Annotated in this window: 43 protein-coding genes and 3 pseudogenes (2 of these 46 only partly in view); 32 read left to right on the forward strand and 14 right to left on the reverse strand. The window is 72.1% G+C overall.

The features are described from left to right. The 3 genes from WMF43_RS50605 to WMF43_RS50615 all read left to right on the forward strand — a co-directional run. Positions 1–195 carry the final stretch of a DVUA0089 family protein gene (locus tag WMF43_RS50605; protein WP_437676284.1) on the forward strand. The gene continues 3,324 nt to the left of window position 1, outside the view, so the window shows 195 of its 3,519 coding nt (coding positions 3,325–3,519); the start codon falls outside the window, past its left edge; its stop codon occupies positions 193–195. 787 nt (positions 196–982) lie between these two features. After that, entirely contained in the window at positions 983–1,480 is a 498-nt protein-coding gene (locus WMF43_RS50610) for a hypothetical protein (protein ID WP_437676286.1), read from the forward strand. Between the two features lie 266 nt (positions 1,481–1,746). Further along, complete coding sequence (locus WMF43_RS50615) at positions 1,747–3,324, forward strand: carboxypeptidase regulatory-like domain-containing protein (protein WP_437676288.1); 1,578 nt, start codon at positions 1,747–1,749, stop codon at positions 3,322–3,324. Positions 3,325–3,355: 31 nt separating this feature from the next. Here WMF43_RS50615 and WMF43_RS50620 read toward each other — a convergent pair whose 3' ends face one another. Further along, complete coding sequence (locus WMF43_RS50620; RefSeq protein ID WP_437676290.1) at positions 3,356–4,840, reverse strand: hypothetical protein; 1,485 nt, start codon at positions 4,838–4,840, stop codon at positions 3,356–3,358. Positions 4,841–5,260: 420 nt separating this feature from the next. Between WMF43_RS50620 and WMF43_RS50625 the strand changes: the two genes are divergently transcribed. The 12 genes and pseudogenes from WMF43_RS50625 to WMF43_RS50680 all read left to right on the forward strand — a co-directional run bounded on the left by WMF43_RS50625 (position 5,261) and on the right by WMF43_RS50680 (position 21,615). Further along, positions 5,261–6,592, forward strand: coding sequence for an aspartate kinase (locus WMF43_RS50625; protein WP_437676292.1), 1,332 nt, complete (start codon positions 5,261–5,263; stop codon positions 6,590–6,592). Positions 6,593–6,733: 141 nt separating this feature from the next. Beyond that, the gene (locus tag WMF43_RS50630; protein ID WP_437676293.1) at positions 6,734–7,552 is read left to right on the forward strand and encodes an HAD family hydrolase; all 819 of its coding nucleotides are present in this window, start codon (positions 6,734–6,736) and stop codon (positions 7,550–7,552) included. 10 nt (positions 7,553–7,562) lie between these two features. Continuing rightward, positions 7,563–8,714: an ABC transporter ATP-binding protein gene (locus WMF43_RS50635; protein ID WP_437676295.1), complete on the forward strand. Its 1,152-nt coding sequence runs from the start codon at positions 7,563–7,565 to the stop codon at positions 8,712–8,714. Next, positions 8,711–10,057: an ABC transporter substrate-binding protein gene (locus WMF43_RS50640; protein WP_437676297.1), complete on the forward strand. Its 1,347-nt coding sequence runs from the start codon at positions 8,711–8,713 to the stop codon at positions 10,055–10,057. The genes WMF43_RS50635 and WMF43_RS50640 overlap by 4 nt, the downstream gene beginning before the upstream one ends. After that, on the forward strand, positions 10,054–10,935 hold the full coding sequence (locus WMF43_RS50645) for a carbohydrate ABC transporter permease (protein WP_437676298.1): 882 nt from the start codon (positions 10,054–10,056) through the stop codon (positions 10,933–10,935). The genes WMF43_RS50640 and WMF43_RS50645 overlap by 4 nt, the downstream gene beginning before the upstream one ends. Continuing rightward, positions 10,932–11,786 carry a carbohydrate ABC transporter permease gene (locus WMF43_RS50650; protein WP_437676300.1) on the forward strand — a complete coding sequence of 285 codons (855 nt, stop codon included), beginning with the start codon at positions 10,932–10,934 and terminating at the stop codon, positions 11,784–11,786. Before WMF43_RS50645 ends, WMF43_RS50650 begins: the two co-directional genes overlap by 4 nt. A 227-nt stretch (positions 11,787–12,013) precedes the next feature. Further along, positions 12,014–12,280 carry a hypothetical protein gene (locus WMF43_RS50655; RefSeq protein ID WP_437676302.1) on the forward strand — a complete coding sequence of 89 codons (267 nt, stop codon included), beginning with the start codon at positions 12,014–12,016 and terminating at the stop codon, positions 12,278–12,280. Between the two features lie 89 nt (positions 12,281–12,369). Next, the gene (locus WMF43_RS50660) at positions 12,370–12,894 is read left to right on the forward strand and encodes a hypothetical protein (protein ID WP_437676304.1); all 525 of its coding nucleotides are present in this window, start codon (positions 12,370–12,372) and stop codon (positions 12,892–12,894) included. Between the two features lie 472 nt (positions 12,895–13,366). Then, positions 13,367–14,338 (forward strand): hypothetical protein, encoded by a 972-nt coding sequence (locus WMF43_RS50665; RefSeq protein WP_437676306.1) that lies wholly within the window; start codon positions 13,367–13,369, stop codon positions 14,336–14,338. A 359-nt stretch (positions 14,339–14,697) separates the two neighbouring features. Next, positions 14,698–20,669: pseudogene (locus WMF43_RS50670) on the forward strand (RHS repeat-associated core domain-containing protein); the annotation flags it as partial. A gap of 506 nt (positions 20,670–21,175) precedes the next feature. Next, a pseudogene (locus WMF43_RS50675) lies at positions 21,176–21,343 on the forward strand (HNH endonuclease); the annotation flags it as partial. Further along, on the forward strand, positions 21,340–21,615 hold the full coding sequence (locus WMF43_RS50680) for a hypothetical protein (protein WP_437676307.1): 276 nt from the start codon (positions 21,340–21,342) through the stop codon (positions 21,613–21,615). The pseudogene WMF43_RS50675 and the gene WMF43_RS50680, both read left to right, overlap by 4 nt. A gap of 223 nt (positions 21,616–21,838) precedes the next feature. On the opposite strand, the gene WMF43_RS50685 is transcribed toward WMF43_RS50680, so the two are convergent. From WMF43_RS50685 to WMF43_RS50700, 4 genes are all read right to left on the reverse strand, one after another. Beyond that, positions 21,839–22,609: an SDR family NAD(P)-dependent oxidoreductase gene (locus WMF43_RS50685; RefSeq protein WP_437676309.1), complete on the reverse strand. Its 771-nt coding sequence runs from the start codon at positions 22,607–22,609 to the stop codon at positions 21,839–21,841. A gap of 67 nt (positions 22,610–22,676) precedes the next feature. Further along, on the reverse strand, positions 22,677–23,462 hold the full coding sequence (gene nudC, locus WMF43_RS50690) for an NAD(+) diphosphatase (RefSeq protein WP_437676311.1): 786 nt from the start codon (positions 23,460–23,462) through the stop codon (positions 22,677–22,679). A gap of 138 nt (positions 23,463–23,600) precedes the next feature. Beyond that, positions 23,601–24,647 carry an ABC transporter substrate-binding protein gene (locus WMF43_RS50695; protein WP_437676313.1) on the reverse strand — a complete coding sequence of 349 codons (1,047 nt, stop codon included), beginning with the start codon at positions 24,645–24,647 and terminating at the stop codon, positions 23,601–23,603. A gap of 498 nt (positions 24,648–25,145) precedes the next feature. Further along, positions 25,146–25,316 (reverse strand): hypothetical protein, encoded by a 171-nt coding sequence (locus WMF43_RS50700; RefSeq protein ID WP_437676314.1) that lies wholly within the window; start codon positions 25,314–25,316, stop codon positions 25,146–25,148. A gap of 673 nt (positions 25,317–25,989) precedes the next feature. Here WMF43_RS50700 and WMF43_RS50705 point away from each other — a divergent pair. The 4 genes and pseudogenes from WMF43_RS50705 to WMF43_RS50720 all read left to right on the forward strand — a co-directional run bounded on the left by WMF43_RS50705 (position 25,990) and on the right by WMF43_RS50720 (position 30,486). Next, positions 25,990–27,798: a c-type cytochrome gene (locus tag WMF43_RS50705; RefSeq protein ID WP_437676316.1), complete on the forward strand. Its 1,809-nt coding sequence runs from the start codon at positions 25,990–25,992 to the stop codon at positions 27,796–27,798. Between the two features lie 301 nt (positions 27,799–28,099). Next, positions 28,100–28,402: pseudogene (locus WMF43_RS50710) on the forward strand (hypothetical protein); the annotation flags it as partial. A 361-nt stretch (positions 28,403–28,763) separates the two neighbouring features. Then, positions 28,764–29,468, forward strand: coding sequence for a hypothetical protein (locus WMF43_RS50715; protein ID WP_437676318.1), 705 nt, complete (start codon positions 28,764–28,766; stop codon positions 29,466–29,468). Between the two features lie 169 nt (positions 29,469–29,637). Continuing rightward, positions 29,638–30,486, forward strand: a complete 849-nt coding sequence (locus tag WMF43_RS50720; protein WP_437676320.1) for a mechanosensitive ion channel family protein — start codon at positions 29,638–29,640, stop codon at positions 30,484–30,486. A gap of 30 nt (positions 30,487–30,516) precedes the next feature. Here the strand turns inward: WMF43_RS50720 and WMF43_RS50725 are convergent, their stop codons facing one another. Then, entirely contained in the window at positions 30,517–31,446 is a 930-nt protein-coding gene (locus tag WMF43_RS50725) for an FHA domain-containing protein (RefSeq protein ID WP_437676322.1), read from the reverse strand. 61 nt (positions 31,447–31,507) lie between these two features. Between WMF43_RS50725 and WMF43_RS50730 the strand changes: the two genes are divergently transcribed. The 4 genes from WMF43_RS50730 to WMF43_RS50745 all read left to right on the forward strand — a co-directional run bounded on the left by WMF43_RS50730 (position 31,508) and on the right by WMF43_RS50745 (position 36,994). Continuing rightward, the gene (locus WMF43_RS50730) at positions 31,508–34,237 is read left to right on the forward strand and encodes an SUMF1/EgtB/PvdO family nonheme iron enzyme (protein ID WP_437676323.1); all 2,730 of its coding nucleotides are present in this window, start codon (positions 31,508–31,510) and stop codon (positions 34,235–34,237) included. A 281-nt stretch (positions 34,238–34,518) separates the two neighbouring features. After that, a complete protein-coding gene (locus WMF43_RS50735) occupies positions 34,519–35,484 on the forward strand; it encodes a diacylglycerol/lipid kinase family protein (RefSeq protein WP_437676325.1) in 966 nt (321 codons plus the stop codon). Positions 35,485–35,490: 6 nt separating this feature from the next. Further along, positions 35,491–36,300: a metallophosphoesterase family protein gene (locus tag WMF43_RS50740; protein ID WP_437676327.1), complete on the forward strand. Its 810-nt coding sequence runs from the start codon at positions 35,491–35,493 to the stop codon at positions 36,298–36,300. A gap of 43 nt (positions 36,301–36,343) precedes the next feature. Further along, on the forward strand, positions 36,344–36,994 hold the full coding sequence (locus tag WMF43_RS50745; RefSeq protein ID WP_437676329.1) for a hypothetical protein: 651 nt from the start codon (positions 36,344–36,346) through the stop codon (positions 36,992–36,994). Positions 36,995–37,086: 92 nt separating this feature from the next. Here the strand turns inward: WMF43_RS50745 and WMF43_RS50750 are convergent, their stop codons facing one another. The 7 genes from WMF43_RS50750 to WMF43_RS50780 all read right to left on the reverse strand — a co-directional run bounded on the left by WMF43_RS50750 (position 37,087) and on the right by WMF43_RS50780 (position 44,005). Then, positions 37,087–37,998 (reverse strand): hypothetical protein, encoded by a 912-nt coding sequence (locus tag WMF43_RS50750; RefSeq protein ID WP_437676331.1) that lies wholly within the window; start codon positions 37,996–37,998, stop codon positions 37,087–37,089. A gap of 211 nt (positions 37,999–38,209) precedes the next feature. Then, positions 38,210–39,766 carry a xylulokinase gene (gene xylB / locus WMF43_RS50755; RefSeq protein ID WP_437676332.1) on the reverse strand — a complete coding sequence of 519 codons (1,557 nt, stop codon included), beginning with the start codon at positions 39,764–39,766 and terminating at the stop codon, positions 38,210–38,212. A gap of 65 nt (positions 39,767–39,831) precedes the next feature. Continuing rightward, on the reverse strand, positions 39,832–40,842 hold the full coding sequence (locus tag WMF43_RS50760; RefSeq protein WP_437676334.1) for a zinc-dependent alcohol dehydrogenase family protein: 1,011 nt from the start codon (positions 40,840–40,842) through the stop codon (positions 39,832–39,834). A gap of 142 nt (positions 40,843–40,984) precedes the next feature. Then, entirely contained in the window at positions 40,985–42,010 is a 1,026-nt protein-coding gene (locus WMF43_RS50765; RefSeq protein ID WP_437676336.1) for a hypothetical protein, read from the reverse strand. A 177-nt stretch (positions 42,011–42,187) separates the two neighbouring features. Continuing rightward, entirely contained in the window at positions 42,188–42,853 is a 666-nt protein-coding gene (locus WMF43_RS50770; protein ID WP_437676338.1) for an LON peptidase substrate-binding domain-containing protein, read from the reverse strand. A 114-nt stretch (positions 42,854–42,967) separates the two neighbouring features. Next, on the reverse strand, positions 42,968–43,546 hold the full coding sequence (folE, locus tag WMF43_RS50775) for a GTP cyclohydrolase I (RefSeq protein ID WP_437676339.1): 579 nt from the start codon (positions 43,544–43,546) through the stop codon (positions 42,968–42,970). Positions 43,547–43,555: 9 nt separating this feature from the next. Further along, positions 43,556–44,005 (reverse strand): DUF2203 domain-containing protein, encoded by a 450-nt coding sequence (locus WMF43_RS50780; RefSeq protein ID WP_437676341.1) that lies wholly within the window; start codon positions 44,003–44,005, stop codon positions 43,556–43,558. A 277-nt stretch (positions 44,006–44,282) separates the two neighbouring features. On the opposite strand from WMF43_RS50780, the gene WMF43_RS50785 reads away from it, so the two are divergent. The 6 genes from WMF43_RS50785 to WMF43_RS50810 all read left to right on the forward strand — a co-directional run bounded on the left by WMF43_RS50785 (position 44,283) and on the right by WMF43_RS50810 (position 51,819). Further along, positions 44,283–45,128, forward strand: a complete 846-nt coding sequence (locus WMF43_RS50785) for an ABC transporter permease (RefSeq protein WP_437676343.1) — start codon at positions 44,283–44,285, stop codon at positions 45,126–45,128. A 56-nt stretch (positions 45,129–45,184) separates the two neighbouring features. Further along, entirely contained in the window at positions 45,185–46,279 is a 1,095-nt protein-coding gene (locus WMF43_RS50790; protein ID WP_437676345.1) for a polyamine ABC transporter substrate-binding protein, read from the forward strand. A gap of 13 nt (positions 46,280–46,292) precedes the next feature. Beyond that, positions 46,293–47,171: an ABC transporter permease gene (locus WMF43_RS50795; RefSeq protein ID WP_437676347.1), complete on the forward strand. Its 879-nt coding sequence runs from the start codon at positions 46,293–46,295 to the stop codon at positions 47,169–47,171. A 35-nt stretch (positions 47,172–47,206) separates the two neighbouring features. Then, complete coding sequence (locus tag WMF43_RS50800; protein WP_437676349.1) at positions 47,207–48,292, forward strand: ABC transporter ATP-binding protein; 1,086 nt, start codon at positions 47,207–47,209, stop codon at positions 48,290–48,292. Positions 48,293–48,400: 108 nt separating this feature from the next. Further along, on the forward strand, positions 48,401–50,383 hold the full coding sequence (locus WMF43_RS50805) for a DUF2330 domain-containing protein (protein ID WP_437676350.1): 1,983 nt from the start codon (positions 48,401–48,403) through the stop codon (positions 50,381–50,383). Between the two features lie 206 nt (positions 50,384–50,589). Beyond that, entirely contained in the window at positions 50,590–51,819 is a 1,230-nt protein-coding gene (locus tag WMF43_RS50810; protein WP_437676352.1) for a molybdopterin molybdotransferase MoeA, read from the forward strand. Between the two features lie 135 nt (positions 51,820–51,954). Here the strand turns inward: WMF43_RS50810 and WMF43_RS50815 are convergent, their stop codons facing one another. Continuing rightward, the gene (locus tag WMF43_RS50815) at positions 51,955–53,499 is read right to left on the reverse strand and encodes a right-handed parallel beta-helix repeat-containing protein (RefSeq protein ID WP_437676354.1); all 1,545 of its coding nucleotides are present in this window, start codon (positions 53,497–53,499) and stop codon (positions 51,955–51,957) included. 875 nt (positions 53,500–54,374) lie between these two features. Here WMF43_RS50815 and gspC point away from each other — a divergent pair. The 3 genes from gspC to WMF43_RS50830 all read left to right on the forward strand — a co-directional run. Then, the gene (gspC, locus tag WMF43_RS50820; RefSeq protein ID WP_437676356.1) at positions 54,375–55,331 is read left to right on the forward strand and encodes a type II secretion system protein GspC; all 957 of its coding nucleotides are present in this window, start codon (positions 54,375–54,377) and stop codon (positions 55,329–55,331) included. Between the two features lie 474 nt (positions 55,332–55,805). After that, positions 55,806–56,228, forward strand: a complete 423-nt coding sequence (locus WMF43_RS50825; protein ID WP_437676357.1) for a hypothetical protein — start codon at positions 55,806–55,808, stop codon at positions 56,226–56,228. Positions 56,229–56,567: 339 nt separating this feature from the next. After that, positions 56,568–57,671, forward strand: the 5' portion of a protein-coding gene (locus tag WMF43_RS50830) for a protein kinase domain-containing protein (RefSeq protein WP_437676359.1). The gene runs 651 nt beyond the window's last position; the window shows 1,104 of its 1,755 coding nt (coding positions 1–1,104); the start codon lies at positions 56,568–56,570; the stop codon falls past the right edge of the window.

The following is a 57,671-nucleotide window of genomic DNA, read 5'->3' on the forward strand; positions in this document are numbered from 1 at the left end:
GGCCGGCTGATCGCGGACGACGACGACGGCGGCCGGGGATACTGCTCGATCCTCGACGGCACCGGGGACGCTCCGCGCCACCCCGGCGCGCACGCGCTCGCGGCGGGAACGTACTTCCTCCGGGTCCGCGCCGCGTCGGGCGCCTCGGGCTCGGCCGGGCTCTTCGACTACCGACTGGCCCTCACGCTCCGCTGACCGGCGCGCTGGCGTCGTCGCCCGTCGACGCCGTCCGCGCCGTCCGCTCGGCGCCGGGCGCGCCCGCTCGGGGCGCCCGGGGCAGGCCGGGACGAACCCGTCCTCGCGCGGCGAACTCGATGTCTCGATATCCCATCATCCCGGGGCCCGCGGCGGCCGCTCGGCCGATCGCGGAGGCAGCGCCGGGTGGCTCCGCGGTGCTCAGCGGCGTCACATAGGTGGCCATCGCCCACAGGGGTTCATCGCTGTTCGAGCAGGAGAGACCCCCGCGGAATCCGTGTGTTCCTCCCTCGATCCCCCGGTTTGCGCCCGCGCTGGCGGCGCCGCGGCCACTCGGCCGTCGGACCGCGTCGGACCGCGTTGGACCGCGTTGGACCGCTCTTCGCAACGACTCGAGAGCGCGCCTCCACCGGCGCAGGTGCGCGATACTTCGGCTGGATGTGGGAGCCCACGGGGTGCGTTCGAGGCAGAGCGCGCGAGTTCATAGTCGATGAGTGCCGTTATTATCCACGGTTCTAGTTCAGCCGTCTTTTCGGTCGGAAGAATGCCAGTCAAAAGTGCTTGCATGATCCTGCCGGGAGAATAGTCTCCTGTTGTTCGCGGCATGACCTCGGGGCGGGTTCCTCCGGGAGCATGGTCATGACGGGGCGACGACAACGCGCGTCGCCCGCGTCGGGGCATCGCTCTCCTGGCTCGCGCCCCGGGGCATGGATCCCTTGGGTGACAATCTGGATAGGTATCTGTATCCCATCTTGACCACAGATTCGATTCCTCGGAGGTATATCTCATGAAGAAGTTCGCTCGTTGGGCGCTCGCTTTCGCGTCCGTCATGTCGATCCCCACCAGCGCGATGGCGCTGCCCGAGTTCACGCAGTACCAGGTCTGCCTCAGCAACGGAGCGCGGATCGTCGATCTCGGCTTCGTGGTGTTCACTTACATCGAGCAGGTGGCCGCCCCGTTCGGCGACCTGTGCCGGCACCAGGGCAAGTGGTGCAACTTCGCGGCGCTCGCCACGTGCACCAACACCTACGTGGCGGAGGAGCTGTCGATCATGAACCAGGCGTGCGACGAGAACTCGCTGTTCCCCGCGGACACGAACATCTCGCTCGACCCGCTGGTTCCCCCCGAGTCGCACTGGGCGTTCAACAAGTTCCAGATGAAGGTCCGCATCCACCGGCTCAACCTGACGCAGGACAGCTTCACCGGCGTGATCAAGGGTCTTGCCCAGTACCACCCGCTGGCGGTGGCTTACCCCATCAAGTTCACGCCGCGCGCGCAACCGTAGCGCCTGTGCGGCCCTGAGGCCGGGATCCCCCGGCCGCGGGCCGCCGCGCGAGCGCTCGACCGATCGGCGAGGCCTCCCCGCAGAAAGCCCTTTCACAGCGGCCCCAGGCAGGACGGGGAGGCGCTCGCCGCTCGCGTCGCGCGGGATTCATGCGGAGCACGCGGGAGAGGAGGGGGCGCCGGCAGCCGCCGGCGGCCCCTCTCTCTCCTCCGCCGTGCGTCCGACCGACGAGCTCTCGTCAGGACAACTCATCTGGAGGAACAGCGATGCAACCGAATCCCTCGAACCAGCGACCCGCGCACCGGTGGTCGTGGGTGGCCCTCGGGCTGCTCTTGACGGCCCTCGCCGGCGTCGCCCTCTACCTCGCCCTCCGCCCGGGCGGCGGCGAAGCGCCCGCCCGCGCCAAGGCCCCGGCCGCCGGCGCCGCGCCGCAGGCCCGGTATAGGAACCGGGCGCTCCTGCGCGACGCCCCGGCGGCGCGACAGGCCGCGCGGCCCACGATCCACGGCCACGTGGTCGGGACCGACGGCAACACCGTCCCCGGCGCGACGGTCGTCGCGACGACCTTCGAGGTCGCCGGCAACGTGCTCTCGACCGTGGGCTCCGTGACGAGCGACAAGGACGGGCGGTTCGAGTTCACGCTCGCCGAGGGCACGTACCAGCTGAACGCGAGCGTCGAGGGGTACGGCACCACGTCGACCACGGCGCACACCGGCCAGGAGGTGAGCCTGGTGCTCCCGAAGAGCGGCGTCATCGAGGGGCGCGTGCTCGACGAGCGGGGCGAGCCCGTGCGGCGCTTCGCCATCGACATCCTCTCCGCCGTCACCGCGGACGTCCCGGCGACCCCGCCGCTGTTCTCCCGCACGTTCGATAGCGAGGACGGCACGTTCCGCGTCGCCCAGCTGCCCGCCTGGGAGATCGTCGTCAGGGCGACCGCGGCGGGCCACGCCCCGGCGTTCTCTCCGATGGTCATCGTCCGATCCGACGACACCAAGAAGGTGGATCTGACCCTCTCCAAGGGGTGCACCCTGACCGGCCGCGCGGTGGACGCGTCGGGCGCCCCGCAGCCCCGGGTGTTCATCGACGCAGAGTCGGTGCTCGCCGCCGGCGAGATGAGCGATCTCGCCCTGGAGGCCGCGGCGCAGGCGCAGACGGAGGACGACGGCTCGTTCGTCCTGCCCAACGTGCCGAAGGGCAAGGTCTCCGTGCGCGCCTATGACGGCTCGAACGCCGTGAGCACGCTCGACATCGAGGTCTCGGACTGCGACCGCCTCGAGCCGGTGAAGCTCGTGATGTCGCCCGGCGGCAGCATCTCCGGCGTGGCGCGCCGGGCCGACGGCGAGCCCGTCGCCGGCGCCAAGATCACGCTGATGCACCGGCCGATCGGCTTCGTGAACACCGTGACCGACGAAGGCGGCCGCTACCGCTTCGATCAGGTCCCGCCCGGCACGATCCGCATGATGATGCAGCGCGGAGACCAGGTGACGGTCACCGGCGTCGACATCGAGGAGGGGAAGGAGACGGTGCAGGACATCAAGCTCGCGCCCGAGGGCAAAGGCGAGCTCCGCGGCCGCGTCACCATCGGCGACCGGCCGTTCCCGGCCGCCCGGCTGATGGTCGCCACGAACGTCGACGACGGCGCCGTCGCCCTGTATTACCCGACCACGGCGGAGGACGGCTCGTTCCACCTGTCCTCGATCCCGCCGGGGCTCTACATCCTCAACGTGGAGTCCACCGTCATCGGCAACGGCGTGACGGTGAAGCCGGGCGAGGTCGCGACCGTGGATCTGCGCGTGACCGACCTGCCGTCTGGAAAGGCCCAGGACGCCGCGCCGGGCGGGTGACCGCGGCGCGGCGCCCTCGCCCCCCGGCGGCTCAGCCCTCGGTGATGCTCAGCGTGAAGGCCCCCACGGAGTTGATGCTGTAGCTGTCGACGAAGATGTCGATCGGCTCCCCCGCGGTGCCCTCCACCGTGATCGACTCCGGGGCTTCGATGGCCTCGGGGTCATCCACGCAGCCGAGCTCGCTCTCCACGTCGGCGCACTCGGTCCGCGCGTAGAGGACGAGATCGGCGGTCTCGCCCACCGGCGTCGCGGTGATCGACACGGGGCCGTCCGCCGCCGGCGTGTACCGGTAGACGAGCTCCGCGCCGGAGCCCCCGCACGATCCAATGAAGTTCTCGGCGCCCTCGGACGTGTCCCCCGTCAGCTCGGGCTCCTCCACCGGGAGGATCACCTCCGCGCACACGGGCGCGAGGTTGCGCGCGCACGTGTTCGTGCACGCGTCGTCGTCCACCTCGTTGCCGTCGTCGCACTCCTCCGACCCCGTGATCTCGCCGTCGCCGCAGACCTGCGGCACGAACCCGATCTCGAGCGTGTAGTCCGCGCCTTCGCCGGTCTTGTCGTCGATGAAGATGAAGAAGGTGTCCCCGGCGTCGACGAGGAGCTGCGCGGGATCGTCGCCCGGGGAGAAGATGGGGAGGCACCCCATCAGCGTCGACGCGTCGTCGCAGCTGCTCCGGAAGTACCAGTCGAAGTCGCCCGCCGTGGCGGTCGCGAAGGCGGAGAAGTTGCCCTTCGCCGGCGCGACGAACCGGAAGACCTTCTCCTTCGCGCCCACGCCGGCGGTGAAGGTGCTGAGCCCGAAGGCGTCGGAGCAGACCGCCGCGAACAGGTTGGTGCCGTCCTCCGTGGAGCCGGAGAACGTGCCTCCCTCCGAGACGTCGGTCGCCTCCGCGCAGGCCGCGGCGATGCCCTCCGCGCAGGCCCCCTGCGGCGAGCAGTCGAGCTCCTCGCAGTCCTGCAGCCCGTCCTCATCGTCGTCGATCGCGTTGTCGCACGCCTCGCCGATGACGCTGCAGGTCCCCTGGTCGTCGTTGCAGGCCGTCTCGCACTGGTCGTCCGCGCTGCAGCCGCCGAAGCACGCCATCGTTCCGTCGTCGGACGCGGGCGCGCAGATCCGCGCCGGCCCCTCGCAGTCGGCGTCCTCGGTACAGGTCTGGACGCACAGCGAGAACTCGCCCGCGTTCAGGCACACGGAGCCGTCCTCGCACGGCGCGAGGTTCGCCGCACAGAGCGCCGAGCAGTAGCCGCCCGCCCAGCCGATGCCCTCCTCGGTCAGGCAGATCCCGCCGCTGCACTCCTCGTTCTCGGTGCAGGGCTCGCCGTCCGCCTTCCCGCCTCCCGGCGCGCCGCCTTGGCCGCCCGTGCCGCCCTCGCCGGTCGGGCCGCCGACGCCGCCCTCGCCGCCCGCGCCGCCCGAGCCGGACGTCGCGTCCTGCGGCTCCTCGCCGTCGTCGCCGCACGCGGCGAGCGCCAGACACATCGCTGTGACCGCTGACAGGGATAGACCAAGTCGCATCTGTTTCTCCTTAGTGAAGTGCTCAGGCGCTCGTAGCACGGAACCCGTCCAGGCATGCCACGGGCCCCGAAAAATACGGCTAAAGCTGTAACAAGTGCGTCCTGGGCGAAATGCATTGGTAAACCAAGACTGCTGACAATCTTCCACTCCTGCGACCTTGCCGTTTCAGAATTGAAACAGAAGCACGGATGTCCACGACGAAGCCCTGACGTTTTAAGGAAATGCCGGATGGCACAGTAGGTGCTTCGTAGGACAGCAGCGCCGCCGGCGTGGCCTTCGCCCCCCTGAGGCCCCGGCGGCGCTCGCTTTTTGTCCTCCGGCTCCGGCCGGGCTGCGGCGTCGCTGCTTCCCCTCGCCTGCCGGACGGCGGCGACTATCTTTTCGCGCCCACCGGGCCGGCAGGTCCATGGAGGCACGCGCATGATTGTCATGAAGTTCGGCGGCAGCTCGGTCGAGAGCCGCGCTCAGATCGAGAAGGTTCTCCAAATCGTCAAGGCCCGCGTGGCCCGCCGCCCCGTCGTCGTGAGCTCCGCGCACAAGGGCATGACGGACGCGCTGATCAACGCGGCCAAGGTCGCCGCCACCGGGCGGCTCGACCCTGCCCCCGCCGTGAGCAAGCAGCGCGCGGTGGCCGCGTCGCTCGGCTGCGCGCCCGACCTCCTCGCGCCGTTCTTCCAGGAGATCGAGGACCTCCTCCGCGGCATCAGCCTCGTCAAGGAGCTCAGCCCGCGCAGCCTCGACTACATCGCGAGCTTCGGCGAGCGCATGGCCGTCCGCTGCATCGCCGACTTCTTCTCCCGGAGCGGCGTCCCGGCCCGCGCCTACGACGTCTGGGAGCTCGGCTTCATCACCGACGCCAACTTCGGCCGCGCGCGCCCGCTGCCCGGCTTCGAGGCGCGGATGAAGGCCACGTTCGCCGAGCGCGTCCCCGACGGCATCGTCCCGATCGTCACCGGCTTCGTCGGCCGCAACGAGGCCGGCGAGATCACGACCGTCGGCCGCAACGGCAGCGACCTCACCGCCACGCTGCTCGCGGCCGCGCTCGGCGCCGAGGAGGCCCAGATCTGGAGCGACACCGACGGCGTGATGACCGCCGACCCGAGCGTCGTGAAGACGGCCCGCAACATCCCCGCGATGCGCTTCGACGAGGCCGCGGAGCTCGCGTTCTTCGGCTCCCGCGTCCTGCACCCCTCCACGCTGCTGCCCGCCATGGACAGGGGCATCCCGGTGCGGGTGCTCAACACGAACCGCCCGGACCACCCCGGCACCGTCATCGGCTTCAACACCGACGCCGCGTCCCCGCCCGTGACCAGCATCGCCTACCGCGAGCGGCAGGTCGTGCTCAAGATCAACTCGACCCGGATGTTCGGCGAGGTCGGCTTCCTCGCGCAGGTCCTCGCCGTGCTGGCCCGGCACGAGGTCGTCATCGACGTGATCACCACGTCCGAGGTCTCGGTCTCGATGACCACCGACGACCTCGGGAAGCTCAGCCGCGCGCTGCCCGAGCTGGAGGGCTTCGGCGCCTGCGAGGTCCTGCCCAACCGGACGACGCTCGTCGTGGTCGGCCAGGGCCTGCCGAAGCAGAAGGGCGTCGCCGCGCAGGTGCTCGGGGCGATGGCCCAGGCCGGGGTCAACGTCGAGATGTTGAGTTACGCCACGGGCAGCATCAACCTGTCGATGGTGATCGAAGACGCGCACGTCGCCCCCGCGGTCGAGGTGCTGCACCGCTCGCTCTTCGAGACGGCGCGGTGACGCCGCCGGGGCCGCGCGCCGCCGCGGCTCACGACGCCCGTCCGCCGCCCCGGTGACGGGACGTTGACGGGCGTGACGCGACGCGAGGACCCGAGTAGGCGTTGTCCCTGGCCGGACCCGGCGTCCGGCCCCGGGAGACCCATGACAGCGGCAAAGCTCGACGGCGGCGCGCCGATCCCTCGCGAGAGCACGGGCGACATCCTGCGGCGGATCGAGGCCGCACACGCCGCGCTGGGCGCGGGCGCCGCGCTCGCCTTCGACGCGGACGGCACCCTCTGGGAGGGCGACGTCGGCTTCGACCTCTTCGACGCGCTGCTGGCCACGCGCGGGGCGCGGCCCGAGGCCGAGGCGGCGCTGCGGCGCGAGGCCGAGGCGTTCGGCGTCGCCCCCGACGTCGTCGACGGCGGCGGCGGCGCGCACGAGCTCGCGAGCGCGCTCCACGCGGCGTTCCTCGCCGAGCGGTACCCGGAGGACCGGGCCTTCGCGATGATGGCCTGGGCCTTCGCCGGGTGGCGCGAGGACGAGCTCGCCGCCTTCGTCGACCGCGTGCTCGAGGAGAAGGGCCACGCGGGGCGCATCCGGCCGGCGCTCCTGCCGATCCTCGACTGGGCGCGCGCGCGCGGCGCGCCGGTGTACGTCGTCTCCGCCTCGCCGCGCGCCGTGATCGAGCGCGGCGTCGCGCGCCTCGGCATCGCGCCCGAGCGGGTCGCCGCGATGACCCCGGCGGTCGCCGGCGGCCGCATCGCCGCCGAGCTCGGCGCGCCCGCCACGTACGGCGAGGGGAAGATCCGCGCCCTCGAGCGCATCTTCCCCGAGCTCGCCGTGCTTGCGGCCTTCGGCGACAGCGCGTACGACGCCGCCCTGCTGAGGACGGCCCGGGTGCCGGTCGCGGTCGCCCCGAGCCCGAAGCTGCTCGCGCTCGCGGGCTCGATCCCGGGGCTCGTCCTGCTCGCCACCTGAGCTCGCCGCCATGGCCACCCTCTCGCTCCGCGGCCTCACCCGCCGCTTCCCGAACGCCGAGCGGCCCGCCCTCGCGGGCCTCACCCTCGAGGTCGAGGACGGCGAGCTGCTCGTGCTCGTCGGCCCGTCCGGCTGCGGCAAGTCGACGGCGCTCCGGCTCATCGCCGGCCTGGACACGCCCGACGGCGGCACCGTCGCGATCGGCGGCCGCGACGTCGGCCGGGTCGCGCCGGAGGACCGCGACGTGGCCATGGTCTTCCAGGGCTACGCCCTCTATCCGCACATGACCGCGCGCGACATCATGGGCTTCCCGCTCCGGATGCGCGAGGTCCCGAAGGCGGAGCGCGCGCGCCGCGTCGAGGAGGCGGCGGCGCTGCTCGGCATCGGCCACCTGCTCGACCGGCGCCCCGGCGAGCTCTCGGGCGGCGAGCGCCAGCGCGTCGCCATGGGCCGCGCGATCGTGCGCGCCCCGGCCGCGTTCCTCTTCGACGAGCCGCTCTCGAACCTGGACGCCGCGCTGCGCGCCGAGCTCCGGGTCGAGCTCGCGGCGCTCGTGCGCCGCCTCGGCACGACGAGCGTCTACGTGACCCACGACCAGGTCGAGGCGATGACCATGGGCGACCGCATCGCCGTGCTCCGCGCCGGCGAGCTCCAGCAGGTCGGCCCGCCGCGCGCGATCTACGAGGCGCCGGCGAACACCTTCGTCGCCGGCTTCCTGGGCACCCCGGCGATCAACCTGATCCCGCTCGAGCGCGCCGGCGAGCGGTACGAGGGCGCGGGGCTCTCGCTGCCCGCCCCGCGGGGCGCGGCGCTGCCCGATCGGGCGATCGCGGGCGTGCGGCCGGAGCACCTGGTCGTGGCGCTGGGGCCCGAGGCGCAGGGCGGCGCGGGCGGTGCGCAGGGGGCGGAGGCCGGTGCGCCGGGCGGGGCGGGCGGTGCGCCGGGCGGGGCAGAGATCGAGGCGCGCGTCGTGGTCGCCGAGCCGCTCGGCGCCGAGACGTTCCTGTACCTCGACGCCTCCGGCACCCGGCTGCGGGCGCGGGCGCACGGCTTCGCGACGCCTGCGCCGGGCGAGGCGGTGCGCGCGCGCCTCGACCCGCGCGCGGTGCTCTGGTTCGACGCGGGCTCCGGCACGCGCATCGTCCCCGGGGCCGCGCCGTGAGCGGCGGTGCGCGCGGCGCGGCGCGGTCCGCCTCGCCCGGCGCGGGCGCCGTCTCGCGGCGCGGCGCGCTCCGGGCGCTCGCGGCCTCGATCGCCGCGGCCGCCGCCGCCGGCTCGCCCGGGTGCGCGCGGCGGGCGCCGGACGGCCGCGTCCACGCCTCGCTGTGGTTCGCCTACGGCGGCAAGAACCGCGAGGTGCTCCTGTCGCTCGTCGATCAGTTCCACCGCGAGCAGGACCGCTACCACATCGACGCCGTGTACCAGGGCGACTACTTCGAGGCGCTCGCCAAGCTGCGGACCGCGCTCGCCGCGCGCGCGGCGCCCGCGCTCACGCACGTGGTCGGCGAGGTGGTGCCCTACCTCGCCGAGGCGGGCGTGCTCGAGCCCCTCGACCGGTTCTTCGCCGCCGAGGACCTCGACGTCGTCGAGGCGCTCGGGCAGCAGGGCACGTTCGTGGGGGGCGGCGATCACCCGCTCGTCTGCCTGCCGTTCAACCGATCGACGCCGATCGCCTACTACAACCGCGACGTGTTCCGGGAGCTCGGGCTGTCGCCGCCGTCGACCTGGGACGAGCTCCGCGCCACGGCGGCGCGGCTCGTCGTGCGCGACGGCGGCAGCACGCGGCGGTGGGGGTTCGAGTGCCCGATCGACTGGTGGTTCTGGGCGGCGCTCGTCGGCCAGGCGGGCGGCGAGCTCCTCGGGCCGGACGGCGCGCCGGCGTTCGGCGGTGAGGCGGGCGTGCGCGCGCTCCGGTTCTGGCAGACCCTCGTGCACGAGGACCACACGATGAAGCCGCCGCCGGGGCGCGACTACAACGCGTGGCAGGTGACGAACACCGATTTCCTGGCGGGCCGGGTGGCGATGATCTGGACCTCGACCGCGTTCCTCCGGTACCTGGAGGAGAACGCCGGCCAGGCGGGCGCGGGCCGGTTCGAGGTCGGCGCGGCCCCGCTGCCGCGCGGCGTGCGCGCCTCGGTGCCCACCGGCGGGACGATGTTCGTGATGCCCCGGGGCGCCGCGCCGGAGGCGCAGGAGGCGGCGGCCGCGTTCCTGCGCTGGATGATGCAGCCGGCGCAGGCGAACGCCTGGGCGACGCGGACGGGCTACATGCCGGTCTCGCGCCGCGGCCTCGAGGCGCTCGCGCAGGGCGGCTACTACGCCGCGCACCCGAACGATCGCGTCGCCGTGGACCAGCTCGCGCACGCCGCGCCCTGGCCCTGGTCCCCGGAGCTGTTCCGCGTCCAGCGCGAGGCGGTGCAGCCCCGGCTCGAAGAGGCGGTGCTCGCCCCGCGCGACGCCGCCGAGACCCTCTCCGAGGCCGTCCGCGCGGCGCGCGAGTTATGAAGCCCAGGCACCCCCTCTCGCCGTACCTGCTCCTCCTGCCGACCGCGGCCTTCCTGGCCGTGTTCTTCCTGGTCCCGCTCCTGCTCGCGGCGAAGAACAGCTTCTACAGCTGGGACCTGCTCACGCCGCCGCGTTACGTCGGGCTGCGCAATTACGAGGTGCTCGCGGCGAGCGGCGAGCTCACCGGCACGCTGCTCCGCACGCTCGGCTACAGCGCCGTCGTGGTGACGTTCTCCAGCGCGCTCGGGCTCGCGCTGGCGGTGGCGCTCGACCGGCCCGGGCCCGTCTACGCGTTCGTGCGGGGCGCGGTGTTCAGCGCCTACGTCGTCTCGTGGGTCGCGGTGGCGCTGCTCTGGATGTGGATCCTCGACGCCGAGGGCCTCCTGTCGGCGGCGCTCCGCGGCCTCGGCCTGCCGGCGATGAGCTGGCTCGGCGACCCCCGGTCGGCGCTGCTCGCGCTCGCCGCGGTGAGCGTCTGGAAGATCACCGGTTATGCGATGGTCATCTTCCTGGCGGGCCTCCAGGACATCCCCCGGGCGCTGCACGAGGCGGCGGCGCTCGACGGCGCCGGCCCGTGGCGGAGGTTCCGCCACGTGACCTGGCCGCTGCTGCGCCCGAGCGCCGCCTTCGTGGCGACGACGAGCCTCATCCTCTCGTTCCAGGCGTTCGACGTGGTCCGCGTGATGACGCAGGGCGGGCCCGTGAAGGCGACGACCCTCTTCGTCTATGCGATCTACGAGCACGTCTTCGTCAACCTGCGCGTCGGCCGGGCGAGCGCCATGATCGTGATCTTCTTCGGTTTGTTGCTCCTGCTCACGGTGCTCCAGCTCCGGGCGCTGCGCGCCGGGGCGCCGCGCGAGGGGAGGCGGCCGTCGTGACGGCGGGGAGCCGCGAGCGCCCGCCGCGCGGCGCGGGGTTCTTCGCCGCGCGCGGCCTGGCCTCGAAGGTCGTGCTCGTCGTGGTGGCCGCGGTGTGGCTCGGGCCGTACGCGTGGATGACGGTCACCTCGCTGAAGACGTTGCCCGAGATCACCCGCGCTCCGGCCTACCCGCTGCCGCAGGCGATCCAGCTCGGCGCGTACCGCGAGGTGCTCCAGGCCGTCCCGGTGGCGCGGTATTTCGCGAACACGCTGTTCATGGCGACGGCCATCGCGCTGCTCCAGATCGCCCTGGCGCTGCCGGCCGGGTATGCCCTCGCGAAGCTCCGGTTCGCCGGGCGGAGCGCCGCGTTCGTCCTGGTGCTCGCGTGCCTGCTCATCCCGGCGCAGGTGACGTTCGTCCCGGTGTTCACGATGCTCGGCGCGGTGGGCCTCGTGAACACGTTCGCGGCGCTGATCCTGCCGTTCGGGGTGAGCGCGCTCGGGACGTTCCTCGTGCGGCAGGCGCTGCTCTCGGTGCCGGACGAGATCATCGAGGCGGCGAGGATGGATGGCGCGGGCGAGCTCAGGATCATCTATGGGATCCTCGGCCCGATGCTGCGGCCGACGCTCTCGGCGCTGTTCCTGTTCAGCTTCGTGTTCCATTACAACGATTACTTCTGGCCGCTCGTCATGACGACCGACGACGAGGTGCGCACGCTGCCGCTCGCGATCGCCCTCCTGCGCGAGCAGGGGACAGGGGTCCGCTGGCACCTGGTGATGGCCGGCAACGTGATCCTGAGCTTGCCGGTGCTGCTCGTATTCGCTGCGGCGCAGCGGCACCTCCTGCGCGCGGTGACGGCGCGGATCTGAGCGGGGCGAGGGGCGGAGTCCGGTCAGGGGCGCTCCGGCAGCGCGCGCTCCGCGAGGCGCTCCAGCACGGGGCGCTCCGGCGAGGCGCGCCGCCGGGCCGGCGCGGCCGCGCGGCGCCGCTGTGCGGTTTGTTCCCGTCCGGACGCCGTCATTTCTGGCCCGGTCGTCGCACCCGCTCACGGCGCCAAGCGCAGCGCCGATCCGGCGCCTCGGAAGGAGATCCGACGATGACGACGACCGAACCGATGATGCAGAAGGAAGAGGGCAAGGTCACGACGAGAATCGAGGAGAGCACCGCCAAGGTTCCGTCCGGCGCCTACCTCGGGCTGGCGATCGGGTCCATGGTGCTCTCGGCCACCTTCATGGCGGCTGGCAAGAAGCAGATTGCGAACTTCATCGGCCAGTGGGTGCCGTCTCTCCTCGTGATCGGCCTCTACAACAAGCTGGTCAAGATCGAGCACGAGCTCGTCGGATACCGCTCCTCCTACCGTTGAGGGCGACCCGCCGCTGACGGCGGACGGTCTGGCCGAGGTTCGGCCGTCTGCGCTGGAGGCCGCGGGCGCGGCGCGGCTATCATGGCCGCGTGACGTCGATGAAGTCGCCGCGCCCCCGCTGTGCCCCGCTCGCGCTTGTGCTCGCCTGTGCCGCTTGCACCGACGGCAAGGGGGCCTGGAGAGACTTTTACGGCATCCAGTACCGCGCCGACGGCGCGCACGCGCACGAGACCGACGGGGTGCTGCCCGGGCCCGAGGGGCTCGGCGGCATTCCGAGCGGCGTGCGCCCGAGCGTCGTGTTGACCCGCCCCGACGGCTACCACGTCGAGATCGCCAAGCCCGCGCAGCGGCTCTCGCTCGAAGCGGAGAAGGCGAGCCTCGAGCAGAGCCGCGCGGGCTCGAACTTTCGCGAGGTCGTGACGTCCGACGGGTGGGAGCTCACGTACGACAGGCCGACGTTGCCGGGCGCCGAGCCGGGTCGGTCGGGCGGCGAGGCGCACGTCATCTACCGGGAGATCGCCGCCGGCAACTATCAGTGCTCGTGGGCAGACGTGAGCGGCCGCGACCCCAGGGCGGCAGAGGCGGTGTGCCGGTCGATTCGGCCGCGAAGGTAACGCGCCGGAGCACCCGTATCGGCGAGCGTCGGAAAGGGGCCGGCCGGATGACGACGTGGCGCTCGCCGGATGACGACGAGTCCCCCGGTGGATGACGACGGGTTGCTGCCCCGACGACGACAGCTCCGGGCCGGATGACGGCGGCTCCGCGCTCGATGCCGACGCTTCCCGGCCAGACGACGACGTCCACCGGCCGGGCGACGACGGAGGCCAGCCCGGATGCCGACGCTTCCCGGCCGGATGACGATAACTCGGGGCGGGATGACGGCAGGCGCCACCTCGAATGACGATGGTTCCCTCCAGGAATGGCGACGCCCTCCGCCGCGACGCCGACAGTCTCGCGCCGCGCGCTCCGTCTCGCGCGCCCCGCCGTCGTGGTCTACCGACACGCGTGCACCCGCGCTCGCCGGCGCCATGGCCAAAACGTGCCACTGCCTCGACATGCCGCGCCACGCGCGCTTAGCCTGCGCGAATGGCCAAACCTACCTCTCCTATCGAAGAGACCGACGACAACCACCCGACGCTCGAATCCCTCGCCGACCGGCTCGGCAAGCCGGAGCCGGGCCTCCTGGAGGCCTTGCTCGACGGCACGACCGAATCCCAGCTCGTCGAGCGAGGGCGGCAGATCGCCTCGTCGCGCGTCCTGACCGACATGCGCCGCCTCTACGCGACGGCGCACGCGTGCTGGTCGAGCGCGCTGAAGGACAAACGGGAGAAGCTGCGTGGCTTCTCGCCGGAGCTGCTCGCGCTCGCCGTCGAGCAGGCGCTCGCGCTGGAGCGCCTGCTCGAGGCGCACGAGAGCGCCGGCCAGAAGAAGGACGCCGCGCGCGCCGCGAAGGACGCGGCGCTGCGCGAGGCGCTCTCGCGCGCCCTGCTCCTGCGCGACCAGGCCTACGAGGTCCTGCGCGGCGTCGCCGGCTCGGGGAAGGAGGCGCGCGAGCAGCTCGCGCAGGCGGTCGGCACCGCGGAGGACCCGGCCGCGCTCGCGCGGGGGCTCACCCAGCTCGCCGCGCTCGGCAAGCGCTACCTCACGCAGAAGAAGGGCCCCCTGGCCGTGCGGGCCAGGCTGATGCGGCTCGACCAGGACTACGTCGAGCGCCTCGAGGAGACGGCCAAGGAGCTCACCCAGGCGGCGAAGACCGCGGCCGCACGGCCCGCCGGCCAGAAGGTCACGAGCGGCGACCTCGACCGGGCCGACGGCATCAACTTGATCCTGCTCGAGCAGATCGTACGGGTGTTCGAGCGCGGCAACGAGCAGGATCCGACCATTCCCCGCCTCGTGCCGATCGCGACGCGGCGGCTCTTCAGCCGCAAGGTCCGGAAGAAGGTCGCCGAGACGGCCGACGGCGGCGCCGCCGGGGGCGGCGCGGCCGTGGATGGCGGCGCCGGCAGCTCGCCGCCGGACGACGAGGAGCCGCTCGAAGGCGACGACGCGCCGGTCTGAACGAAGGCGTCCTCCGACGGGAGCTGCCAGCGCGCTTGCCTCCCCTATCGGCTCAATCCATTCAAGCTCGGATATACCAGGCTCGGCCGATAACCGCGCTCATGTGCGTGGAGGCAGCGTGCACGCCGGCCGATCCGCGCGCTTTCGCTCGGATGGCTCTGTCCTCGCGGCTGATCTATCGTGGACGGCCAATCGTACCTCGACGAGGGCAGCTGCGGCACCCGCGGCGTGCACGCTGAACAGGCACAGATGCATTCACGAATGCCGCCCTATCGGCATGGCGGGGGCGGTTCGGCCTAAGCCCAGCGCTTGACCCGCGATGCAGCGCCGTGGCACTGCTGCTTGCCAGGGAGGCTGCAATGGCGGCGGTTCCGCGATGGTTGCTCCGGGCGTTCATCCCGCTCTGGATGTTTCTCGCTTGCGTGCTCGCGTCGGGCGGGTGCCATTGCCTCTTCGGCGAGCCGCCTGCGGGGCCGCCTCATGGCCTCGTCGCCTGCCGGACCCAGCGCACACGGGGCCCTGCCACGTCCCGTCCCGCGCCAGAGGTCGGGACCGTCGCTGCCGGCACCATCCCGGGGGCGTTCTCCATCACGAGCACCGGGGAGGCCGTGTACACCATGGACCTCACCTCCCCGCCCTCGCGCGCGGGCGTGGGTCCTCAGATCCAGGTCGTCTATCGCAGCGACGGCGGCGACGGCGTGCTCGGCGCCGGATTCTCCATCACCGGGTTGTCCGCGATCACGCGATGTCCGAAGACCCTCGCGCAAGACGGGGAGATCCGCGGCGTGCGGTACGACGGCGACGACGAGCTCTGCCTCGATGGCCAGCGCCTCGTCGCCGTGGGACAGGGGCCGGGGACCGTCGAGTACCGGACGTTCCCGGACAGCTTCGTCAAGGTGATCGGGCACTACCCTCCGGAAGGCGGCGCGCCCGCCGAGGCGCTCTTCTTCGAGGCCTATCTGCCCGCCGGCCGCGTCGTCGAGTACGGGCGCACCGAGGGCAGCAAGCCGCTCGCGCGGGGCGGCGTCCCGCGCGCGTGGCTCGCGGACAAGGCCCGTGACGGCCGCGGCAACGCCATGACGTACGCGTATTGCCTCGCCGAGGCGGAGGACGGCCATGCCGCCGAGTACGCGGTGGACGAGATTCGATACACGGGCTTCGAGGGCACGCCGTCGATCGAGCCTTCCCGGGCGGTACGCTTCGTGTATGCAACCAAGGATCCGGCCGCCATTGGCACCGGCTACTCGGGCGGCATGGCGCTCCAGCGCTCGCTTCGCCTGGAGGAGATCCAGATGCTCGGCCCGGGTGACGCGCTGGTCCGGCGCTACGGGTTCCGCTACGAGCTCAGCCCGGCGACGAGCCGGACGCTCCTGACCGAGGTCGAGGAGTGCACGAGCGACGAGGTCTGCAAGCCTCCCACCCGCTTTCAGTACAGTCAGGCGAAGCCGGGGTTCAAGCGGCTCACGACGGGTATCGACAAGCCGGTCTCCAGGCTGGCGAGCCCGATGGTGTTCGACGGCGACGGCGACGGCCTCGACGACCTCGTGATCCCGGACATGGTCGCGGGGCTCAGCACACCGATGAATCCGATCACCGCGTGGCTGGTGGCGCGAAACCTGGGGTCGCGCGCCTCGCCGACCTATCTCGCACCGGCGGAGCTCGCGTTCCTCGAGGAGTGGCCGTTCGTCACCGAACCGGGTGGGCCCTCGGATCCGGCCATTCTTCAGCCCGAGCTCGGGACGGCCCTGGACTATGATGACGATGGCCGAACCGACGTCCTGCTGCACGACGTCTTCGACGCCAAGACGACGTGGCACGTGCTCCTGTCCCGCCCGGACCGGACCTTCGCGCTCCACGACACGGGGCTCCGCCGGCCGTTCCCGCTCGGGGTCGAGCCCGCGCCGCCGAGCCTGAGCAGCCCCGGCGCCTCGATGCACCTCGCCGACCTGGACGGCGACGGCGTTCCGGATCTGCTCCAGTGCGAGGACCACGACCGCGTGGGACAGTCGCCGTTCCCGGCCTCGTCCGTGTGGAACCTCCACCTCTGGAGGCCCGTGCGCGGCGCGACGCCCGCGGGCTTCGACCCCACGGGCGAATCGATCGAGCTGCTCACCGGATATCCCTGCGATACGGAGCTGCACACGCTCGATGTCGACGCCGACGGCAAGATCGACCTCATCGTGCCTTACCTGCGGCGGTTCGACGACGGGACGGTCCTCCTCGGATCGAGCTACGACGCGCTCATGCGCCGGGGCAAGGGACGCTGGGAGGTGATCGACACCGAGCTCCCTATTGTGTGGCCCGGGGGCCGCGTCGTCTTTCTCGACGTGAACGGCGACGGGCTACCCGATGCCGTCGCGTCGGACTCCCGTGACCACCAGCTCTATACCTACCTCAACACGGGGACGACCTTCGTGGCCTCGCCGTTCCGGACCGTCGATGCGTTCAGCTTCGGGCGACCTGCTGGGCGCCCCGGATCAGGACGTGTTCTTCCGGTTCGCCGTGCCGCTCGACTTCAATGGCGACGGGCGGCAGGATCTGCTCATGCCCGTCCCACCCGGCATGCTGCTCGGCGGCTCCGATGCGCTGCCGTCCTGGGCCGTGCTGCTGGCGACCGGCGACCGCGCGGGGGCGCCGTTCAGGCTCGTCAACCCAGAGGTGCCGTTCGAGGCCAGCCTGGGCGACGCCGTCACCCTGGCCGATCCACGCGGGGCGCGCATCGGGGACGTCAACGGGGACGGGGCCCAGGACGTGATCCTGCCGCTCGGCGGCGTGTTCAACGTCTTCCAGAACCTCTCGGCCGATCAGGATCTCCTGGTCGCGGTCTCCGACGGGATGAACGCGCACGACCCGATCGAGCCGGAGTTCGTGCCGAGCGTGAGCATCTCGTACGGCCACCTGACCGATGCGCCGGTGACTGGCGAAGGCGCTGAGGAGGATCCGACGCGGCGGAGCCCGCTCTACGTGGCGCGTTCCGCCGCGGCGGATGACTGCGGTTATCCGCGCCGCTGCGTCGTGGGACCTCGCCGGGTGGTCAGCGCGTACGCCCTCAATAGCGGCGCGGATCGACCGCGGCGCTTCGAGGTCGGCTACCGCGACGGGCGCTACCACCGGCTGGGCCGCGGATTCCTCGGGTTCGGGGAGCGGATCGTCACCGACCTGGATACGGGCGCCGTGACGATCGACGCCTACGATCACGTCACCTTCGACGACGAGCTCCAGGTCTTTCCCTTCGCGGGGAGCGTCCAGCGCACGTGGCGCTGGGCTCCGGGGCTGGCGAGCCAGCCCAGACCGGAGCAGATCGAGCTCTCGTTCGTCGACGTGACGCGGGCGCTCGTACCGACGAACGACGGCGCGACGTACTTCACGCTGCCCACCGAGCGCCGGGTGAGGCGAGCGCAAGGGGTCTATCCGCCCCCGAGCGGCGAGGCGCCCTCCGTCGAGGTGTACGTGCGGGAGATCGAGCGCGGCGGCGGCGACGGCGCGAGGGCGCTGCGCGACTCGGTAGCGACGGTGACGGACTTCGACATGTTCGGCAACGTGCGCGCCGAGGAGGTCTCGACGGACGGCGTCGACGTGACGTTCGAGGTCAGGCGGAAGTTCAAGAACGATACCGAGCGCTGGGTCCTCGGCCAGCTCGAGACGCAGGAGGAGTGCAGCGCGGCGGCGGGGATGTCGCAGTGCCGGACCCTCACGCGAACGACCACGATCTACGGGGAGGTGGAGACCGAGTCCACCGAGAGCGACGACGGCCTGCCGGACACGAAGCTGACGCTCACCTACGCGCGCGACGACTTCGGGAACATCACCGGCGTCACGGCGGAGGACGCCTTCGGCCACGAGCGGACATCCAGCACGGACTTCGACGAGGAGGGCATGTTCCCCGAGAAGTACGTGAACGCGGCCGGGCACACCACGCTCGTGGAGTTCGACGACGCGTTTGGGGTCCTCCTCAAGCGGGTCGATCCGAATCAGCTCGTGACGACGTGGGCGTACGACGGCTTCGGGCGCCTCGGCGTCGAGAGGCGTCCGGATGGCACGACGACGACGGTGACGCTCTCCCGCACCAAGGACGGCGGCCCGGGGCAGGATGCGTGGCGGGTGAGGCAGCGGAGCGCCACGACCGGCGGAGCCGACGATACGGTCGAGCTCGACAGCCTCGGCCGCCCGATCCGGTGGCTGTGGTACGGGCCCGAGCCGGAACCGTCGCAGGGCTCGGGCGATGCGAGGCGCATCATGCAGGAGATCGGGTACGACGCGCTGGGCGAGCACATCGCGCGGCGCTCGGTACCGGTGAGCGAAGATACGCCCGAGCGCGAGGTGCTGTACGACCGTTATGAATACGACGCCGTAGGCCGCGAAGTGCGGCACACGACGCCGTGGAACGCGGTCACGACGACGGAGTACAACGGCTTGCGCGTGCGCGTCACCGACCCGCTCGATCACGTGACGGCGACCGAGCAGGATCCGCTGGGGCGCATCGAGACCATCACCGACGCGGCCGGCGGGATCACCCGTTACGCGTACGGCCCGTTCGGCCTGCTGCACACGGTCACCGATCCGGGCGGCGCGGTCACGCGCACGACGCGCGACGCGCTCGGCCGCACCCGGCAGCTCGACGATCCCGATCGGGGCACGACCGTCTCGATCCATGACGGCTTCGGCGAGCTGATGTCGTCGACCGATGCGCTCGGGCGAGAAACCACGTGGGCGTATGACGCGCTCGGCCGACCGCGGTCCCGCGTGGACCAGCATGCCGCCGAGCGCCTGACGACGACGTGGACCTGGGATACCGCAGCGCACGGCGTCGGCAAGATCCATACGCTCACGAGCCCCGACGGGGAGAAGACGTACGGGTACACCGACCGCGGCCAGGTCGACACGATCGCGCTCCGCATCGAAGGCGAGCGCTCTCGCCTGGAGGCCAGGCTGGGGTACGACGCGCTCGGCCGGGTCGACACGGTCACGTATCCGGCGCCGGTCGGCGCGGCGCCGTTCGTCGTGGCCCACGAGCACGACGCGCATGGCCATGTGCTCGCCGTGCGCGACAGCGGAACGCGCGTCGCCTACTGGCGCTTGACGGATGTGGACGACGCGGGGCGCTTCCGGGAGGAGGTGTTCGGCAACGGCGCGGTCACAGAGCGGAGCTACTTCGCCGACAAGCAGCGCCTGAGGCATGTGGTGACGCAGAGCGGTGCGGGGGAGGTGCAGGACCTGGACTATGGGTTCGACGATCTCCTGAACCTCACGCGCCGCACCGACGCGCTCCAGCCCGAGAACACGACGGAGCGCTTCCGGTATGACCCGCTCCACCGGCTGACCTGCGCGTACTTCAGCGCCGTCGAGCGCTCGTCGGCGCCCTGCGCGCTCCGCTACGACTACGACCCGAACGGCAATCTCACCTTCAAGTTGGACGTCGGCGCCCTCTCGTACGACGACCCGCTGCACCCGCACGCGGTCACCGGCGCGGGCGCGGGTCGCTTCTCTTATGACGCCGCCGGCAATCAGATCGCACGGCCCGGCGGCACGACGGTGCGTTACACGCCGTTCGACCTGCCGGCGCGCATCACGCAGGGCGCGAGCACCATCACGTTCGGCTACGACGGCGACCAGCAGCGGATCCGCAAGACGACGCCGGAGAAGGAGACGCTCTACTTCGGCGAGCTGTACGAGCGGGTCACCGATGCGGCGTCGGGCGCCGTGGAGCACCGGTACCATGTCCACTCGCCGGAGCGCGTGGTGGCGATCGTGACCCGGGGAGGCCCGGACGCCGGCACCCGTTACGTGCATGTCGAGCACCTCGGTTCGGTCGATGCGCTCACCGACGAGGACGGCGACGTGACCGAGCGGCGGAGCTACGACCCGTTCGGGCAGCGCAGGAACCCCGTGTGGGGGGAGCCCGTGCCGGCGTCGTTCTCCAGCGAGACGACGCAGGGGTTCACGGGGCACGAGAGCGACGACGAGCTCGGGGTCGTGAACATGAAGGGCAGGATGTACGATCCGAGGATCGGGCGGTTCTTGACAACGGACCCGATCGTCTCGATTCCGTCCTTCGGGCAGAGCTGGAATCCGTACAGCTACGTGCTGAACAACCCGCTCGTCTACGTCGACCCGGGCGGCTTTCAGGAAGCAATCCCGGAGGCTGGGGCGGAGTTCGCGATGGAAGAGCTCGGCATGGCGCCGATCGTGATCGACGTGATCGGCCAATTGCCGGAGGATGAGGGGCGCGCCGACGAAGATGCCAACGCCATGGCGGCCGAGACGGGCGGCGCCAGGCCGCCGAACGACGTCGGCGTGCTCGGGACCAGCGCGGGCTTCGTGCCCCAGCCGGTGACCACGGCGCCGGTAGACTGGTCGCAGAACCCCTATGTCCAGATCGAGGGAGGGTTCCTCGCGGGGCTCCTGCTCGGGTCGGTTCCTTTCGCCGTCGTGGGTCACGGGCTGCTGGACGCCGCGGGAGCGCTCGACCAGGGGACACCGCAAGCCAGGATCGGGCTGGCCGTCGGGCAGATCATGGGTGGGATCGCCCTCACGATCGGGGGCTTGACGGGGGAACTCTTCGGAGGCATCACGAGCGCTACCGGCATCGGCGCGGCGATCGGCGTGCCTGCGATCGTGGTGTCAACCGGGCTCGTCGTCGGCGGCGTCGGCAACATCGCGGCGGGGATCCGGGGGCTGTCGCAGGCGATGATGTCGAGCGGGTCGGGGAGTAGGGGCCCCCAGACAACAGCGCCCGCTGCAACGGAGCAAGGACCGCGGAGGTTCTCTCCCGAACAGCGCGAACGAGGCCTTGAACGTGCCCGAGATGCGGATGGCGTGCCACGGTGCGAACACTGCGGTAATAAGCTAACTACGAAGCCTGGGCAGCCAAACACTTACGAAGCAGATCACCGCATCCCATACTCGCGTGGAGGCCCAACGACGGACAAGAATCTGGATCCCACGTGCCGCACGTGCAATCGATCCAAGGGAGCACAGACTCCTGAGGAGTGGAGAAACCGATGAGCGATCGTGAATTTGCAGCATACGTTTGCGAGCACATCTTCGAAGGAAGCCGTCCTGTGTTGCTTGTGGCGCATGAAGGTGGAGCCTGGCAGTTCTTGTGTGGCGATTCTCATGGTTCCGACGCGATTCCGCGCGTGGTCGGAATGAACCACATTCTTGCTGCTGATCCTTCATTGCGCGATGTGCTCGATCTGCCAGTCGACTGGGAGGCAGAGCGCAGCTCAGTGGGGCTCGCATGGAACAGGACAAAGATAGCTCCAGCAGCGCAGTGATGACATGCAGAGAGACAAGGGTTGCCCTACCGAGTTGCGTCCGGGTGGATGGGATCGCCCGTCTCTGCCAATGGCGAGGCAGCTCCCGGTCCGAAGTGTTACCAGGGCTCCGCTCGCACAGAGAGGATCGGAGCCGGATGACGGACGTCCCGGCTTCGCGTCACGACGGGGCCCGGCCGGATGACGAAGCGGGTGACCGCCGCTCTCGCGGGTGACCGCCGATCTAGACGACCCCCGACGCGCCGCCGTCCACGTTGATGCTCGCTCCGGTGACGTAACTCGCGGCCGAAGAGGCCAGGAACGTGATCACGTTGGCGACCTCCTCGGCTTCGCCCATGCGCCCGAGCGGCACGCTGCGGCCGACATCCGCGTAATACTGCTCGAGGGGCTGGCCGAGCTGCTCGGCGCGCCGCGCCTGCTGGCCGCTCTTGATCACGCCGACGCAGACGGTGTTGACCAGGATCCCGTACTCGGCGAGATCCTTCGAGAGCGCCTTGGTAAACGCGATCCCGGCGGCGCGGCTCACGGTCGTGGGCAGCGATTTCGCGCCAGGCTGCTTGCCGCCCCAGGTCGTCACGTTGATGATGCGACCGCCGCGCTGCTTGAGGTGCGGCAAGGCGGCGCGCGAGGCGCGGATCGCGGCGTGCAGCTTCAGATCCAGATCTGCCGCCCAGGTGGCGTCGTCGACGCTCTCGAAATGCGCGGCGCGGCTGGTGCCTGCGTTGTTGACCAGAATGTCGAGCCGCCCGAAATGCTGCACGGTCGTGCTCACCAGGCGCTCGACGTCCTCGGGCCTGGAGACGTCGGCGACGACCGGCAACACCTCTCCACCGCGCCCCCGCAGGCTCTCCGCGGCGCGCTGCAGGGGCTCTGCGCGGCGGGCGGCGATCACCACGCCGGCGCCGTGTTCGGCCAACGATTTCGCCGTTGCGTAGCCGATGCCCTCGCTGCCGCCGGTCACCACAGCCACCTTGCCATTCAATCCGAGGTCCATGCGCGCGGTATATCACAGAGAACGCGTTCTTCATCGGCGCGTCTTCGGCTCGCCGCTCGGACCTCGCTCAGGACCGCGGCGTGGAGCGCTGGACGAAGGCGTCAATCAAACGGCGCGCGATGCTGACCTTGGGCGGGAGGTCGGGCAGCTGCTCGCGCGAGAACCAGTCGGCTTCGACGATCTCGTGTCCGTCCGGCGTTAGCGTGCCGCCGGCATACGTGGCCGAAAAGCCGATCATCAGCGAGCGACCGAAAGGCCAAGGCTGGCTGTCGAAATACTTCAAATCGCGGATCTGGACGCCGACCTCCTCGCGGACCTCGCGCGCAGCCGCTTGTTCGAGCGACTCGCCGATCTCCACGAAGCCTGCCACCGCGCTGAAGCGCCCCGGTGGAAAGCGCGCGCTGCGCGCCAAGAGCACGCGGTCCTCGCGCTCCACCAGCACGATCACGGCGGGCGCGATCCGCGGGTGCACGCTGAGCCCGCAGCTCGGGCAGCGCCGCGTCTGCTCACCAACGCTGGGCTCGCGCCCGTCCGGCGCCGCGGCGCCCGGCTCGGTGGCCGCTCCGCAACGCCCGCAGTAGCGGTGCGTCTCGGCGAACTCGACGCCAGCGAGCGCGCACCCCAGGATGTGCAGCGTGGGCCCGGACAGCTCGGAGAACAGGGAGCGGACCGACGCGAACGCGAGCTCGGCCGGAAGCTCGACGTCGGGTCGAGCTCGCGCCGCGTACCAGCCGCGATCCTCGAACTTGCCGAGGAACACGGGCGAGCCGGCGAACACCGGCATGGCATCGCGCCGGCCGAGGAACAGCCCGCCGGCGCGCTCTACCACCACATCCAGCTCGCGCACGATCACCACGAACTCGTCATTGGCCGTCATAACGAAGCGCCAGTGTACGAGGTCCGCCGAGCGCCGTCAGCCCCGCGCACGACAGCTGACAGCAGAAACTCGGGTCGCCTCGGTCGGCAGCTTCGCCTCGAGCCCCTGGCTGCGTCAGGGCACCGCGCGGGGCTTCCAGAAACCTTCGAGCTTCTCCTCCTTCAGGACTTGATCGAGGAAGCTGCGGTCGACCCAGGGCTCGAAGTCGAACGTCGCGCGGATCAAGCCGAGGCGCTTGGCGTCCGCGATGCTCGTCTTGTAGCGGGCTACCACATAGGCGTCCACGAGCGGGCTGTCTTTCTCGCGCACGGACTCGCCAGCCCAGTCTTCCTTGAACGCCGCGAACGGGACGCCGGAGCGCGACCAGAGGCGGTACGCCTCGCTCGGGTTCTTCTCCTGATCCGCGAGCCATTTGGCTGCCAGGACGTACTGCCGCACCACGCGCTTGGTAATGTCGGGGTACTTCCGGATGAACTCGTCCGAGCCGATGATGGTGCTGTTGCAGGTGTAGCGGGGGTCGCCCTTGGTCGAATAGATGATGCGCACGATGCCTTGATCGCGCTGGGCGAGCAGATCATTGAGCCCGATGGCCGCGTCGACGTCCTTGGTGGCCAGGGCCGCCTTGGTGGTCGCGTTGTCCATGTTGATGGCGCGGACGTCGCGCTCGCTGAGCCCGTTGGCCTCCAGGATGCGCGCCGCCGAGAGCTGCAAGCAGGTGCCCTTGAACACCGCGAAGCGCTTGCCCTTGAGATCCTTGACGCTCTGGATCGGCGAGTCCGCGGGCACGGCGATGTACAGGTTGGTCTTCGGCCCGCTCGCGAGGATGCGCGTCTTCAGGCCGCCGGCGCGGCCGATGATCGACGGCAGATCGCCGAGCAACGAGAAGTCGGTCAGCCCGTTGGCGTACGTCTCGTTCACGGCCGGCCCGGCGCCGCGCAGGAAGTTCCAGCGCACCGGGATGCCATCGCTCCTGAACTCGCTCTCGAGCGCGGCCTGCAGGTTGACCAGCGACCAGGCCGAGCCACCCACCACCGGGCGGTTGCCGACGCCCACGCCGGGGTTGGCGACGCGGATCTCGCTGGGTTTTTCGGCAGCGCGGGCGCTCAGCGCGATGGCGAGCGGCGCGATCACCAAGGCGAGCAGCTTGAACAGCTGTTTCATGCAAGTTCCCTTCCGGTTGTCGTCCCTCGCAGCCTGGCGAGCGACGACAGGTTTACGATGAAATTCACGTCCAGCGCTCGAACGGCGGGGGGACAAGGAAATGCGAATGCTTCGGAAGCATCAAGCCCGAGGAATGCACGACCCGGTCCAACGACGCGACCTGCCCCGGGGCAACAGATCCTTCCTCGGATGTGGCCGAGCTGCGGCGGAGCTGCTGCGGGAGCAACAGCGGCGGCGAGGGGCTGCTCGAATCCGTGCAGCGGCGCAACAACGGAACCAGAAGAGCGCTCCACCTGGCCCCGGACCACGAGGCGCAACAACGGAACCAGAAGAGCGCTCCACCTGGCCCCGGACCACGACCGACGGTGACTGACGGTGACGGAGCGCTGCGGCAGGGCAGGTGAACGCCCGGCACCGGTACACGAGCGCCCTTAATCCCTTACGCATCGGACAACCAGCCGGAGAGTTGATGGCTCCGAGCTGAAGCCCAGCCGCTCATCATGGCTCCACACCGCCGCAGGTGTCGTCCTGCTTCTCCAGCACGATGAGCTCCTCTCCGTACCCTTGTGTATCCGTGCGCTCGAACTGCATGCAGTCGCCCCGCACTCGCGAGTCGATTCGCCCCTCGTAGCGCTCGACCTCGCAGAGCCCGTCGACGCACCGCCGCACCCCGCATCGCAGGCGCGGCGGCCCGGTGCGCTCGGCGTCGCTCCTGCACTCCCTCTCGCGGCAACCTGGCGTGCCCGCGGCGCACTCGCCGGAAGGGAGGCACTCCCGCAAACACCCGGCCCGGTGGGCGGCCGGGCGGGCTCCCCTCCCTGCGGAGGCGCCAGCCCCGGGCCGAGCATTCCCGGCGGGCGACGCGGTGTGATCCTCCGCCCTGGACGAAGGGCAACCTCGGCGAGCGTCGAGGCCCCGATGCGAGCATGGGGGCGTGCCCCGCGCGTGCTCCGCGGAGCGGTCCTACCACTTCGGAGCGGTCCTAACGCTGACCTCGGCATCACGCACCGCGCGCCCGCCGACCGCGCCCGGCACGGCCGGCTGTGACCGAGGCACACCAAGACACCGTTGTCAGACCGCGCGCCGCGCGTGCGTAGCGGGCGACGCCGTTCGCGCCCGCCCGCGCGACGCCGTTCGCGCCTCGCCCACGGCGGCGCCTCGCCCGGAAACCAGCCTTCTCGCCGCAGCCCGCGGCGCGCCGCAGGCGAGTCGTCGGCTGGAACCAACGCCGTCGAAAAAACCAACATCGGCCTTGGAGCCTTTCTTGCTGAGCTCGCGCGCGCGGCAAACGGAGGACCTCATGCGTCAGCGCTTTTCTCGATCTCTTGTCATGGGCGGGCTCTTGGGTGCAGGCTCTCTCGCGGCGGGCCTCACGGCCTGCGGGCCCGGCGCGGAGCCGCCGCCCGGAGCCTTCACGGACGGCCCTGATCCCCGGATCACGGTGACCGAGGTGCCGCCGCCGGCCATCAGCGGCGGCACGCTGCTCATCTCCCGGGACGGGCATACCGCGGTGGCGGCGGACGCCGACCGCGACCGCGTCTTCATCGTCGACCTGAGCGGCGGCGAGCCGGCGGCGGTCCTGCTCGAGGCCGGGGACGAGCCCGGGCGGCTCGTCGAGGACGCGGACGGCCGCGTCCACGTGGCCCTCCGGCGCGGCGGGGCCCTGGTGACCCTCGACGTCGCGGCGCGGTCGGTCGTCGCGCGCAGGGAGGTCTGCCGCGCGCCGCGCGGGGTCGCCTACGAGGCCGAGGGCGACGTGGTCCACGTCGCCTGCGCCGGCGGCGAGCTCGTGACGCTGCCGGCCGCCGGCGGCGCCGCGGTCCGGAAGCTCCGCCCCGCGCCCGACCTGCGCGACGTCGTGGTCGACGGCGACCGGCTCCTGGTCAGCCGCTTCCGGTCCGCGGAGACGCTCGTCATCGGCCCCGACGGCGAGGTGCTCTCGCGGCGCACGCTCCCCGACTTCAACGCGAGCTCGCTCTTCGGGGGCTCCGGGTCGTCCTTCGCGCCGTCCGTGGCGTGGCGCATGGTCCCGCTCCCGCGCGGCGGCGCGGCGATGGTGCACCAGCGCGCCATGGTGTCGGAGATCCCGATCGGCGGCGGCTACTACAGCACCGCCGGCTGCGACGGCAACATCGTCCACGGCGCGGTCAGCGTCGTCGCGCCGGCGGATACGTCCGAGGACAACCCGCTGTACCAGTCCCCGGCCCCGGCGGTGCCGGGGGTCTCGCTCCCGGTCGACGTCGCCATCGCGCCCGACGGGCTGCAGCTCGCCGTCGTGGGCGCCGGCAACAACGTGGTCGCGCGCACGACGGTCACCAAGGTGAACGGCGCGGAGGGGGAGGGCGACGGCTGCCAGCTCCCGAACATCGACCCGCAGACCGGCCGGGCGGTCGCGGACGTGGAGGAGCTCGAGGGCCAGCCCGTCGCCGTCGCGTTCGACGGGCAGGGCGACGTCGTCGTGCAGCTGCGCGAGCCGGCGGCGCTGCAGGTGCTCGGCGGCCGTCTCATCCCGCTCCCGGGCGAGAGCGTGAGAGACACCGGTCACGAGATGTTCCACCGCGCGCCGAACGGCTTCAGCACCACCGCGTGCGCCTCGTGCCACCCCGAAGGCCAGGAGGACGGGCACACGTGGAAGTTCACCGACCTGGGTCTGCGGCGCACGCAGACCGTGGGCGGCGGCGTCCTGAAGACGGCCCCCCTCCACTGGGGCGGCGACCAGGAGGATCTCTCGCACCTGATGGGCGAGGTGTTCGTCTCGCGCATGGGCGGAGCGCAGCCCGGACCCCGCCGGATCACGCTGATCGAGCGGTTCCTCGACAGCCTGCCCGCCTTCCCGACCTCGCCGCCCGAGGACGAGGCCGCCGTCGCGCGCGGCGCGGTGCTCTTCCAGGACAAGCAGGTGGGCTGCGCGAGCTGCCACAGCGGCGAGATGCTCACGAACAACCTCAACGAGGATGTCGGCCGCGGCGAGCGCCTGCAGGTCCCGTCGCTCATCGGCATCGCCGGGCGCGCGCCGTTCATGCACGACGGCTGCGCGGCGACGCTCCGCGATCGCTTCGACCCGGAGTGCGGAGGCGCGCGCCACGGCGACATCTCCGGGCTGAGCTCCGCGCAGATCGACGATCTGGTCGCCTATCTCGAGTCCCTCTGAGAGCCCGCGTCGCCCCGCCTCACGCCGTCGATCTCGGCTGAGGCGTTCCTCCCCACCCGGGGCCGATTGCCACGAAATTGCGCCGGCGCCCCGACGCCGGCGCGGCGATGGAGCCGCGCGAAAGCCGGGAAATCCGGATTGCCATCACGCGACGGCACCGCGCTTGCTCCTTTATGGACGGCAGACGCCGCGTCCCGGTGGATCCGAGCCACAGGCACTCTCTGCCGCTCGCAGACAGGGCGAGTCGTGCCTTCGAGGGAAGGAGCGGACCCGGACAGCAGACAGGCTCCGAGGAGGCACCATGCCGAGAGGCGACAAATCCAGCTACACGTCGAAGCAGAAGCGACAGGCCGAGCACATCGAGGAAGGATACGAGAAGCGCGGCGTCTCGGAGGGTGAGGCCGAGCGGCGGGCCTGGGCGACCGTCAACAAGATGACCGGCGGAGGGAAGAAGTCGGGGTCGGGGCGGGGCAAAGAGGTGAACACGGAGCCGGCGAAGGAAGGCGGCCGCAAGGGCGGCGCCGCGTCGAGGGCGCGGCCGGCGTCCGCGCGGAGCGCCGCGGCGAAGAAGGCGGCGGCGACGCGCAAGCGGAACGCCGCGGCGGGCGGCGCGCGGCGCGCGGCAGCGAAGAAGGCGCCGGCGAGCGCCTCGAAGAAGGCGGCCGGGAGCGCGGCGAAGAAGGCGCCGCGGACGGCGGCGAAGAAGGCGCCGGGGACGGCGGCGAAGAAGGCGCCGCGGGCGACGGCGAAGCGGGGCGCGGCGACGAAGGGCGCCGCGGCGGGCAACGCGCGCGCGGGGACGACGCGGACGACGGCGGGCAGCAGCTCCCGGGCGACCCAGGGCGCGCCGCGGAAGGGGAGGGCAGGGGCGCCGCGGCGGACGACGTCGCGGGGCGCGAGGTCGGGCGCGCGGCGCGCGGAGGGCGGGGCATGAACTCGCCGCGAGACGGGGAGAGGGGACGACCATGCAGAACACACAGAGCAACGGCGTTGCGTACGGCGAGGACCACCTGGAGAAGCAAGACGGCGCGCCCCGCAGAGAGGGCCAGAAGGGGCGCGCGTTCCTGGCGAACCTCGTCCGCGAGCTCTTCCAGACCGAGCATTCCGCGAAGACCCACCCGCTGGTAGAGGCGCAGCGCCTCGGCGATGTGCCCCCGGCGCACGCGATGCGGGCGGTTTCAGCGCACGCGGAGGACGTGCTGTCGGAGCTCCCGTCGCTCATGCGGGTGCGCGGGCTGCCCGTCAGCGCGGGCGGCAGCGCCGTGGGCGAGGTCTTCTCGGCGCTGCGCGACCACGTGGCCGATCACCTGCTCACCGCCGAGAAGTCCTACCGCGGGACGATCCTCGGGATGCGCCACGGCGTGGACCTCGTCGAGCTGATCCAGTACGTCGCCACGGTGGAAGGCGACGCGCTGCTCGCCGCGTGGTGCGCGCGCTGGCTCTCGGCGCGCAGGCCGCTCGTGGAGGCGGCCGCCCGCGAGCTCGCGTGGTTCGCCGCGCGCCCGGCGCGCGCCGCCGGGCCGGCGAAGCAGGGCCCGATCGGCGACCTGCTCCACGGCCTCGTCAGCGGCCTCGAGCTCGCGGCGATCAGGCTCCGCCGCCTCGCCTCGCACGTCGAGGCCAGGGTCGCGAAGGGCGACGGCGCCCACGGCTCCGCCTCCTCCGGGTGAGCCTAGGCCTCCCCGCCACCCCCGCCGCGCGGCGCGCGCCGCATCCCCGCGCGCCGCCGCTCCGGGCGCCCCCGGCCGCCGCCGGGCCCGGCGGGCTTTCCGCCGGCCGCGTTCGCGGGTAACTCCCGCCGGCGCCGCGCGCGGCCGCGCGCGGCGAGGAGGATGCGCTGTGGAGCAGGGGATTCCGACGTTGAGCACGCCGATCGAGCTCCTCAGGAGCCAGGGGGCCAGCGTCGCGAGCGCGCTCATCATCGCGGTGATCGGGTGGATCGCGTCGGTCTGGACCGCGCGGAGCGTGCGCGCGCTCGGCAAGAAGTGGACGCAGATCGACCTCACCCTCGTCCCCGTGCTGGCCAGCCTGAGCCGGCTCGTCGTCCTGACGGTCACCGCGATGGCGGTGCTCGAGCGCTTCGGCGTCGACACGAAGAGCCTGTTCGCGGTGCTCGGCGCCGCCGGCCTGACCATCGGCCTCGCCCTCAAGGACACGCTCTCGGACGTCGCCTCCGGGCTCGTCCTCCTCGTCCTGCGCCCGTTCGACGTGGGCGACGCGGTCGAGATCGACGGGACCGCCGGCGTGGTCGACGCCATCGACGTGTTCCAGACCAAGCTGACGAGCTTCGACGGCGTCCCGATCACGCTGCCCAACTCCAAGGTGCGGTCCGCCAAGATCCAGAACTTCACCCGGGCGCGGCGCCGGCGCATGGATCTCACGATCGGCGTCAGTTACAGCGCCGACATCGCCCACGCGATCACCTCGCTCAGGGACGTCCTCTCGAACGAGCCGCGCGTCCTGTCCGAGCCGGCGCCGTCGGTCGACGTGGTCGAGCTCGCGGACCAGAAGATCAACCTGCTGGTCCGCGCCTGGACGCTCCCGGAGGACTTCTTCCCGGCGCGGCTCGAGCTCACCCGCCACCTCAAGGAGCGGCTCGACGCGGAGGGGATCGTCATCCCGATGCCCCAGCGCGAGCTGCACATCCCGCGCCGCGATCCGGAGCGGCGCTCGTCGCCGTCGCTCTGAGGCGCGGCGGCGGCCCGGCGCGGCGCCCCGTCAGGGCCGGAGCACCTCGACCGCCTCGGTGCCCAGCCGGATCTGCCGCGTCATGGTCCGGCGCTCGATGAGCGAGCCCGCGTCGAGCACCCCCTCGCGCGCGAGCTGCTGGCGCGCGCGGAAGACGTTCACGTTGAGGTGATGCAGGTCGAGCCGCAGCTTCCCGAGCAGCTCGTCCACGTAGAGCCAGCCGCGCTCGGCCGGGGGCAGCCCCTCGTCCCGATCGCGGAGCCGCGCGCGCGCCAGCACGAGGAGCAGCTCGTGGTGGGCGCGCCCGGCGAGCGGCGTCACCTTGTCCCCCTGCACGAGCGACAGGGCGATGTGCTCCTCGTCGTGGCTCACCTCGAAGCGCAGGACGGTCACGCCGATGAGCTTGGGGCTCGCCGAGGTCGAGGTGGTCGTCGGCACGGCGCCGTCGGGCGCGGGGGGCGGGATGTGCAGCACCCAGGCGCCGCCGGCCTCGATCGGCTCCTGGTCGACGGCGGGGCGCGCCGTCCCGTCGATCTCGACGTGCCAGCGCCCGTGCTGATCCTCGAAGAGCGTGGCCCGAGGATCGGTCGCGTCCGGGAGCGCGAGCAGGCCCTCCTCGGCCGCGCGCACCTCGCCGGTGCGCTCGGACCGCGCGCTCGCGACCGGGGGGCCCGCCTCCTCGAGGATCCAGCGCTCGGCGCTGCCGCCGAACACGAGCTCGGCGCCCGCCTCGAGCTGGATCCGCTCGGCGGACGTGAGCCGGCGCCCGCCGACGTGGGTGCCGTTCGTGCTGCCGAGATCGCGGGCCCACCAGCGCGCGCCGTCCCAGAACAGCACGGCGTGCTCGCCCGAGGCGCAGCGATCGGCGAGGCGCACGCCGCAGTCGCGCGCTCGCCCGACGCGCGAGCGCGCCGCGAGCGTGACGCGGAGGCCGAGGGCTTCGTGCTTCAAGACCGCCATGGGGACAGCGTAGGATGGCGCCGACGACCCCTTCAACGGCGTCGCACGAACACCCCTCCTCATGAGCGATCCCGCCGCAATTCTCCGGAGGCTGGCGAGCGAGCTGCGCCTGTCTTCGGAGGTCTGCGCGGACATCGAGCGCGTGCTCGCCGAGCACGCCGCGCGCGCGTCGTCGAGCCGGGTGCTGCCCACGCTGGTCCGGACCACGCAGCCGCCGGCCGCTGCGGCGGAGGTCGGCGCGGCCGCCGCGGTCGAGGTCGGCGCGGCCGCCGCGGTCGAGGTCGGCGCGGCCGCCGCGGTCGAGGTCGGCGCGGCCGCCGCAGCCGAGGTCGGCGCGGCCGCCGCAGCCGAGGTCGGCGCGGCCGCCGCGGTCGAGGTCGGCGCGGCCGCCGCAGCCGAGGTCCGCGCGCCGGCCGCGGCGTGGCCGTGGGAGCGCTACGAGGATCTCGGGCTGATCGGCCGGGGAGGCATGGGCGAGGTGCGGCGCGTGCGCGACCGCGTGATGGGCCGCGTGCTCGCCATGAAGCTCCTGCATCTCGAGCGGCCCGACGACGAGGCGCGCTGGCGCTTCCTCGCCGAGGCGCGCCTCACCGCCTGCCTCCAGCACCCCGGGATCGTGCCCGTCCACGACTGCGGGATGCTCCCGACCGGCCAGCTCTGGTTCACGATGAAGGAGGTCCGCGGCCGCACGTTCAGCGCGCTCATCCGCGCGCTCCACGCCGGCGACGAGGTCGGGCCCTCGCCCGAGGCGCTGCGCCGCGGGCTCGACGTCTTCCTCCGCGTCTGCGACGCGGTCGCGTACGCGCACGGCCGCGGCATCCTCCACCGCGATCTCAAGCCGGAGAACGTCATGATCGGGGAGTTCGGCGAGGTCCTCGTGATGGACTGGGGCGTCGCCCGCGCGACGGCGCGCGGGACGTTCGCGGCGGCGTTCCAGGACAGCGGGCACAGCACCCACGCCGGCCTGATCCTCGGGACGCCGGTCTACATGCCGCCGGAGCAGGCGCGCGGCGAGCTCGATCGCCTGGGGCCCCCGAGCGACGTGTACGCCCTCGGCGCCATCCTGTACGAGCTGCTCTCGGGGACCCCCCCGTACCGGGGCACGGCGCTCGCCGTGGTGGCGCAGGTCCTGCAGCGGGCGCCCGAGCCGCTCGCCTCCCGGTGCCGCGGGCCGGTCCCGCGAGATCTCGTCGCGATCTGCGAGCGGGCGATGGCGCGGTCGCCGTCGGATCGCTTCGCGGGCGTCGAGGCGCTCGCCGAGGAGATCCGCGGCTTCCTCGACGGCGCGCGCCGCCGTGAGCGGGCGCGCGCGCTGGTCGAGGAGGCGCGCGCCCTTGCCCCCCTGATCGAGGGCCTGCGCGCGCGCGCCAGGGATTTGCGGGCCGAGGCGAAGGCGCTGCTCGCGCGCCTCGATCCGTTCGCGCCCGCCGCCGAGAAGGTGCAGGGCTGGGTGCTCGAGGACGAGGCGCGCGCGCTCGACCGCGCGGCCGCGCTCGACGAGGCGACGTGGCACCAGAAGCTGCGCGCCGCGCTGAACGAGGCCCCGGACTGCGACGACGCGCACGCGGCGCTCGCGGACGCCTACCTGGTCGACCTGCGCGCGGCCGAGGCGGCGCGCGACGCGGAGGCCGCGGCGCGCGCCGAGGCGTTCCTCCGGGCGCACGCGCGCGAGCGGCACGTGGCCCTGCTCCGCGGCAGCGGCGCCCTCTCGCTGCGGACCGAGCCCGAGGGGGCCGAGGTCTGGCTGCTCCGTTACGTCGAGCACGAGCGCCGGCTGCGCGTCGAGCCGCAGGGCTTGCTCGGCCACACCCCGCTCCGCGAGGTCCCGCTCGCGCGGGGCAGCTACCTCTTGCTGATCCGCGCGCCCGGGTACCGCGACGTGCGGTATCCGGTGAGGATCGGCCGCGGCGAGCACTGGGACGGCGTGCGGCCGGGCGGCGCCGCGCCGCACGCGGTGGCTCTCCTGCGGGCGGAGGCGCTCGGGGACGAGGACGTCTACGTCCCGGCGGGCTGGTTCGCCGCGGGCGGGGACGCGCTGGCGGGCGACAGCCTGCCGGCGTGCCGGATCTGGGTCGACGGCTTCGTGGTGCGGCGGCACCCGGTGACGCAGGCCGAGTACCTCGAGTTCCTGAACGATCTGCTCGCCCAGGGCCGCGAGCCGGAGGCGGTGGCGGCGTGCCCGCGCGCGGCCCGCGCGATCGCCGGCAACGTGGACGTCCCGCTGTTCGCGCGGGACGCGGGCGGCCGCTTCGTGCTCGGCCCGCAGCACGAGGCGCAGGCGCGCCACCCGGTCGCCTCGGTCGACTGGCACGCCGCGTCGGCCTACGCCGCCTGGCTCGCGGCGCGCACGGGCGTGCCGTGGCGCCTGCCCGGCGAGCTCGAGCGCGAGAAGGCGGCGCGCGGCGTCGACGGGCGCTTCTTCCCGTGGGGCGACGAGCCCGAGCCGACGTGGGCCTGCATGGCGGGGAGCCGCCCGGGCCCCGCGACCCCGGTGCCGGTGGACGACTACCCGACCGACGAGAGCCCCTACGCGGCGCGCGGCCTCTCGGGCAACGTGCGCGACTGGTGCATCGAGCTCTGGACCCCCGACGGGCCCGCGGTGGTGGACGGCGTCGCGCGCGTCGCCCCGGCGGCCTCGGCGGATCCGGGGCTCCGCGCGCTCCGCGGGGGCTCGTGGGTCTCGGCGCCCGCCGCGGTGTGCCGCGCCGCGGGCCGCTTCGCCGCGCGCCCCGACGAGCGCTTCAGCGCCGTGGGCTTCCGCCTCGTCCGGCCCGTCGCCGGGGGCGCGTAGCGCGGCCCGCGGCAATTTGCCACGCGCCGCGCGCCGTGAGGCAGCCTGGAGCGACGCAGCGCGCGGCGTCGGCGCGGCGGGCGTGAGGCCCAGGGCCCGCTTGGACGGAGTCGCCTGCGCTCTGCGCGCCCCGGGCTGCCCTCGAGGAGGCCGGGGGCGCGCGGGAGGATCGGGGGCGCACGGCTTGCTATGAGCTGGCCCAGAACGGCCTGTCGCCTGCGGGCGCGCAGGAGCCTCTCTTTCTATCCATCTGATTCCCTGATTCCGCTGGAGTCCCGACGTTGACACCTCGAACTGCAGCCGTCCTCCTGAACTGTTCCTCCCGCTCGAACCGCGCGGCGAGCCACCGCGCGCGGCTCGCGGAGCTCCTCCAGGGGAGCGGCCTCGCCGCGGACATCCTCTGCGCCGAGCGCGGCCAGCACATGGGGGAGCTCGCCCGCCGCGCGGCGCGGGGGCCCTACGACCTGCTCGTGGCCGGCGGCGGCGACGGGACGATGAACACGGTCGCCGCCGCGATCGTCGGCACCGAGAAGACGATGGGCGTCCTGCCGCTCGGGACCGTGAACCATTTCGCGAAGTACCTCGGCGTCCCGCTGACCCTAGAGGGCGCGGTGCGCACCCTCGTCGAGGGGCGGCGGGTCCAGATCGACGTCGGCGAGGTCAACGGCCGGGTCTTCGTGAACAACTCCACGCTGGGCATCTACCCGACCATCGTGCGCGACCGGGAGGCGCTGCGGAAGCGCAGCGGGATGAACAAGTGGCTCGCCTTCGGCCTGGCGACGCTCGGCGGGATCCGGCGCCAGGAGCCCATCCGCCTCCGGCTCGTGCTGGACGAGCAGGAGATCCACCTGAACACGCCGTTCGTGTTCATCGCCAACAACGACTTCAAGCTCGGCGATCTCGATCTCGCGAGGCAAGGCCCGCTCGGCTCGGGCGAGCTCGGCGTGTGCGTCGCGCACGCGGAGAGCCGCCTCTCGATGATCAAGCTGCTCGCCAGCGCCGTCGCCGGCCGCCTCCAAAAGGCGAGCGATTTCAGCATCTTGCGCACGAGAGAGCTCCTCGTGGAGGCGCCCCACCGCCGCCTCCACGTGGCCGCGGACGGGGAGGTCCTCAAGCTCTCCCCGCCGCTCCGTTACCGCACGAGGCCCTCGGCGCTCCGCGTGATCGTGCCCCCCTCGTCGGACATCAGCGCGGGCTTGGCCCGGCGGGAGGACCCGCCCGACCAGCGCGCCGCGCTCGGAGGATGATTCACCATGCGCACCCTCGTGCACCTGTCGGATCTGCACTTCGGCCGCGTCGACAAGGCGATCCTCCAGCCGCTGATCGACAGGATCAAGGCGATAGGCCCCGACGTGATCGTGATCTCGGGCGACCTGACGCAGCGGGCGCGCAGCGCCGAGTTCATCGAGGCGCGCAAGTTCCTGGACGAGCTGCCCTCGCCCCAGATCGTGGTGCCCGGGAACCACGATGTCCCGCTCTACAACCTGTTTGACCGGTTCTTCCGCGCGCTGGACAGGTACCGGAAGCACATCACGGAGGATCTCTCCCCCTTCCATGCCGACGAGGAGATCGCCGTCCTGGGCATCAACACCGCGCGCTCGCTCACGATCAAGGAGGGGCGCATCAACGCGCGTCAGATCGCCGAGATCAAGGCGAGGATGTGCGGCCTCGCGCCCGAGGTCACGAAGATCGTCGTCACCCATCACCCGTTCGATCTGCCGGAGAACTCGCCGCACGGGGTCGTCGGGCGCGCGCGGCAGGCGATGGTGGCCATCGCGGGCTGCGGCGTCGACGTCATCCTGTCGGGGCACCTGCACCTCAGCCACACCGGCCACTCGGCGGAGCGCTTCGACGTCGGCGGCCACTCGTCCCTGATCATCCAGGCCGGGACCGCGACCTCCACGCGCGGCCGCGGGGAGCAGAACGCGTTCAACGTGATCCGGATCGACGGGAAGATGATCCGGATCGAGCGGAACTTCTGGCAGCCGGAGGGCAGCCTCTTCGGCATCGCGGGGACCGAGCAGTTCGAGGAGACGACGCGCGGCTGGGTGCGGGCGGCGTAGGCGTCGGGGTCTCCGGGCTCGTCAGAGGCGCTGCCGGTGCGTTATGGTGTCGTCTCCCGGCCGGGGCCGGGGTCCCCCGCCGCCGATGCCGCCGACCCGCCTGCTGCGCAGCGCCGAGATCCCCCAGGCCGACAGCCTCGCGAACGTGCGGCGCGCGCTCGAGGCGCTGGCGGGAGGGGCGGACACGCGAGAGCGGATCGCGGAGCAGACAGGCATCTCGCTCCGCCACGTCGGCTACGCGCTCGCCGCCGCCGGCGTCCTCGGCTGGCTCGACGACGACGGCGCCTCGATCACGCCGGCCGGCCGCGCGCTGCTCGCCACGCCGCCCGGCACAGCCGACGAGCGCGCGCTCCTCCGGCGCGCGATCTTCGAGTGCGACGTCGTGAAGCAGATCGCGCCCGATCTCTTCGACCCGGCGCCGCCCACCGTCGTGGCGCTCGCGCGGCGCATCTTCCGCCTGACCGCCGGTCTCGGGAAGGAGACGGCGCGCCGGCGCGCGCAGACGTTGCTCGCCTGGCGGAGCCAGGTGCTCGAGCAGCAGCTGCCCCTCTTCCCGAAGCGCCCGCGGAAGCGAAGCGCTGCCGCCCCGGCAGGCGCCGGGGAGCAGGCGGCCGCCGTGCGGGAGGCGAGCGAGGAACCTGCGGCCGACCGCCCGCCGCCGGCGGGGCGGGCGCTTCAGTCCTCGCGGCGGTAGGTGATCCGAGCAGGCGAGGCGGGCGCCGCCGGCGCGGTCGTCATCGAGCCCGCGCGCCGAGGATCCCCTCACCTCGCCGCGGGCGTCGTCCCTCAGAACTCGACCTTCCTCTCGTTGTTTCCCTCGCTCGCTTCGGCGACGACCGCCTGCGGATCCACCCTGGCCAACACCGGGATGTGAAGATCGCAGCGCGCGTCGCCGATGAGCCCGCACGTCAGGCCGCCGGTCACCTCACAGGCGCCCGGCGGCGGTATGGCGAACGGGTAGAGCGGGTTCGACTCGAACGACTCGCCCGTGCTCAGGTTGGTGAGCAGCACCGTGAAGGTGTCCGCGCCGCCGGCGGAGCCGACGTTGCAGAACTCGACGTAGTAGTAGGGGCTGCTCCGCGTGATGTCGCGGACCACGAGGTCGGGCAGATCGCACGGCGGGCACGCGCCCCCGCAATCGACGCCCGCCTCCGTGCCGTTCTGGATCGCGTCGGAGCAGGTCGGGGGCTGGCAGATGCCGTCCGTGCAGCGCGTGCCGTCGCAGTCCGCGTCGGACGCGCACCCGGCGCACATGCCGAGCTCGTTGCACACGGCGCCTCCGGCGCTCGACCCGCAAGGCTCGCCCGGTCGAGGCGTGTGCACCGGGCGCCCCGCGTCGCATGCGTCCGCGGTGCAGACCTCTCCGTCGTCGGGCACGTCGCCGTCGTCGGGCGCCTCGTGCCGCGCTCCTCCTTCCTCGCAGACGACCTCCAGGCAGTCGCCTTCGACCTGGGCCGCCGGGACGGTGCCCGCCGGCAACGCGCGTCGCCCGCACGCGCCCGCGTCGCACACGGCGACGTGGCACGGGTCGCCGCGCACGACGCAGTCCTCGTCGTCGACGCATTCCGGCGCCCCGCCCGTGTCCTCTCCCCCCGAGCCCCCCGTTCCCTCGTCGAAATCGCGCACCAGCGGGCTGCACCCGGACAGCGCAGCGCAGACCCCGAGACCTACAAGTCCAAGACAACCCATGACGTTCATGCGCCAAGAATACGCGCCGTTCGCGCCGCGGAGCTCGCCGAGTCGGCCCTCCTGCGCACCCCGTGGTGCGTCCGGCGCAACCCTGGGCAGACGCCTGCGCAGCGGGCGACCAGGGGCGCCGCCACGCCTACGTCGCGCTGCGGATGAGGAACCTAGAGCAGCCGTCGATCGTGCGGGTCGACGGCCCTGTGCAGGAGCGCGATCGCCTCCTTCAGGCGAGCTTGCCGAGCTCCCGGAAGCGCCCGCGCAGGTCGCTGTACAGCCCCTGGTACACCGCGTGGATCTCCCGGTAACGCGCCGACCGCACCGGGTCCGGCGCGACGCGGGAGACGACGTGCACGAACGCGTCCGCCGCCTCCTCCACCGACGAGAACAGCCCCGCGCCCGCCGCGGCGAGCAGCGCCGCGCCGTAGGCCGGGCCCTCCGTCGAGGTGGTGATCGCCACCGGCGCCTCGAACACGTCGGCCATCAGCTGGCGCCAGAACGCGCTGCGCGCGCCGCCGCCGGTCAGGCGGATCTCGTCGATGGAGACCGCCTCGGCGCCGTTCGCCTGCCCCACGCCGCGCATCAGCGCGAGCGAGTCGGCCAGGCCGAAGGTGATGCCCTCGAGCACGGCGCGCGACACGTCCGCCTTCGTCGTGCGGGCGCTCAGGCCGACGAACGCGCCGCGGGCCGCGGCGTCGTTGTGCGGCGTGCGCTCGCCCATCAGGTAGGGCAGGAAGACCACGCCGCCGGCGCCGGGGCGCGACGTCGACGCCGTGTCGGCGATGATCTCGTAGGGATCGACCTTGCGGAGCTCGGCGGCCATGCGCTCGCCGTCGCCGAGGACGTCGCGGTACCAGCGGAGCGCGCCGCCGGCGGCGAGCATCACGCCCATCAGGTAGAAGCGGCCGGGGACCGCGTGACAGAAGCTGTGGAGCCGCATCTCGGGCTCGACGATCCAGGTGTCGGTGTGCGCGAGGATCACGCCGCTCGTGCCGACCGAGGCCATCGCCCGGCCGCGGCGCACGATGCCGAGCCCCACCGCGCCCGCCGCGTTGTCCGCGGCGCCCCGCACGACGAGCGCGCCCTCGGGCAGCCCCGTCGCGGCGGCGACCTCGGCGGTGAGCTTCCCGAGCGGCGCGTTCGAGGCCGCGGACCTCGGGAAGATCGCGCGCGGGACGCCGACCGCGTCGAGGAGCTCGGCGCTGAAATCGCGCGTGCCCGGCGAGAACGCCAGCGTGCCGCTCGCGTCGCTGTCGTCGGTCCCGAGCTCGCCCGTGAGCCGCAAGCCCACGAAATCCTTCGGCATCAGCACCGTCCGGACGCGGGCGAACGCCTCGGGCTCGTGCGCCCGCAGCCAGAGGAGCTTCGGCAGCGTGAAGCCCTCGAGCGCGCGGTTGCCCACGAGCCGCGCGAGGCCGGCGTCGCCGACCTTCTGGTTCTCGCGGATCGCCTCGCACTCGGCCGTGGTCCGCGTGTCGCACCACAGGATCGCCGGCCGGATGACCGCCCGCTGCTCGTCGAGCAGGACCGCCGAGTGCATCTGCCCGGTGAGGCCGATGGCGCGCACCTCGCCCCGGCGCGCGCCGAGCGCGCGCGCGAGCTCGCCGAGCGCGCTCAGCGCCGCCGCGGCGAAGTCCTCGGGATCCTGCTCCGCCCACCCGGCGTGGGGCGTGGAGAGGGGGTACTCGCGGTGCGCGGACGCGACCGCGGCGCCGCGCTCCGTCTCGATGGCGATGGCCTTGAGGCCGCTGGTCCCGACGTCGATTCCGATCACGATGGGCATGAAAAGCGTCCTTTCTCGAAGAAAGCCAGCTGGGCCGGTCCCGCCGAGCGGCGGCCCCCGAGCTTCTAGAACACCACCTGGAGCTTCATGGGCGCGGTGCCCTTCTTCATCATCTCGAGCCCGCGCGGCAGCTCCTCGACCGGCATGGCCTCGGAGAGGAGCTTCTTCACGTCGACCGCGCCGCGCTCCATCAGCTTGAATGCCCGGTCGTACGTCCTCCTGATCGCGAAGCTGCCGATGATCTCGAGATCGCGCCGGTAGATCTCGAACGGCGAGACCTCGACCTTGTCGTGCGGGCCGCAGACGCCGAAGACGAGGTACCGGCCGCCGTTCTTGACGTACTGGATCGAGTCGCCGAGCACCCGGGCGATGCCGGTCGCGTCGATCACGACGTCGAAGCCGTAGGGCGCGATCTTCTTGAGCTTCGCCGAGAGCGCGTTGTCGGCGAGGACCACCTCGGTCGCGCCGTGCTCGCGGGCGAGCGCGAGCTTCGACTCGACGACGTCGACCACGGTGACGGCGGCGGCGCCGTTCGCCCGGCTCGCCTGGAGGTGGAGCTGGCCGATCGGGCCGGCGCCGAGCACGAGGACCTCCGAGCCGATGTCGATGCGCGCGCGGTCCTGGCCGAACACGACGCAGGCGAGCGGCTCGCAGAACGCGGCCTCGCTGAACGAGACGTTCTCGAAGCGATAACAGTTCTTCGCGGGGACGCGCACGAGCTCGGCGAAGCCGCCGTCGCGGGTCACGCCCACCGCGTTCCAGCGCAGGCAGTGGTTCTGCCGGTTGATCATGCAGAAGTGGCACTCCTCGCAGGTCACCGTCGGATCGACCATGACCCGGTCGCCCGGCTTCAGGCCCTCGACCTCGTCGCCCACCGCGGCCACCTCGCCGGCGAGCTCGTGCCCGGGGATGAGCGGGAACGTCGGGAAGAAATCGCCCTCCCAGATGTGCACGTCCGTCCCGCAGATGCCGCACGCCTTCGCGCGGACGAGGACGTCGCGCGGGCCGATCTGCGGCGGCGCGACGTCGTTGCGGACGGCGATCTTCTTCACGGCCTCGAGCACAGCAGCCTTCATGCGGTCACCTCCCTTGAGGCGTCGCATAAGCGGGCCGTGGCTCGATGTCGAGCGCGTCGAGCGCCGACCTCTGCGCCGCGCGCCGACCGCTGCGCCGCGCGCCGCCCTGCGCGGCGCCGCGCAGGGGGCTTGACGCGGGACGTTACGACTTGGCGGGCGCCTTGGGCGGGGAGATGGTGCGCCAGAGGAACGAGTAGACGTCCATCAGATCGCGCGGGGCGAGGGCGCGCTCGCGGAGGCGCCGCTCGAGCTCGCGCGCGAGCGCCTGCATGCGGGCGTAGCCCTCGGCGCTCGGCGCGCGATCGTAGGCGAGGTCGAAGCCCAGGACGGCGGCCTGCTTCTCGAAGAACGAGGGCTTCACGAAGACGTGCTCGGCGGGGTTCACGAGCGCGCTCAGGATCGTGGCGAGCGGCCACGTGACGACCTTGGCGGCGGCGAGCACGCCGGCCAGCCGATCGAAGCGGGCGGCGTAGTCGCCGGTCCCGTAGAGCAGGTCGACGACGGCCTCGGCGTAGGCGCGGTGGTGCTCGGCGGGCATCTTGTTGAAGGGGATGAGGTCGCCGAGCGGGTGCAGGAGGCCGGTGGCCGCCTTGTGGACCTTCGCGATCCTCTCCATGAAGTCGGCGAGGTTGCCCGCCGCGAGCAGCGCCTCGAGCTCGCCCTTGGCGAGGAGCGCGCGCGCCGTCTCGATGGCGCCCTGCTTGAAGGCCTTGCTCTTCTTCTTCGCCGTCGCCCCGTTCCTCGACCCGCTCGACCCGCTCGACCCGCCCTCGGTCGGCTCGCCCCCCGCGAAGCCGCGCTCGTCGGCGACGAAGTGCGGGCCCCCGAACCCGCCCTCGAACTGCGCCTCGAAGGTGGCGATCTGCTCGTCGAAGCTCGTGACCGGCGGCGCGGCCACGCGCACGCGCTGCTTCTTCGCGGCGGCGGACGGCCGATCGCGCAGGCCGCGGATCCTGGCCTCGAGCGCGCTCGCCTCGTCGTCGGCGAGCTGCACCGGCTCGAGCTTCGACCAGAAGGCCTTGGCGATGGAGTGATTGTGGCCGTCTTCGAAATCGTAGAAGCGCTTTTCGTCGCGCTCCTCGACCAGGTATCCGAGTCCCCATTGCGGACACCCCGGGTGCTTGACGATGACGGGGGCCGAAGGTTCCGATGAACGAGAGGTCGCCATAGGCGGCGCAGCCTACCCGATCTTGGCGCGCCCGCACCCCGCCCGCGCCGCGTCTGGACTCGCGTTCAGGTAGCCCGCGCGCGGCCAGCGCGCAGACAGCCCCTTCCGCGCGCCGGCCGCGCGGATCGCGCCGGCCGCGTGCGGCGTACGGCGTGCGGCGTTATACGGCGTGCGGCGTTAGTTGACGTCGCGCGAGGCGGACGCGAGCGCGAGCTGCTGGAGCGCGAGCGCCTCGGTGACGCGGCGCACCCGGACGCCGACGTCGAGCGTCTCCAGCACGGTCTGGCGCTCCCGCGCGTCGAGGATCAGGTGGTGGGCGCAGAGGTCCGCGACGAGCGCGGTGCCCGCGTCGCGCGGCAGGCGGAGCTCGAAGGCGTTGTCCCGCTCGCGGACGAGCGCGGCGAACGAGGCCGCGGTGGAGATGAGCGCCGCGTGGTCCTGCGCCGAGACCTCGCCGGGCTCATCCTCGAGCACGGTCGCCGCCGCGGTCCGGTACGGCGGCACGAACGGGCGCTCCGCCAGGCGGACGCGGGCGCGGCCGCGCAGCACGATGTTGTAGCGGCCCCCCGGCAGCTCGGCGTGGTCGATGATCTCGCCGGCGCCGGCCACCGGGGCGATGGCGGGGTGGCCGTGCGCGTCGACCGCGCGGGTGTCCGTGATGAGGACGACCGAGAGGATGCGGTGCGTCTCGAGGGCGTCGCGGACGAGGGCCCGGTAGCGCGGCTCGAAGATGTGGAGCGGCAGCAGGGCGCCGGGGAAGAGCACCGTCTGCGGCAGCGGGAACAGCGGGAGCTCGGGCAGGGCGGCGGCGAGGTCGCCCGGTCGCGGAGGCGTCGTTTCCACGGACCCAGGCTAGCACGCAGGGGGCGCGCCGGGCTGCGCGCTCCGCGGCTCCGGCGCGGGTCCGGCGAGCCCGCAGCGGCGGTCAGGTCTTCCCGCCGGAGAGCGCGGCGGCGGTCAGGTACGCCCGCCGGAGAGCGCGGCGGCGAAGGCGAGGTCGCGCTCCGGGCCCGGCTCGGCGAACACCCCCGCGACCGCGACCGTCTCGATGAGGGCGCCCGACTTGCGCTCGCCGCGCGCGATCAGGCAGGTGTGGGTCAGCGCGAGCTTGCAGAGCGCGCCGCGCGCGCCGAGCTCGCTGACGAGCAGCTCGACGAGCTGCCCGCCGATGCGCTCCTGCAGCGTGAGCCGCCGGGCGAGCGCGTCGAGCACGTGCGCGAGCGTGCCGATGCCGGCGACCCGCGCGCCCGGCAGGTAGGCGATGACGCCGGTGCCGTGGCCCGGCAGCAGGTGGTGCGGGCACATCGTGGTCACGGCGAGATCGCGGGCGACGACGAGGCCGCGATCGAACGGGCCTGTCTCCATGGCGCCCTCGCGGAGCACCGCGGCGGCGTCGATCGCCTCGCCCTCGATCAGGTCGTCCGCCCACGCGTCGGCGACCCGCTCGCCGGTGCCGGCGAGATCCCCCTCGATGTCGCGCCCGAGGGCGCGGAGGAACTCCTCGATGGCCTTGGCCGCTCTTTGCCGGTCGATCACGGGGCCTCGTCAGTTGAGCAGCTGTCGGCGCCGCTCGGCGGTGAGGGGCTTGCGCCCCGCGTAGCCCTCCTTGAGCGCGTGGTAGTGCTCGACGGCCGTCTCCCCGTAGCGCCAGCAGAGCCACACGAGGGCGCCGTCGACGCGGCCGTAGAAGTCGCAGAGCCCGATGCGCTGGTCCTTCACGACCACGCCGAGCTCCTCCACGTCGCGCCACCCCGACTCGTACGCGGCGATCTTCTCCGAGAGCTCGCGCTCGCGCGCCCGCGCCTGCTCGCTGCCGTTCCGCGCCAGCTCGATGAGCTGATCCGGCCTCGCCGCCGGGCTCTCCACGGCCTCGACGAGCTCCTGCCAGCAGCGCTCGATGTCGCTCGCGAGGGCGAGCTGCCGGCCGATGAGCGCGGAGAGCCGCGGGACGAGCGCGTTCGCCTCCTCGATCGTCCAGATGCGGGGAGCGCTCACGGGACCTCCCCTGCAAGGCGGCGTGATGGCGCGTTCATGCAGGGCCGGTAAGCGGAGGAGCGGGCGGTGTCAAGGGCTTCTCGGGCGAGCTCCCCGCGCGTGGTCGCGTGGGGGCGCGCGGGCGGCGCGCCCTCCGTTCCCATGCGCGTCGCCGCGCTCCCGCCGCCGCCCTCGTCACCGCCCGCGTCCTCGCCGGCGCCCTCGCCGGTGAGTTGCAAACGTCGATCCGTAAGCGATAAGCTCGCGCAGTGACCATGTAGGACTGCGAGGCCGCTGCATGCGACTCCGAACCATGTCGGGCATCAGGCTGTCGAATCTGCTCCTCTCCGGCTGGTGCGGCCTCGTGCTCGTGTACCTCTACCTGCCGATCCTGCTGCTCATCATCTACTCGTTCAACACCTCCAGGCTGGGCGTGGTCTGGGAGGGGCTGACGTTCCAGTGGTACCGGCAGCTGTTCGGCGAGCTCGTCGCCCACCTCGGCGACGAGCGCCGGTCGCCGCTCATCGAGTCGATGAGCAACAGCGTGGTCATCGCCTCGATCGCCACGGTGCTCTCGGTCGCCCTCGGCACGGCGGGCGCCTGGCTGCTCTACCGTTACAAGTTCCCCGCGCTCCGGTCGCTCACGACGTTGATCTTCATTCCCATGATCATCCCCGAGATCATCATGGGGATCAGCCTGCTCATCTTCTTCAAGACGGTTGATCTGGAGCTCGGGTTCACGACGGTCATCATCTCGCACGTCACCTTCTGCTTCCCGTTCGTGCTCATCGCCGTCCAGGCGCGCCTCGCGGGGCTCGACCCGTCGCTCGAGGAGGCCGCCATGGATCTCGGGGCGACGCCGCTCAAGGCGTTCTTCCTGGTGATGGTGCCTTATCTTCTGCCCGCCATCATCTCCGGCGCGCTGATGTCGTTCACGCTCTCGATGGACGAGTTCATCGTCACCTATTTCACCACCGGGCCCAAGTCCCAGACGCTGCCGATCAAGGTGTTCGGCATGGCGAAGCTCGGCCTGAACCCGATCCTGAACACGATCTCGACCGTGTTCATCGTCGCGACGGCGATGCTCGTGGTGGTCGCCGAGTCGCTGAAGGGGGCGGGCAAGCGGCTCCCCCGCGACGGGTGACGGCGAGCGACGCGCGGGCGGCCTGCGCCGGCGCATGTACACCAAGGAAGAGGCCAATGAAACGCAACTCCGCGCTCCTATTGCTGCTGTACGTCACCGCCGTGCTCCTCCTCGGCTGCGGGAAGAAGGCCGACCCTGCGCCCTCGGCGGCCCCCTCGGGCGGCGCCGCGGCGCCGGAGCCGAAGGCCGGCGGCGAGCTCAACCTCCTCGCGTGGTCCGAGTACGTCCCGCAGGAGGTCCTCGATGGGTTCACGAAGGAGACAGGCATCAAGGTCAACTACGAGGCGTTCGCCTCGAACGAGGAGATGATGTCGAAGCTCCTCGCCGGGGGCACCCGGTACGACCTCATCCAGCCCTCGGAGTACACGGTCGAGGCGCTCGTGAAGCAGAAGAAGCTGAAGGAGCTCGACCACGCGCGCATCCCGAACCTGAAGAACATCGCGCCGGTGTTCAGGGGCCAGCCGCACGACGCGGAGCTCAAGTACTCGGTCCCCTGGATGGCCTCGACGGTCGGGATCGTCGTCAACACCGAGAAGGTGAAGGAGCCCATCAAGGGCTACAAGGACGTGTTCCAGCCGAAGTACAAGGGGCGCATCGTGGCCCTGAACGACGCGCGGGAGCTCGTCTCGTGGGTGCTGGTCACGATGGGCCACAAGGCCGACGACGTGACGCCGGAGACCCTCGCGAAGATCAAGCCGACGCTCGCGGAGTGGATCAAGCTCGTGAAGGTGTTCGACTCCGACAGCCCGAAGACGGCGCTCCTCAACGGCGACGTCGACATCGGCGTCATCTGGAGCGGCGAGGCGGCCATCCTCCACCAGACGGACAAGAAGAAGTTCCAGTTCATCCTGCCGGCCGAGGGGACCCACAAGGCCATCGACAGCCTCGCGATCCCCGACAACGCGCAGAACAAGATCGGCGCGGAGATGTTCATGAATTACATCCTCCGCCCGGAGGTGAGCAAGCTCATCTCGGACAAGTTCCCGTACACCAACCCGAACATGGAGGCGCGCAAGCTGCTCACGCCGGAGCAGCTCGCGAACCCGGCGAGTTACCCGCCCCTCACGGAGATGGAGACCTTCCACGACATCGGGAAGGCGGCGGCCGACATCGACAAGCTGGTGACGGACCTCAAGGCGGCGTCGGAGTGAGCGGCGCGGCCTCATGAACACGGCCACCGGGCAGGTCGTCGAGCTGAAGGGGCCCCAGCGGAGGCCGGGGCTCCGCGGGTGGCTGCTCCTCGCGCCGCTCCTCCTCTGGCTCGTCGCCTTCGTCGTGGCGCCCACCGGGATCATGCTCGTCTACAGCTTCTGCCAGCGGGACGAGCTCGGGCAGGTGGTCTTCGAGCTCTCGCTCGAGAACTACGCGCGCGTCTTCGACGCGACCTACCTCAAGATCCTGCTCAACTCGGTCCGGTACGCCGCCATCACCACGGCGATCTGCCTCGTCGCGGGGTACCCGGTGGCGTACTTCATCGGGCGGGCGCGGGAGGGCGTGCGGAACAAGCTGCTCATGCTGGTCATGGTGCCGTTCTGGACGAGCTTCCTCATCCGGACCTACGCGTGGATCTCCATCCTGAAGTCGGAGGGGCTGCTCAACGCGCTGCTCCTCTATCTGCAGGTCCTCTCGGCGCCGCTCGACGTCATGTACACGCCGACGGCGGTGATCATCGGGCTCGTCTACTCCTATCTCCCCTTCATGATCCTGCCCATCTACGGGAGCGTCGAGAAGCTCGACAACGCCCTCGTCGAGGCGGCCTTCGACCTCGGCGCGGGGCCCGTGGCCGCGTTCTCCCACGTCATCGTCCCGCTCACCCGGCCGGGGATCCTGGCGGGCGTGCTCCTCGTGTTCATCCCGGCGCTCGGGATGTTCGCGATCACCGATCTCATGGGCGGGGGGCGCGTGCCGATGGTCGGCAACGTGATCCAGAACCAGTTCCTCCAGGCGCGCAACTGGCCGTTCGGCTCCGCGCTCGGCATGACGCTCCTGCTCATGTTCTCTTTGCTCTTCCTGCTCGGCATGCGCCGGGAGCCGGAGCGCTGATGGGGCGCTCCCGCGCGGCGAGGTAAGGTAAATCGATGGATGTGATGGTCGAGCTCCGCGCGGTCACCAAGCGGTTCGGCGGTTTCCAGGCGGTGAGCGAGGTCGATCTCCAGATCAAGGCGGGCGAGTTCATCACGCTGCTCGGCCCCTCGGGGTGCGGCAAGACGACCCTGCTCCGGATGATCTCGGGCTTCGAGACGCCGACGAGCGGGGCCGTCCTGCTCGAGGGGAAGGACGTGACGCACGAGCCCCCCTACCGGCGGGACGTGAACCAGGTGTTCCAGAGCTACGCGCTGTTCCCGCACATGACCGTGCAGGAGAACATCAGCTTCGGGCTGCGCATGAAGAAGGTGCCCAAGCCGGAGATGGCCGAGCGGGTCCGCGCCGCGGTCGCGATGGTGTCGCTCGGGGGCATGGAGGATCGCAAGCCGACGCAGCTCTCCGGCGGGCAGCGGCAGCGCGTGGCGCTCGCGCGGGCGATCGTCTGCCGCCCGAGGGTGCTGCTGCTCGACGAGCCCCTCTCGGCGCTCGACGCGAAGCTCCGGCACGCGATGCAGGTGGAGCTCAAGGAGCTCCAGAAGAAGCTCGGGATCACCTTCGTGTTCGTGACCCACGACCAGGAAGAGGCGCTCACGATGAGCGACCGGATCGCGGTGATCAACAAGGGGCGCATCGAGCAGCTCGGCGACGCGTCGCAGATCTACCACCGGCCCAAGACGACGTTCGTCGCGAACTTCATCGGCCAGGCCAACATCCTCCGCGCCGCCGTGCTCTCCCGGAGCGGCGATCGCGCGCGGGTGCGGCTCGAGGGGGGGATCGAGCTGCTCGTCAACGCCGAGCACCTCGCGTCCGGGGCGGAGAGCGCGCTCATCTCCATCCGGCCCGAGAAGATCGCGCTCCGCAAGGAGCGGCAGGGCGGCTACGAGAGCGCGTTCGAGGCGCGGGTCGAGGACGAGCTGTTCAAGGGCGCGACCGACCAGCTGCGGCTCCGGACCGACTCCGGGCTCGCGCTCACGGCCGTCGTCGCCAACGAGAGCTCCGGCCAGGCGGCGCTGCACGCCGGGGATAGGGTCTTCTGCCACCTCCACCCCGACGACATCGTGATCGTCCACGAGGAGTGAGCCGCCGCGGCCCGGCGCCGACTGTGGCGCCGGAGCGTCGTGAACTGCGGTTCTCATCCGGCCGCGGCAGCGTGGAAGTCGGCAGCGAACACCGCGTACGATGGGGGCATGCTGCTTGCCATCCGACCTCGCATGCTCCGACGGTCGCTTGCGCTTGTCCTCCCAGCAGGTCTCCTCTCGATCTCCGCCGCCCCCGGCGACGCCCTCGCCGCGGGCGCGTGGCTCCCCGGCGCCGGGCAGGCGTCGATCGAGCAGCGGATCGCGGTCGCGGCGGGGCCGGAGCGCACGGCGCTCTGGACGAGCCTGCGCTTCCAGGGGGCGGGCGGGCCCGTGGCGCTCGTCGTGCCGGTGCCGCCGCTCGCGGCGATCGACGTGAGCTCGGACGCGTGGCTCGAGGCGCTCGAGGCGGCGACCGCGCCGCGCGTGCTCCCTCCGCAGGGCGTGAGTCCCTACTGCCCGGGCGAGGAGGCCGGGGCGAGCCCGTTCCACGTGGTGGGGCAGCTCGCGCACGAGGCGACGCTCTCGCCGAGCGAGGTGACGGTGCTCGCGGACGCGGAGGCGGTCGCGCTCTGGGCTGCGTCGGCCGGGCTCGCGCTCTCGCCCGAGACGGCCGCGCAGCTCGCCGCCCTGCAGGGGGTGCGGTTCGCGGCGGCCCGCTTCGACGCGCCCGGCGGCCCGGCGATCACGAAGGCGCTGCGCGTGGTGGCGGCCGGCGGCGAGCCGCTCCTGCCGCTGTCGCTGACCCGGGCGGGCGACGACGGCGTGCTCGTGACGGCGTGGCTGCTCGGCGACGGCCGGGGCGCGCTGCCGAGCGCGGCGCCCGTGAGGCTTCCGGCGGCGTCGCTGACCTGGGATGCGAGGTCGCAGGCCAGCGATTACGAGGACATCCGCCTCGACGCGCTCGCCCAGGCGGGGTTCCGCGGGGCGCTCGTCGAGGGCGCGAGCCACGAGGCGCTGAGCCGCAGCGTCGCCCTGGGCGGCGACAGCATCGACAGCGTGGTGAAGGCCTACTTCGCCCGCGCCGTCGCGTACGGCGACGCCTCGGACGCGCCGGGGACGTGCGCCGCGGTGGCCGCGGCCGCGCTGGAGTCGAGCCTCCCGGTCGCCGCGAGCTGCCCGCGCGCCGAGCACGGGGTGGTCGATGGATCCTCGGAGTGCGCGGAGTCGCCCGGGCGGGACGAGACCGATCCGGATCTTCTGCGCTGCGGTCCGATTGCCGACGACCTCGCGGTCGCGCTCTCCGGGCTCGCGCCGTCGTCGGTGTGGCTGACGCGCGCCTCGCTCTGGGTCGCGCCCGGGCAGGCCGGCACGGACTGGCCGCTGACCTTCGGGGCGGGCCGATCCGTCTCGCCGGTCGTGAGGGCCGGCCGCGTCAGCCTGATGGAGTGCCCCCTCGACAACGGCGCCGGCGGCGCGGGCGCCGGCAGCTCGTCGGGCGCCGGCGGCGCTGGGCTCGGCGGGGCGAGCTCCGGCGACAGCACGAGCGGCGGCTCGCCGACCGTGCACGTCCCGGGCGCCTATGACGACGAGGGGCCGGACGCCGACGTGGGCTGCGGCTGCGCGAGCACCGCCGACACGGTGGTCGTCGACGACACCGACGTGGAGGACGACGACACCTACGACGAAGCGGACGCCTACGAGGACGACGGCTGCAGCGGCGACACGAGCGAGCCGGCGCCCGAGTACGAGGAGGAGGTCGAGGGAGACGACTGCAGCGGCGACACGAGCGACCCCGAGTACGAGGAGGAGGTCGAGGGGGACGACTGCAGCGGTGACACGAGCGACCCCGAGTACGAGGAGGAGGGGGACGACTGCAGCGGCGACACGAGCGACCCCGAGTACGAGGAGGAGGGGGACGACTGCAGCGGCGACACGAGCGACCCCGAGTACGAAGAAGACTCCGGCGGCGACAGCTGCAGCGGGGGCTCCGACGACTCCGCCGAGTCGGAGGACTGCTCGATCGCGGGCGAGCGGCGCTCGAGCGCCCGGAAGAAGCGGGGACCGAAGCTGTCGGTCATGGCGCTCGGCGCGTTCGCGCTGCTCGCGCCGATCCGGCGCGCGAGCCGGCCCCGGCGGGGCGGCGGGCGGTAGGAGCCAGCGCGAGCCAGCGGCCGGCGGCGTCCCGGGCGTGTCTGCGCCCAGGGGCGGCCCGCCCCGTGGCATACTCCCGCGCGAGGTCACGACGTGAACGCTCCCGCCTGCAGGCTCACCGCCAGCTCCGCCGAACGCCTCGCGCAGGAGCGGCTCGGCGCCGAGGTCCGCGCCCGCTCCACGGAGCCTTGATGCGCGACGTCCGGATGCGAGGTTTTCGCGAGCGCGCGACGGTCGCGCGGGCGCTGGAGGTGCTGGAGCGGCGGATCCAGCGGCTCGGCGATGAGGTGGTCCCGGTCGCCCTCTCGGCCGGGCGGGTGGCGGCCGAGCACGTGGTCGCCCGGGCCAGCGTGCCGCACTTCGTCCGCGCGGCGATGGATGGCTACGCGCTCCTCGGCGAGGCGACGTCCGGCGCGACCACGTCCGCGCCGGTCGAGCTCGCGATCGTGGGCGAGTCGTTCCCCGGTCGCCCTCACGCGGGCGCGATCGGCCGGGGCGAGGCCGTGCGGATCACGACCGGCGCGCCGTTGCCCGAGGGGGCCGACGCCGTGCTCATGGCGGAGTACGCCGAGGAGGCGGCGGGCCGCGACGGGGCGGAGGTCGTGCGGGCGCTGCAGCCGGTGCCGCCCGGCAAACACGCCGCGGCGGTCGGCGAGGACGTGGAGGCGGGCGCCGTCGTCGTCTCGGCCGGGCGCAGGCTGCGCCCGCAGGACGTCGGCGTGCTCGCCTCGACGGGCGTCGCCGCGCTCCGGGTGGTGCGGCGGCCGTCGGTGCGGATCCTCATCACGGGCGATGAGCTCCTGCCGCCCGGGAGCATGCCGGCCGGCGCTTGCATCGTCGACTCGAACAGCCTGGTGCTCGCGGCGCTCGCGCGCCGCGACGGCGCCGAGGACGTCGCGGTCGAGTACGTCCCCGACCGGCGCGACGCGGTGCGGTCCGCCCTCTCCGCGGCCGCGGGCGACGTCGTGCTGGTCTCCGGCGGGTCCTCGGTGGGCCCTGAGGACCACGCGCCGCTCGTCCTCTCGGAGCTCGGCGAGCTCTCGATCCACGGCGTCTCGATGCGCCCCGCCGGCCCGGCGGGCTTCGGCTTCCTGGCCGGCGGCCGGCCGGTGTTCCTGCTGCCGGGAAACCCGGTGTCGTGCCTTTGCGCCTACGAATTCTTCGCCGGCCCGTCGATCCGCGTGCTCGGCGGTCTGCCGCGCGCGTGGCCGCACCGGCGCAGGCGCTGCGTGGTGGCGAGCAAGATCACCTCCGAGCTCGGCCGCGTCGATTACGTGAGGGTGCGCGTCGACGGAGATCGGGTGTTTCCGATCGCGACGACCGGCGCTTCCATCCTCTCGTCGACGACGCGCGCGGACGGCGTGGTGATCGTTCAGGGCGACGACGAGGGCTACGGTGAGGGCGCTGCGGTCGAGGTGCTGCTCTACGACGCGTGAGGCGCTGCCTCCGCGTCGGCTCGTCCCTGGCGCTGGGAGGCGGTAGGCTCCCTGGGCGGGTGACCGCCCAGGGAGCCGGCCACTCGGCACAACCCCCGACCCCCCGCGCGACCAGGGGCGAGCCTCGGCGATCCGTTACTGTACTTGGAGCCCGAACGCGCCGATCGTGATCTTCGATCCGTCGTTGCGCGGCGTGGCCTGCTGGTGGACCACGTACTGGTAATCGACCGTCGGCAGACCTTGGAGCGCCGAGCCGGCGCCGATGAGGGCCGCGCCGTCGAGCGGCCTGTAATCCTGGCCGTCCACCGAGGAGAACGGCAGCTCGGTGCCGACGATCGAGCTGTCCAGGCCGTCCACCTTCCCGATCACCTTCGGCCCCGGGACGGGATCGAACGCCGACCACCCCTTCGTGACCCAGTTCCCGGCGAGGACGAGGAGCCCGGCGGCCACGTCGTCGCGGTCGCCCATGAAGGTGACCGCGCGGATGTCGGTCGGCTCCACGCTGCTGGCGAACACGTTGTTCGACGCGTGGATCCGCTCGTCGTTCGTCGAGGCCTCGAACACCGCGGAGCGGTTGTAGTCCTCGTAGGCCTCGTTCCTGACGAACACGGTGTTGGCGAAGAAGTGGAGCGTGCCTTTCCGGTAGTACTCCGTCTCCCCGCTGTCCCCGCCATAGTGGATCATGGAGGGCTGGTAACCCGTGCGCAGGAGCACGTTGCCGTAGATGAAGGTCTCGTGGAACGACGGCAGATCGATCAGGTCGGGCGCCTCCTGCGCGTCGACGAGGTCGATCAGGTGGGCGCCGTCCTCGATCCAGTTGTACCGGATCACGACGCCGGCCGACCGCTCCTTGATGTTGTTGCCGTTGTCGCCGCGCGTGCGGCCGAAGCGGTTGAACTGGTAGATGACGTTCGACGCCTCGTTGTAGACGTTGTGCTGGTTATAGCTGTCGAGGCTGCCGTTGTCGTGGATGTAGTTCGACTCGATGAGCACGTCCTTGGTGAGGATGTCGCCGCCGGCCGTGCCGATGAAGAGGCCATTGGCGTTCTCGTGCACCTCGCAGCCGCGGATCGTCACGTGGTGGCCGCGCTCCACGTAGATGCCGGCCGCGTTGTCCGCGTAAGGCACCACGTTCCCCGATTTGTCGGTGAAGCGGTACGGGGGCGACGCGTTCCTGATCTCGAACCCTTCGATCACGATGTGGGTGGGATCGAGCTCGTAGTCGTCGTCGTGTTTGTGCCCGACGGCGACGAGCCCCCTGACCTGGTGGCCGTCGAAGGGGAAATCGAGCTCGGGCCGCGTGGTGGCGTCCTCGCCGTCGATCACCGGCAGCTCGCCGTTCGGCCCCGGGACGCCGCAGACCCGGATCGGCTGTTCCGCCGTGCCCTGGCCTCCGATCATGAGCTTCTCGTGGTACGCCTCGGGGCGCCAGAAGATGCGCACCGTATCGCCGGCGGCGAGCGACTCGAACGGAACGTCGCCGATCGTCTCGAACTCCTTCTCTGGGCCGACCTGGTAATCCTTGCCGAGCCCGACGTGGGTACACTCGATGTTGACTGGAGGGATGTTGACGGGCGGAGGGAGCGGCGCCTTCGTCGTGCCGTTGCCCGTCCTGTCGCCGATCTCGCCGGTGCAGCCCGCGACGAGGAGCAGACCCGCCATGCAAAGTCGAATTCTCACGGATGAATCCTCCCCATGCCTTTGATAAGCTGCGCTGTAATTTTCTAGTACCGTTGCAGACATTACCGCGCAGTGCCCGAACATTGACACATGGGCAGCCGTTGTCATGTGCGGAAGCTGCTGACTTCGCAGGTTTCTGCGCACTGAAGTGCAGGACGTACCGCGGCGCTTTGGAATCGCGCATCGCGCATCGCTGGCATCGTTCGCCTCGCTCACGAGGCGCGCCGGCGCGCTCCTTGCGCCTGCCGCGGTGCTCACCCCGCGGGCGGGTGGCGCGCTCAGTCTCCAGCGTTATCCAGCGCTTCCAGGGGGAACCCACGTTGTGCGAGGCTCTCCCGCGCGGTCGCCGGTTGGTTCACAGCGCCCTCACCGGGGCGCAGGAGGACGAGCCAGCACAAAAAACAGAGCGCCCATTCGACGGTGGGGGGGGGAAACCGTCACGGGCGCTCTGCCGTGCATCGTAAGCAGGAGGTGGACCAAGCACCCTCCCGCCTGATTTCGGGCACTTCCCACGCAGGACCGGGCGTGCGCCTTTCGGTTCTGAGGTTCGGCGTGCAGCTCTGTCGGCGACGGCGGCCGCGTGTGCGGCTCGGCGCTGCTGCGAGGCACCTCGGGTCGAGCGGCGAGGGCACACCGTCCTTCCGTTCACCGCCCTTCCGTTCACCTTCCTCTCGGCGATTGCCCGGACCGGACGGCGTCGTGGCGCGCCGCGATCGGGTCTGAGCGGGCACGCTCGGTGCTGCCCTGGCGTGGCGGTCGCGGCGGTGGCGCGGGCGTGCACTGCCGCGAGCGGAGCGGCCGCGGCGGGACACGCGCCGCGCGAGGCCCCGGCGCGCCCGGCGCGCCCTGCGCGCCCTGGCAGAGGAGCGTTACGAATGAACCCCGACGCGTTCGTCAAGCGCGCATTCCCGTTCATCCTGGGAGCCCTGGTCGCGGTCGCCGCGTATTGGCAGGCCTCCGGGGTCTCTTCTCTCGTCTCGCGCGCGATCGCGCCGTCCGGCGCTCCGTCCGGCGCGCCGGCGCTCGCCGAGCCGCCGCTCCCCGACGGCCGCGCGCCGAGCGCGGCGCCGATCCTCGAGCGCAATCCGTTCGACTCGACGACGGGGCCGCTCGGCGCGCGACCCGGGGACGCCGCGGCGGGGCCGACGGATCCCTCGACGCTCGATCCGAACAAGGCGCCTCCCTGCGACACGGGTCGCGTCGTGCTGATCGCGGCGTCCGACGATCCGGCGTGGTCGTTCGCGGCCATCGAGATCGACGAGGGGCGCACCGCGCTCGGGCGGCGCGGCGCGGAGCTCGCCGGCCGGAAGATCGAGGACATCGCGTGGGATCGCGTCGTCCTGACCTCCGCGGGCGGGCGCTGTCAGATGCGGCTCGGCCACCGGAGCGGCGGCGGCAAAACCGAGCCGCAGGCGCAGCCTCGCGCGCCGGAGCCGCCCCGCGCGCCCTCCTCCCGCGCGCGCGGCAGGAGCGATGTCCCGCCGGAGATCGCCTCGAACATCCGCCGGGTGAGCGAGACGGAGATCGACATCGAACGATCGGCCGCCGAGCAGATCTTCGCGCAACCCGAGCTCGTGACGCACACCTCGGCGGCCATCCCGGAGATGCGGGACAACCAGGTGGTCGGGCTGAAGATGACGATCAAGCCCGGCTCGGTGCTCGAGTCCTTCGGGCTGCAGAGCGGCGATCTCGTGCGGTCGGTCAACGGCATCGATCTGACCGACCCGGAAAAGGCGATGATGGCGTACACGCGGATGCGCTCCGACAACCGCGTGTCGGTCCTCGTCGAGCGCAACGGCCGCCCGATGCGGCTCCGGGTGAACCTCCGCTGACGCGCCGCCGCGGCGCCGGCCGCGACGGCGCTCCGTTCTGGATCGGCGCCGCGCTCCATCGCGGAGCACCCCGGCGAGCCGCCGCGGGGCGCGGCCGCCGGAGGCCTGCTTTCCCCGGGCCTCCCGCCTGGTCCGGTTCCTGCGAATCCCGCCCTCGCGAGGGAGAGGCCATGACACACATCGAGCACCGCAGGGGCACCGGAGGCCTCGCTGCTCACCGAGCGCACCCTCCGGCAGGGCGAGGCCGAGGCGCAGCGGGCCATCGAGCTGACGAGGCTCTCCGCCGAGGTCGAGATCCAGCGGCGGCGCCAGGAGACCAGCGAGGGGGCGCGGCTCGAGGAGCTCGCGTCGGAGGCGCGGCTCACGGAGGCGCGGCTCGCGCATGAACGGCAGGGCGCGGCGCTCGCGCTGAGGGCCGAGATCGAGAAGACGACGCTCGAGGCGGAGGCGGCCGCGGCGCGCCACGCGGCGGAGATGGCCGCGGGCGCCCACGAGGTCGACCTGCTCGCGCAGCGCGCGGCGATCGCGGCCGCGCGCCTGCGCGTGGCCGAGGCCGAGCTCGCGATCGCCGAGATCGAGGCGAAGAAGGCGCGGCTCACGCAGGAGCTCGAGCTCGAGCGCGCGCGGGCGCTCCGCGAGATCGAGAACACCGTGTCTCCGGAGATCGTCCGGCTCACCGTGGCACAGCAGATGCCGGCGCTCGCGGCCGCGTTCCAGCAGCGGATGGGGGAGGTGCACGTCACGGCCGTCGACGGGGCGAGCCCGTTCGGCTTCGTCGCGGCGGCCGTGGAGGGGGCGCTGGGGCTGGCCCGCGCCGCGGGGCTCGAGGTACCTTCGGCGCGCGCCCCGAAGGCCGAGCCGCCGCGGGCGGGCGGCCTCGACGCCGCCCCGCGCTGAGGCGCGGCGACGCCCGGCGCTCGCGAGGTGAGCGAGGTGAGCGAGGTGAGCGAGGTGAAGTGAACGCGCGCCGCGGCGCGCGCATCTCACGAGGGGGTACGAGCCCCCTCACGAGGGGGCTCGAGCCCACATTGACCGGATTGCGGCGCAAGACTCCGGCGCATTCCTGTGATATCCTCCTATCTCTTGATCTGTGCACAACGGGAGGGCTCTTGACGCGGTGCTCGGCGGATGCCCGCGCAAGAAACCGACGGATGAGCACGGATGCTGCGGTGGGGAGAGCTCGGTCGCATAAGGATTGAGACCCCGCATACATCTGCCCTAGAGTAGACCAGCCTCGTGGACGGCAAGACCTTGAGCGGCAGGTACATCCTCGGCCGACTGATCGGCAGGGGAGGGATGGGGGCCGTCTATGAGGCCCACGATACGGAGCTGAAGCGCCGTGTCGCCGTGAAGATCATGAACCCGGAGCTGTCGCACAGCCGGTCAGCTGCGGGGCGGTTCGAGCGCGAGGCCAAGGCGGCGAGCGCCATCGAGACCGAGCACATCGTCCGCGTGCTCGACGCCGGCGTGGACGAGGAGACGCGCTCGCCGTTCCTGGTCATGGAGTACCTCCGCGGCGAGGATCTCGCGCAGGTCCTGCATCGCCTCGGCCCGCTGCCCCCGAAGGTCGCGCTGCGGATCGTGGCCCAGGCCTGCGTCGGCCTGCAAAAGGCGCACGATGCCGGCGTCCTGCACCGGGACGTCAAGCCTGCCAACCTGTTCCTCGCGCGGCGCGAGGAGGGCGGCCTGATCGTGAAGGTGCTCGATTTCGGCATCGCCAAGATCAAGCAGGCGCACGACGATCGCCGCGACACGACGGGGCTCACCCGGTCCGGGAGCATGCTCGGGACGCCGCGCTACATGTCCCCGGAGCAGGCGCGGGCCATCAAGGAGATCGATCACCGGACCGACATCTGGTCGCTCGGGATCGTGCTCTACCACGCGCTGGCGGGGCGCACGCCGACGGACGAGGTCGAGGCCTTCGGCGATCTCATCGCCGCCCTGGTCTCCGACCTGCCCCCGCCGGTCCAGGAGCTCGCGCCGTGGGTCCCGCCCGAGGTCGCCGCGGTCGTGGACGGCGCGCTCCAGTACTTGCCCTTGGCCCGGTACCCGAGCGCCTCGGCCATGCTCGAGGTGATCCAGCCGATCCTCGGCGACGACGCGCTGTCGCTCGACGAGAGCATGCTCGTCCCCCTCCCGCCGTCGGAGCGGCTCACCGTCGCGCCGAAGCTCGAGGTCCGCGCGGCGTCGCGCCCGACCCGGCGGGGCTCCAGCAGCGGGGAAACCCCGCACCGATGGCGAGAGCAGACCACCGACAGCGCGACGGCGCCCGCGCTCGAGACGGACGAGCCGCCCCGGGCGAGCCAGCAGGCACCGGCGCCGCGCCGGGCCTCGAAGAAG

It is taken from the genome of Sorangium sp. So ce131, assembly GCF_051519095.1.
Lineage (GTDB): Bacteria > Myxococcota_A > Polyangia > Polyangiales > Polyangiaceae > Sorangium.

What these genes read in the sequence shown, in the direction of transcription:
- WMF43_RS50655 (WP_437676302.1), top strand. Translation starts at nt 12,014, where the DNA reads ATGACGACGACCGAACCGATGATGCAGAAGGAAGAGGGCAAGGTCACG.
- WMF43_RS50750 (WP_437676331.1), bottom strand. Translation starts at nt 37,998, where the DNA reads ATGAACGTCATGGGTTGTCTTGGACTTGTAGGTCTCGGGGTCTGCGCT.
- WMF43_RS50715 (WP_437676318.1), top strand. Translation starts at nt 28,764, where the DNA reads ATGCAGAACACACAGAGCAACGGCGTTGCGTACGGCGAGGACCACCTG.
- WMF43_RS50740 (WP_437676327.1), top strand. Translation starts at nt 35,491, where the DNA reads ATGCGCACCCTCGTGCACCTGTCGGATCTGCACTTCGGCCGCGTCGAC.
- WMF43_RS50825 (WP_437676357.1), top strand. Translation starts at nt 55,806, where the DNA reads ATGGCCGCGGGCGCCCACGAGGTCGACCTGCTCGCGCAGCGCGCGGCG.
- WMF43_RS50695 (WP_437676313.1), bottom strand. Translation starts at nt 24,647, where the DNA reads ATGAAACAGCTGTTCAAGCTGCTCGCCTTGGTGATCGCGCCGCTCGCC.
- WMF43_RS50615 (WP_437676288.1), top strand. Translation starts at nt 1,747, where the DNA reads ATGCAACCGAATCCCTCGAACCAGCGACCCGCGCACCGGTGGTCGTGG.
- WMF43_RS50665 (WP_437676306.1), top strand. Translation starts at nt 13,367, where the DNA reads ATGGCCAAACCTACCTCTCCTATCGAAGAGACCGACGACAACCACCCG.
- WMF43_RS50810 (WP_437676352.1), top strand. Translation starts at nt 50,590, where the DNA reads ATGCGAGGTTTTCGCGAGCGCGCGACGGTCGCGCGGGCGCTGGAGGTG.
- WMF43_RS50785 (WP_437676343.1), top strand. Translation starts at nt 44,283, where the DNA reads ATGCGACTCCGAACCATGTCGGGCATCAGGCTGTCGAATCTGCTCCTC.
- WMF43_RS50765 (WP_437676336.1), bottom strand. Translation starts at nt 42,010, where the DNA reads ATGGCGACCTCTCGTTCATCGGAACCTTCGGCCCCCGTCATCGTCAAG.
- gspC (WP_437676356.1), top strand. Translation starts at nt 54,375, where the DNA reads ATGAACCCCGACGCGTTCGTCAAGCGCGCATTCCCGTTCATCCTGGGA.
- WMF43_RS50685 (WP_437676309.1), bottom strand. Translation starts at nt 22,609, where the DNA reads ATGGACCTCGGATTGAATGGCAAGGTGGCTGTGGTGACCGGCGGCAGC.
- WMF43_RS50680 (WP_437676307.1), top strand. Translation starts at nt 21,340, where the DNA reads ATGAGCGATCGTGAATTTGCAGCATACGTTTGCGAGCACATCTTCGAA.
- xylB (WP_437676332.1), bottom strand. Translation starts at nt 39,766, where the DNA reads ATGCCCATCGTGATCGGAATCGACGTCGGGACCAGCGGCCTCAAGGCC.
- WMF43_RS50730 (WP_437676323.1), top strand. Translation starts at nt 31,508, where the DNA reads ATGAGCGATCCCGCCGCAATTCTCCGGAGGCTGGCGAGCGAGCTGCGC.
- WMF43_RS50805 (WP_437676350.1), top strand. Translation starts at nt 48,401, where the DNA reads ATGCTGCTTGCCATCCGACCTCGCATGCTCCGACGGTCGCTTGCGCTT.
- WMF43_RS50610 (WP_437676286.1), top strand. Translation starts at nt 983, where the DNA reads ATGAAGAAGTTCGCTCGTTGGGCGCTCGCTTTCGCGTCCGTCATGTCG.
- WMF43_RS50725 (WP_437676322.1), bottom strand. Translation starts at nt 31,446, where the DNA reads ATGGCGGTCTTGAAGCACGAAGCCCTCGGCCTCCGCGTCACGCTCGCG.
- WMF43_RS50645 (WP_437676298.1), top strand. Translation starts at nt 10,054, where the DNA reads ATGAAGCCCAGGCACCCCCTCTCGCCGTACCTGCTCCTCCTGCCGACC.
- WMF43_RS50635 (WP_437676295.1), top strand. Translation starts at nt 7,563, where the DNA reads ATGGCCACCCTCTCGCTCCGCGGCCTCACCCGCCGCTTCCCGAACGCC.
- WMF43_RS50630 (WP_437676293.1), top strand. Translation starts at nt 6,734, where the DNA reads ATGACAGCGGCAAAGCTCGACGGCGGCGCGCCGATCCCTCGCGAGAGC.
- WMF43_RS50620 (WP_437676290.1), bottom strand. Translation starts at nt 4,840, where the DNA reads ATGCGACTTGGTCTATCCCTGTCAGCGGTCACAGCGATGTGTCTGGCG.
- WMF43_RS50795 (WP_437676347.1), top strand. Translation starts at nt 46,293, where the DNA reads ATGAACACGGCCACCGGGCAGGTCGTCGAGCTGAAGGGGCCCCAGCGG.
- WMF43_RS50800 (WP_437676349.1), top strand. Translation starts at nt 47,207, where the DNA reads ATGGATGTGATGGTCGAGCTCCGCGCGGTCACCAAGCGGTTCGGCGGT.
- WMF43_RS50625 (WP_437676292.1), top strand. Translation starts at nt 5,261, where the DNA reads ATGATTGTCATGAAGTTCGGCGGCAGCTCGGTCGAGAGCCGCGCTCAG.
- WMF43_RS50745 (WP_437676329.1), top strand. Translation starts at nt 36,344, where the DNA reads ATGGTGTCGTCTCCCGGCCGGGGCCGGGGTCCCCCGCCGCCGATGCCG.
- WMF43_RS50790 (WP_437676345.1), top strand. Translation starts at nt 45,185, where the DNA reads ATGAAACGCAACTCCGCGCTCCTATTGCTGCTGTACGTCACCGCCGTG.
- WMF43_RS50760 (WP_437676334.1), bottom strand. Translation starts at nt 40,842, where the DNA reads ATGAAGGCTGCTGTGCTCGAGGCCGTGAAGAAGATCGCCGTCCGCAAC.